Source organism: Brevundimonas sp. TWP3-1-2b1, from assembly GCF_049896165.1.
GTDB classification, from domain to species: Bacteria; Pseudomonadota; Alphaproteobacteria; order Caulobacterales; family Caulobacteraceae; genus Brevundimonas; species Brevundimonas subvibrioides_B.
Genome location: NZ_JAFCTT010000002.1, coordinates 276,379 through 331,037, shown reverse-complemented (window position 1 = coordinate 331,037; position 54,659 = coordinate 276,379). Strand labels below are relative to the sequence as shown.

At 67.3% G+C, this 54,659-nt stretch carries 53 protein-coding genes and 1 tRNA gene (1 of these 54 running past the window's edge); 35 read left to right on the top strand and 19 right to left on the bottom strand.

The window, feature by feature from the left end:
* Positions 1-89 precede the first annotated feature (89 nt).
* From exbB to ACP7AB_RS03370, 4 genes are all read left to right on the top strand, one after another.
* On the top strand, positions 90-1,001 hold the full coding sequence (gene exbB, locus ACP7AB_RS03385; protein ID WP_425987562.1) for a tonB-system energizer ExbB: 912 nt from the start codon (positions 90-92) through the stop codon (positions 999-1,001).
* A 5-nt stretch (positions 1,002-1,006) separates the two neighbouring features.
* Positions 1,007-1,453 carry a biopolymer transporter ExbD gene (locus tag ACP7AB_RS03380; protein WP_425987560.1) on the top strand — a complete coding sequence of 149 codons (447 nt, stop codon included), beginning with the start codon at positions 1,007-1,009 and terminating at the stop codon, positions 1,451-1,453.
* Between the two features lie 2 nt (positions 1,454-1,455).
* A complete protein-coding gene (locus tag ACP7AB_RS03375; protein WP_425987558.1) occupies positions 1,456-2,172 on the top strand; it encodes a TonB family protein in 717 nt (238 codons plus the stop codon).
* A gap of 187 nt (positions 2,173-2,359) precedes the next feature.
* Positions 2,360-2,436, top strand: a tRNA-His gene (locus ACP7AB_RS03370).
* A gap of 16 nt (positions 2,437-2,452) precedes the next feature.
* On the opposite strand, the gene ACP7AB_RS03365 is transcribed toward ACP7AB_RS03370, so the two are convergent.
* From ACP7AB_RS03365 to ACP7AB_RS03355, 3 genes are all read right to left on the bottom strand, one after another.
* Positions 2,453-4,219 (bottom strand): patatin-like phospholipase family protein, encoded by a 1,767-nt coding sequence (locus ACP7AB_RS03365; protein ID WP_425987556.1) that lies wholly within the window; start codon positions 4,217-4,219, stop codon positions 2,453-2,455.
* Positions 4,220-4,473: 254 nt separating this feature from the next.
* Complete coding sequence (locus ACP7AB_RS03360; protein ID WP_425987554.1) at positions 4,474-6,408, bottom strand: M61 family metallopeptidase; 1,935 nt, start codon at positions 6,406-6,408, stop codon at positions 4,474-4,476.
* A 208-nt stretch (positions 6,409-6,616) separates the two neighbouring features.
* Complete coding sequence (locus ACP7AB_RS03355) at positions 6,617-7,117, bottom strand: FKBP-type peptidyl-prolyl cis-trans isomerase (RefSeq protein WP_425987553.1); 501 nt, start codon at positions 7,115-7,117, stop codon at positions 6,617-6,619.
* Positions 7,118-7,446: 329 nt separating this feature from the next.
* Here ACP7AB_RS03355 and rpoB point away from each other — a divergent pair, with 329 nt between their 5' ends.
* The 3 genes from rpoB to ACP7AB_RS03340 all read left to right on the top strand — a co-directional run bounded on the left by rpoB (position 7,447) and on the right by ACP7AB_RS03340 (position 16,332).
* The gene (gene rpoB / locus ACP7AB_RS03350) at positions 7,447-11,562 is read left to right on the top strand and encodes a DNA-directed RNA polymerase subunit beta (protein ID WP_425987551.1); all 4,116 of its coding nucleotides are present in this window, start codon (positions 7,447-7,449) and stop codon (positions 11,560-11,562) included.
* A gap of 285 nt (positions 11,563-11,847) precedes the next feature.
* Positions 11,848-16,041 carry a DNA-directed RNA polymerase subunit beta' gene (gene rpoC, locus ACP7AB_RS03345; RefSeq protein WP_425987549.1) on the top strand — a complete coding sequence of 1,398 codons (4,194 nt, stop codon included), beginning with the start codon at positions 11,848-11,850 and terminating at the stop codon, positions 16,039-16,041.
* Between the two features lie 120 nt (positions 16,042-16,161).
* A complete protein-coding gene (locus ACP7AB_RS03340) occupies positions 16,162-16,332 on the top strand; it encodes a hypothetical protein (RefSeq protein WP_425987547.1) in 171 nt (56 codons plus the stop codon).
* A gap of 11 nt (positions 16,333-16,343) precedes the next feature.
* On the opposite strand, the gene ACP7AB_RS03335 is transcribed toward ACP7AB_RS03340, so the two are convergent.
* Genes ACP7AB_RS03335 through ACP7AB_RS03315 form a run of 5 tightly spaced genes read right to left on the bottom strand, consistent with a single transcriptional unit; the run spans position 16,344 to position 19,170 of the window.
* Positions 16,344-17,144, bottom strand: a complete 801-nt coding sequence (locus ACP7AB_RS03335; protein ID WP_425987545.1) for a hypothetical protein — start codon at positions 17,142-17,144, stop codon at positions 16,344-16,346.
* Between the two features lie 60 nt (positions 17,145-17,204).
* Positions 17,205-17,606, bottom strand: coding sequence for a DUF5990 family protein (locus tag ACP7AB_RS03330; RefSeq protein ID WP_425987543.1), 402 nt, complete (start codon positions 17,604-17,606; stop codon positions 17,205-17,207).
* On the bottom strand, positions 17,599-18,339 hold the full coding sequence (locus tag ACP7AB_RS03325) for an NUDIX hydrolase (protein WP_425987541.1): 741 nt from the start codon (positions 18,337-18,339) through the stop codon (positions 17,599-17,601). The genes ACP7AB_RS03330 and ACP7AB_RS03325 overlap by 8 nt, the downstream gene beginning before the upstream one ends.
* A 52-nt stretch (positions 18,340-18,391) precedes the next feature.
* On the bottom strand, positions 18,392-18,532 hold the full coding sequence (locus tag ACP7AB_RS03320; protein ID WP_425987539.1) for a hypothetical protein: 141 nt from the start codon (positions 18,530-18,532) through the stop codon (positions 18,392-18,394).
* Positions 18,529-19,170: a hypothetical protein gene (locus ACP7AB_RS03315; RefSeq protein ID WP_425987537.1), complete on the bottom strand. Its 642-nt coding sequence runs from the start codon at positions 19,168-19,170 to the stop codon at positions 18,529-18,531. Before ACP7AB_RS03315 ends, ACP7AB_RS03320 begins: the two co-directional genes overlap by 4 nt.
* Positions 19,171-19,329: 159 nt before the next feature.
* Between ACP7AB_RS03315 and ACP7AB_RS03310 the strand changes: the two genes are divergently transcribed.
* A complete protein-coding gene (locus tag ACP7AB_RS03310; protein WP_425987535.1) occupies positions 19,330-19,845 on the top strand; it encodes a TetR/AcrR family transcriptional regulator in 516 nt (171 codons plus the stop codon).
* Positions 19,846-19,862: 17 nt separating this feature from the next.
* On the opposite strand, the gene ACP7AB_RS03305 is transcribed toward ACP7AB_RS03310, so the two are convergent.
* Complete coding sequence (locus ACP7AB_RS03305) at positions 19,863-20,684, bottom strand: hypothetical protein (RefSeq protein WP_426046091.1); 822 nt, start codon at positions 20,682-20,684, stop codon at positions 19,863-19,865.
* 83 nt (positions 20,685-20,767) lie between these two features.
* Complete coding sequence (gene rnr, locus ACP7AB_RS03300; protein WP_425987531.1) at positions 20,768-23,098, bottom strand: ribonuclease R; 2,331 nt, start codon at positions 23,096-23,098, stop codon at positions 20,768-20,770.
* Between the two features lie 112 nt (positions 23,099-23,210).
* On the opposite strand from rnr, the gene ACP7AB_RS03295 reads away from it, so the two are divergent.
* From ACP7AB_RS03295 to ACP7AB_RS03285, 3 genes are read left to right on the top strand one after another with little or no spacing between them, the layout of a single operon-like run.
* On the top strand, positions 23,211-24,623 hold the full coding sequence (locus ACP7AB_RS03295) for a pyridoxal-phosphate dependent enzyme (protein WP_425987529.1): 1,413 nt from the start codon (positions 23,211-23,213) through the stop codon (positions 24,621-24,623).
* Positions 24,623-25,429: a dienelactone hydrolase family protein gene (locus ACP7AB_RS03290; protein ID WP_425987527.1), complete on the top strand. Its 807-nt coding sequence runs from the start codon at positions 24,623-24,625 to the stop codon at positions 25,427-25,429. Before ACP7AB_RS03295 ends, ACP7AB_RS03290 begins: the two co-directional genes overlap by 1 nt.
* 14 nt (positions 25,430-25,443) lie before the next feature.
* Positions 25,444-26,622 (top strand): trans-sulfuration enzyme family protein, encoded by a 1,179-nt coding sequence (locus ACP7AB_RS03285; RefSeq protein ID WP_425987525.1) that lies wholly within the window; start codon positions 25,444-25,446, stop codon positions 26,620-26,622.
* 65 nt (positions 26,623-26,687) lie between these two features.
* On the opposite strand, the gene ACP7AB_RS03280 is transcribed toward ACP7AB_RS03285, so the two are convergent.
* The 4 genes from ACP7AB_RS03280 to ACP7AB_RS03265 all read right to left on the bottom strand — a co-directional run bounded on the left by ACP7AB_RS03280 (position 26,688) and on the right by ACP7AB_RS03265 (position 29,647).
* Positions 26,688-27,113: a fasciclin domain-containing protein gene (locus tag ACP7AB_RS03280; RefSeq protein ID WP_425987523.1), complete on the bottom strand. Its 426-nt coding sequence runs from the start codon at positions 27,111-27,113 to the stop codon at positions 26,688-26,690.
* Positions 27,114-27,263: 150 nt separating this feature from the next.
* A complete protein-coding gene (locus ACP7AB_RS03275) occupies positions 27,264-27,842 on the bottom strand; it encodes a fasciclin domain-containing protein (protein WP_425987521.1) in 579 nt (192 codons plus the stop codon).
* A 150-nt stretch (positions 27,843-27,992) separates the two neighbouring features.
* Positions 27,993-28,703 (bottom strand): TorF family putative porin, encoded by a 711-nt coding sequence (locus ACP7AB_RS03270; protein WP_425987519.1) that lies wholly within the window; start codon positions 28,701-28,703, stop codon positions 27,993-27,995.
* A gap of 11 nt (positions 28,704-28,714) precedes the next feature.
* Positions 28,715-29,647: an NAD(P)H-dependent flavin oxidoreductase gene (locus ACP7AB_RS03265; RefSeq protein ID WP_425987517.1), complete on the bottom strand. Its 933-nt coding sequence runs from the start codon at positions 29,645-29,647 to the stop codon at positions 28,715-28,717.
* 243 nt (positions 29,648-29,890) lie between these two features.
* Here ACP7AB_RS03265 and queF point away from each other — a divergent pair, with 243 nt between their 5' ends.
* From queF to ACP7AB_RS03230, 7 genes are all read left to right on the top strand, one after another.
* The gene (gene queF / locus ACP7AB_RS03260; protein ID WP_303695360.1) at positions 29,891-30,352 is read left to right on the top strand and encodes a preQ(1) synthase; all 462 of its coding nucleotides are present in this window, start codon (positions 29,891-29,893) and stop codon (positions 30,350-30,352) included.
* 436 nt (positions 30,353-30,788) lie between these two features.
* Positions 30,789-31,091, top strand: coding sequence for a PadR family transcriptional regulator (locus ACP7AB_RS03255; RefSeq protein ID WP_425987515.1), 303 nt, complete (start codon positions 30,789-30,791; stop codon positions 31,089-31,091).
* 221 nt (positions 31,092-31,312) lie between these two features.
* Positions 31,313-32,698 carry a hypothetical protein gene (locus ACP7AB_RS03250; RefSeq protein WP_425987513.1) on the top strand — a complete coding sequence of 462 codons (1,386 nt, stop codon included), beginning with the start codon at positions 31,313-31,315 and terminating at the stop codon, positions 32,696-32,698.
* On the top strand, positions 32,647-33,282 hold the full coding sequence (locus ACP7AB_RS03245; RefSeq protein ID WP_426046099.1) for an alpha/beta hydrolase: 636 nt from the start codon (positions 32,647-32,649) through the stop codon (positions 33,280-33,282). Before ACP7AB_RS03250 ends, ACP7AB_RS03245 begins: the two co-directional genes overlap by 52 nt.
* Positions 33,283-33,407: 125 nt before the next feature.
* Positions 33,408-33,905, top strand: coding sequence for a hypothetical protein (locus ACP7AB_RS03240; protein WP_426046090.1), 498 nt, complete (start codon positions 33,408-33,410; stop codon positions 33,903-33,905).
* Between the two features lie 174 nt (positions 33,906-34,079).
* Positions 34,080-34,931, top strand: coding sequence for a DUF817 domain-containing protein (locus ACP7AB_RS03235; protein WP_425987511.1), 852 nt, complete (start codon positions 34,080-34,082; stop codon positions 34,929-34,931).
* On the top strand, positions 34,928-35,641 hold the full coding sequence (locus tag ACP7AB_RS03230; RefSeq protein WP_425987510.1) for a class I SAM-dependent methyltransferase: 714 nt from the start codon (positions 34,928-34,930) through the stop codon (positions 35,639-35,641). The genes ACP7AB_RS03235 and ACP7AB_RS03230 overlap by 4 nt, the downstream gene beginning before the upstream one ends.
* Here the strand turns inward: ACP7AB_RS03230 and ACP7AB_RS03225 are convergent.
* On the bottom strand, positions 35,638-36,246 hold the full coding sequence (locus ACP7AB_RS03225) for a nitroreductase family protein (protein ID WP_425987508.1): 609 nt from the start codon (positions 36,244-36,246) through the stop codon (positions 35,638-35,640). The two genes, ACP7AB_RS03230 and ACP7AB_RS03225, sit on opposite strands and share 4 nt — an antisense overlap.
* A 45-nt stretch (positions 36,247-36,291) precedes the next feature.
* On the opposite strand from ACP7AB_RS03225, the gene ACP7AB_RS03220 reads away from it, so the two are divergent.
* The 3 genes from ACP7AB_RS03220 (at position 36,292) to ACP7AB_RS03210 (ending at position 38,217) form a co-directional block, all read left to right on the top strand.
* Positions 36,292-36,942, top strand: a complete 651-nt coding sequence (locus ACP7AB_RS03220; protein ID WP_425987506.1) for an NUDIX domain-containing protein — start codon at positions 36,292-36,294, stop codon at positions 36,940-36,942.
* Between the two features lie 20 nt (positions 36,943-36,962).
* Positions 36,963-37,784, top strand: a complete 822-nt coding sequence (gene cysE, locus ACP7AB_RS03215; protein WP_425987504.1) for a serine O-acetyltransferase — start codon at positions 36,963-36,965, stop codon at positions 37,782-37,784.
* 235 nt (positions 37,785-38,019) lie between these two features.
* Positions 38,020-38,217 carry a DUF3126 family protein gene (locus tag ACP7AB_RS03210; RefSeq protein WP_409013079.1) on the top strand — a complete coding sequence of 66 codons (198 nt, stop codon included), beginning with the start codon at positions 38,020-38,022 and terminating at the stop codon, positions 38,215-38,217.
* A 73-nt stretch (positions 38,218-38,290) separates the two neighbouring features.
* Here the strand turns inward: ACP7AB_RS03210 and ACP7AB_RS03205 are convergent, their stop codons facing one another.
* Positions 38,291-38,863: a hypothetical protein gene (locus tag ACP7AB_RS03205; RefSeq protein WP_425987502.1), complete on the bottom strand. Its 573-nt coding sequence runs from the start codon at positions 38,861-38,863 to the stop codon at positions 38,291-38,293.
* A gap of 101 nt (positions 38,864-38,964) precedes the next feature.
* On the opposite strand from ACP7AB_RS03205, the gene ACP7AB_RS03200 reads away from it, so the two are divergent.
* The 6 genes from ACP7AB_RS03200 to ACP7AB_RS03175 all read left to right on the top strand — a co-directional run bounded on the left by ACP7AB_RS03200 (position 38,965) and on the right by ACP7AB_RS03175 (position 43,958).
* The gene (locus ACP7AB_RS03200; RefSeq protein ID WP_425987500.1) at positions 38,965-39,834 is read left to right on the top strand and encodes a 50S ribosomal protein L11 methyltransferase; all 870 of its coding nucleotides are present in this window, start codon (positions 38,965-38,967) and stop codon (positions 39,832-39,834) included.
* 53 nt (positions 39,835-39,887) lie between these two features.
* A complete protein-coding gene (locus ACP7AB_RS03195) occupies positions 39,888-40,367 on the top strand; it encodes a hypothetical protein (protein ID WP_425987498.1) in 480 nt (159 codons plus the stop codon).
* Positions 40,368-40,422: 55 nt separating this feature from the next.
* Positions 40,423-42,234, top strand: a complete 1,812-nt coding sequence (locus ACP7AB_RS03190; RefSeq protein WP_425987640.1) for an aminopeptidase P family protein — start codon at positions 40,423-40,425, stop codon at positions 42,232-42,234.
* Positions 42,235-42,269: 35 nt separating this feature from the next.
* The gene (locus ACP7AB_RS03185) at positions 42,270-42,518 is read left to right on the top strand and encodes a type II toxin-antitoxin system VapB family antitoxin (RefSeq protein WP_425987496.1); all 249 of its coding nucleotides are present in this window, start codon (positions 42,270-42,272) and stop codon (positions 42,516-42,518) included.
* Positions 42,515-42,907: a type II toxin-antitoxin system VapC family toxin gene (locus ACP7AB_RS03180; protein ID WP_425987495.1), complete on the top strand. Its 393-nt coding sequence runs from the start codon at positions 42,515-42,517 to the stop codon at positions 42,905-42,907. Before ACP7AB_RS03185 ends, ACP7AB_RS03180 begins: the two co-directional genes overlap by 4 nt.
* Positions 42,908-42,968: 61 nt before the next feature.
* Positions 42,969-43,958: an aldo/keto reductase gene (locus tag ACP7AB_RS03175; RefSeq protein WP_425987494.1), complete on the top strand. Its 990-nt coding sequence runs from the start codon at positions 42,969-42,971 to the stop codon at positions 43,956-43,958.
* Between the two features lie 134 nt (positions 43,959-44,092).
* Here ACP7AB_RS03175 and ligA read toward each other — a convergent pair whose 3' ends face one another.
* Positions 44,093-46,408, bottom strand: a complete 2,316-nt coding sequence (gene ligA, locus ACP7AB_RS03170) for an NAD-dependent DNA ligase LigA (protein WP_426046089.1) — start codon at positions 46,406-46,408, stop codon at positions 44,093-44,095.
* A gap of 148 nt (positions 46,409-46,556) precedes the next feature.
* Between ligA and ACP7AB_RS03165 the strand changes: the two genes are divergently transcribed.
* The 3 genes from ACP7AB_RS03165 to ACP7AB_RS03155 all read left to right on the top strand — a co-directional run bounded on the left by ACP7AB_RS03165 (position 46,557) and on the right by ACP7AB_RS03155 (position 48,814).
* Positions 46,557-47,531, top strand: coding sequence for a M20/M25/M40 family metallo-hydrolase (locus ACP7AB_RS03165; RefSeq protein WP_425987492.1), 975 nt, complete (start codon positions 46,557-46,559; stop codon positions 47,529-47,531).
* Between the two features lie 93 nt (positions 47,532-47,624).
* Positions 47,625-48,254: a methyltransferase family protein gene (locus tag ACP7AB_RS03160; protein ID WP_425987490.1), complete on the top strand. Its 630-nt coding sequence runs from the start codon at positions 47,625-47,627 to the stop codon at positions 48,252-48,254.
* 11 nt (positions 48,255-48,265) lie between these two features.
* Complete coding sequence (locus ACP7AB_RS03155; RefSeq protein ID WP_425987488.1) at positions 48,266-48,814, top strand: hypothetical protein; 549 nt, start codon at positions 48,266-48,268, stop codon at positions 48,812-48,814.
* Positions 48,815-48,972: 158 nt separating this feature from the next.
* Here ACP7AB_RS03155 and ACP7AB_RS03150 read toward each other — a convergent pair whose 3' ends face one another.
* Positions 48,973-49,422: a peptidylprolyl isomerase gene (locus ACP7AB_RS03150; protein WP_425987487.1), complete on the bottom strand. Its 450-nt coding sequence runs from the start codon at positions 49,420-49,422 to the stop codon at positions 48,973-48,975.
* Positions 49,423-49,492: 70 nt separating this feature from the next.
* Here ACP7AB_RS03150 and ACP7AB_RS03145 point away from each other — a divergent pair, with 70 nt between their 5' ends.
* Entirely contained in the window at positions 49,493-50,221 is a 729-nt protein-coding gene (locus tag ACP7AB_RS03145; protein ID WP_425987486.1) for an RlmE family RNA methyltransferase, read from the top strand.
* A 6-nt stretch (positions 50,222-50,227) separates the two neighbouring features.
* Positions 50,228-50,824, top strand: a complete 597-nt coding sequence (locus ACP7AB_RS03140) for a hypothetical protein (RefSeq protein ID WP_426046088.1) — start codon at positions 50,228-50,230, stop codon at positions 50,822-50,824.
* A 91-nt stretch (positions 50,825-50,915) separates the two neighbouring features.
* On the opposite strand, the gene ACP7AB_RS03135 is transcribed toward ACP7AB_RS03140, so the two are convergent.
* Positions 50,916-51,422, bottom strand: a complete 507-nt coding sequence (locus ACP7AB_RS03135; RefSeq protein ID WP_425987483.1) for a DUF2061 domain-containing protein — start codon at positions 51,420-51,422, stop codon at positions 50,916-50,918.
* Between the two features lie 169 nt (positions 51,423-51,591).
* On the opposite strand from ACP7AB_RS03135, the gene guaB reads away from it, so the two are divergent.
* The 3 genes in view from guaB to ACP7AB_RS03120 are tightly spaced (at most 8 nt apart) and all read left to right on the top strand, a layout consistent with a single transcriptional unit that may run on beyond the window.
* Entirely contained in the window at positions 51,592-53,049 is a 1,458-nt protein-coding gene (guaB, locus tag ACP7AB_RS03130) for an IMP dehydrogenase (RefSeq protein WP_425987482.1), read from the top strand.
* A gap of 3 nt (positions 53,050-53,052) precedes the next feature.
* The gene (locus ACP7AB_RS03125; protein ID WP_425987481.1) at positions 53,053-53,454 is read left to right on the top strand and encodes an MAPEG family protein; all 402 of its coding nucleotides are present in this window, start codon (positions 53,053-53,055) and stop codon (positions 53,452-53,454) included.
* Between the two features lie 8 nt (positions 53,455-53,462).
* On the top strand, positions 53,463-54,659 hold the 5' portion of the coding sequence (locus ACP7AB_RS03120; RefSeq protein WP_425987479.1) for an RsmB/NOP family class I SAM-dependent RNA methyltransferase. It continues 222 nt past the right edge of the window; 1,197 of the gene's 1,419 nt are visible here — the first part of the coding sequence; the start codon lies at positions 53,463-53,465; the stop codon falls past the right edge of the window.

Sequence of the window (54,659 nt, the reverse complement as noted above, 5' to 3'; positions counted from 1 at the left end):
CAACCGATTTCATAGAGGGCGGAGCGCCCCTGACGCGCTCCGATCCTGGGTTCCACGAGTCAGACCAAAAAAGCAGGAACTGGCGACACATGATTAAGACCAACACCCTTCTCGCCCTGGCCGGCGCCGCCGTCCTGATGGCGGGCTCGCCGGCTCTGGCGCAAGCCCCGGCAGCCCCTGACGCGACCGCGGCTCCCGCCGCCGCTGCCGCCGCTGCTGCCGCTCCGGCCGCCGCCACCCCCGCTCCGATCGTCGAAGGCGCTCCCGAAGCTGATCCGGAATCGGTTGGCGACGCCGTCTCGGGCGGACACGGCGGCGACATCACGCCGATATCCATGTTCCTGGAAGCCGGCATCGTCGTTAAGATCGTCATGATCGGCCTGCTGCTGGCCTCGATCTTCTCCTGGACCCTGCTGCTCATCAAACTGATCGAGTTCGGCGGTCTGAACCGCAAGACGGACCAGTTCCTCGAAGCCTTCCGCGGCGCCCGCACGATCGCTGACATGCGTCGTGTCGCCACCGCCGACGAGTTCGACGGCAACCCGCTGGCCGACATGGCCGCCGCGGCCACCGAAGAAATCGAGCTGTCCCGTCAGGCGGGTCTGAATGTCCACGGCGACCATAGCGATTCGGCTCTGCTGCGCGCTCAACAGGCCGTCGCCGCCGTTCAGGCCGGCCTCGCCGCCCGCCTCTCGGGTGGTCAGCAGTTCCTCGCCTCGACCGGTTCGACCGGCCCGTTCGTGGGTCTGTTCGGCACCGTCTACGGCATCATGAACTCCTTCATCGGTATCGCACAGTCGAACACGACCAACCTGGCCGTCGTCGCGCCGGGTATCGCCGAGGCCCTGCTCGCCACCGGTATCGGCCTGTTCGCCGCTATCCCGGCCGTTATCTTCTATAACTACTTCAACACACGCATCTCGGCGTACGGCACGCGTTCGGACGGCTTCAACGCCGAACTGGTCAACGCCATCTCGCGTCAACTCGACAAGGGAGCGTAAGACGGATGGCCGCCAAACTTTCAGGCGGCGGCGGCGGCAAGTATAACGTCGAGCAGCAGAGCGACATCAACGTCACGCCATTCGTTGATATCATGCTGGTTCTCCTCATCATCTTCATGGTGGCGGCGCCTCTCGCCACCGTGTCGGTCGAGGTGAAGCTGCCGACGGCCGTGGCCCCGCCGCAGGAGAATCCGCCTAAGCCGGTGTTCATCTCCATCCAGAACGATGGCGACGTCTTCATCGGCGACGGACGCAGCAGCCCCGAACAGCTTGGGGATGATCTGCGGCGCCTGATCCGCACGCGTAACCCGGAAGAAGAGCGTATCTTCATCCGTGGCGACCAGCAGACCCGGTACGGCGACTTCATGCAGGTCATGAACGCCCTGCAGGACAACGGCTTCTACAGCGTCGCCCTGGTCGGCGAAGACAACTCGACGCCGGCGGGAGGTTGACGATGACTGACACACCCGTTGAGTATCATCGCAGTCGCTATGACGCCCCTCGCAAGAAGGGTTTCATGGGGGTCTCCCCCGGAGTTTGGCTGATCGCCTTGTCGACCGTTACGGTCCTCTTCGCGATCATGATCTTCTACTTGCAGAAGACCAAGTTCGAGCTGCGCATCCAGGAGTATTCGGACGACGCCGTGGACGTCGAGATCGTTGAACCGATCCCGCCGCCGCCGCCCCCGCCGCCTCCGCCTCCGCCGGACACCCCGCCGCCGCCCAAGCTGCAGGTCCGTCCGCCGGTGATCAACACCCTGGCGCCTCCGCCGCCGATCACGCTTCCGATCGAGCCGACGAAGAAGGAAGACCGGGTCGAGTATCGGGGTCCGCCCGTGATCGTCCCCGGCCCTCCGCCGCCGCCGGCCCCGCCGGCTCCGGTTCGGCCGCCGGTGATCACGAACCCGAGCTGGGCCTCGCAGCCCCGCCCGACCTATCCGGATCGTGCTCTTGAGCGCGGTCTGTCGGGCAGCGCCGATCTGAGCTGCACCGTCAACCCGAACGGCAGCGTCTCCGGATGCTCGATCGTCTCGGAAACGCCGTCGGGCGCCGGCTTCGGTCGCGCCGCCCTGTCTGCGGCCCGCAGTGCCCGTCTGTCGCCCCGTTCGGTCGACGGCGTGGCGACCGGGGGTACGGTTCGCTTCACCGTCAGGTTCAACCTGCCGGACTAGGACATGGCCCGGAAACGGACCAGGGAATGCGCCCCGAGGGAAACCTCGGGGCGTTTTTCGTTGCCGGATAGGCTGGAGGCGCCGAAGCGGTCTTGATCGTCGTCTCCCGCGACGCTAGACACGCGCCTCGCGTAGCCCTTCCCGCGGTCCGATCTTCGATCGGCCGACTTTCGGGGGGGGCCGCTGCGCCGCCTTAGCTCAGTTGGTTAGAGCGCCGGTTTGTGGAACCGGAGGTCCTCAGTTCAAGCCTGAGAGGCGGTACCATCCCCCCTTTCGCCCGTCAGGCGACAGCCGGTTCCGGGTCGCCCTGGTCCAGGGGCGAGGCCGTCGCGTCGGCGCGCTGGCGCAGGGTCTCGATCGGCCCTTCCAGTTTCGCCAGTGCCTTGACCGCAGCCGCATGGCCTGCCGCGACCACGGGGTCGTAAACCTTCCAGTCGCGAATGTCGGAGCCGTTGGGTTCGGGCAGGATCAACAGGTCCGTGTCGGCCCGCGAACTCTCCATGTCGGCGTCCGTGGTGATGGTCGCCGAGCGCATGAGCACCGAGACGATCGGCGGGCCCTTCTTCCAGGCTCCGGAGACGATCCAGCGCCACCAGGACGGCGGATTGGCCAGGGTCGCGGGATCGACGCCGCGGGTCTGGGACATGTCGACGCCGATGATCGGGCCCGCATTCATCTGGCGCATGACGTCGGTAGGGAAGTTCTTGATCACGGCGCCGTCGACCAGCACCTGGCCGTCGATGACGACCGGCGGCATGACCCCGGGAATGGAGATGGAGGCGCGCATGGCCCGGCGCAGCAGGCCCCGACGGTGCACCTCGATCCGGCCGCTCGTCAGGTTCGACGAGACGGCAAAGAAGGGCAGGGGCATGTCGGCGATGTCGATCTCGCCATAGGCGTCCTGCAGCAGGCGGGCGACCTTGCCGGCGCGGGTCATGGCGATGATCGGGAAGGCGAGGTCCGAGAGGGGATCAGAGCGGACAAAGGCGGTCCGGATGCGGGCGTCCAGCTCCTCGTCGGTCCAGCCCAGGGCAGGGCCGGCGGCGATGACGGCGCCCATGGATGAACCGCCCAGGAAGTCGAACCGCACCCCTGCCTCGTGCAGGGCGCGGACGGCGCCGATATGGGCATAGGCGCGGGCGCCGCCGCCGGACAGGACGAGACCCACGGCCCGGCCGGTAACGATCCGGGCGATGCGGGCGGCGTCCGCCGCGTCGCCCTCGATCGCGTGGAACCAGCGGCCGGGGTTGATGGCGTCCAGCCAGACGGCCGTATTGGCCGGGCGCCGCATGCGGGGGTCGCGCAGCAGGATCAGGTCGGTGAACTGCTGCAGGCCGTGGGCGGTGCGGATCGGGATGTTGGCCGGCGGCGCCGTCAGGGCGTCTCCGATGAGGAACAGCCGGTCGACCTGGCGCGCGCAGAGATTGGCCCAAGACGACTCATCCAGTTCGGCGACGTAGAGGACGAAGTCGTGGCTGTCCTCCATGCGCGAGAACCATTCGGAGACCGAGGACAGGGCCGAGTGGTCGATGACCTGGCAGGTGTGGCCCTGGGCCTCGACGGCGGCGGCGAGGCGGTCGACGAAGGGGCGGATGGGGCGGCCGCGCACCGAGATGAAGCCGAAGACACTGGGTTCGGTGACGCCCGGCGCGCGCTCGCGGGCCCGGCGCAGCATCAGTCGGGACAGCTCAATCATGACGTCGGGATGGGTGCGGACGGCCTCGAAGAAGACGTCGCGCGGAAGGGCCAGGATCTCGGAATCGCGCAGGGCGACGACGCTGGCCGAATGCGGCGTGCCGGCGATCAGGGCCATTTCGCCGACCGGCTCCCCGGGCGTGATGACGCCGAGGAACTGGGGCGGCTGATCCTCGTCCTGACGGAAGACGCCGAGGCGGCCGGACCGAACCAGATAGAGGCTGTCTGGCTCGTCCCCGGCCGAGAACAGCAGTTCTCCGCCGGTCAGGGCGAACCAGCTGGCCCTGGTGTTCTGATCCTCGAAAACCCGCGCCAGCGCCGCTTCGAGATTGTCGTTGCGGGAAGGGCTCATGCGGGTGTCGTCGCCGTGGCTGGCGGCCGGTCAACGCCCGGCCGGCTGACCTGGATTATCGGCGGTTTGGGGGAGGGGCAAGGGGGAGGGCTTCTCCCTCCCACCTGGGGGAGGGTCGTCGCGTAGCGACGGGGTGGGGGCGGCATAGCGATGCGGACACGCAAGCTGTGGGTTTTACCTTGCCGCCCCCACCCGGTCTCCGCTGCGCTTCGACCACCCTCCCCCGAGGGGGAGGGAGAACCACATCCGTCGGACTACCGCCGCCTTGCCGTGAACAGGTCGCCCAGCCGGTCGGGGGCGCCTTCGATACGCTCCAGGTGCGGGTATTTCAGGCCCTCGTGATAGTCGAAGGCCACGGTGCGGTAGCGGGTTCCGTCGCGGACGATGAGTTCTATCTTCTGGTCCGTGCCCTTGGCGGCGGTGACGGCGACGCGAAGGGTGGCGGCGGAGGCGGCCTCGCCGTTGACGGCGATGATCTGCATGCCGATCGCCAACCCCTGTTCGAAGGCCGGACCGTTCCACTGGACGCTCGAGAGGGTGTTGTCGGCGCCGGTCATGAAGCCGAGCGAATAGATGAAGTCGTTGCGGCCGTACTCGGCCCAGAGCGTCTTCTGATAGTCGCTCATCGTGTCGGTATAGACGAGACGGTAGCCGCCGCGCGTCAGGCCATCCAGCGGCGCGCCGGGACCGTGCCCGTCCAGACGGGTGCGCAGGAAGGTCGCCCAGTCGTGTTCCATGACGCCGTTGAGCGTCTCGACGACCGTTTCGAAGGTGTAGGGGTTCGCGTCGTAATTCCCCTCCTGGACGCCGAAGAAGGCGCGGGCGAAGTCGTCGAGCGACTTGCGGCCTTTGGTCTGCTCGCGGATCAGGGTGTCGGCGTCGAGCCAGATCAGTTGGCCCTCGACGTAGTAGTCCTCGCTGCGCTGCCAGGACCGCCAGCCGATCGGGCGGCGCTGGGAGATAATCGGGTCGTTGACCGTGTCCTGCATCGCCCGCCATTCGCGACCGACGGTGTTGTCATAGGTGGCGGCGTCCATGGCCAGGGCGTCCAGCGCCTGCTGGCGGCTATGCAGGCCCGAGCGGGCGGCCAGAACCTTGCCCCAGAACTGGGTCTGGCCCTCGTAGACCCACAGAAGCTCGTTCTGCATGGGCAGGTTGAAGTTGGCGACATCCTGACCCGCCGGGCGGCGGTACTTGCCGTCCCAGGAGTGGGTGTATTCGTGGGCCAGCAGGTCGCGGTCGCCGAGCTTGCTGTCCCAGTCGGTGAAGAAGCCCGGATCGACGCTGTTCTCCGACGACCGGTGATGCTCCAGGCCGATGCCGCCCATCCGATCGGTCATGGCGACGAGGAAGTCATAGTGGTCGTACTGGCGCGTGCCGAACAGGCGGTCGGCCTGGACGACCAGGGTGCGCAGGATGCCGATCTGTTCGTCCGTCGGGGCGATGTTTTCGTCGGCGTCGGCGACGATGTTGAGGAGGACGGGCGAGCGGCCGCCCGGGTCGAGGTCGATCTGGCGATAGTGGTCGCCGGCGAACATCGGGCTGTCAACGAGGACGTCGAGCGGGACCGGCTGGAAGGTGGTGGTGGTGCCGGTCGAGCTGTCGGGGCGGAGAGCCGTGCCGTATTCCCAGCCTTCGGGCAGGGTGACGCCGGCCTGGATGGTGATGTTCCGGTGGAAGCGACCGGCTGGGTAAAGCAGCATCTTCTCCCACTGGATGTTGAGCATCTCGGCCGTCATCGTGATGCGGCCCTGGGCCCCGGTTGTCGGCGACAGGTGCTGGAACTCGGCCACCAGTTCGGTGGCGCCGGCCGGAACGACGATGTGGAAGGCGTAGGGGCTGAGCGCATCCCGCACCCATTCGATGCGCTGGCCGCCGGCGGTGAAGGTCAGGCCGGCAAGCTGGGTCACCGGGCCGACCGGGCCGTGGTTGCCGGGCAGCCATTCCGGGAAGAACAGGGTCATCGGGCCGGCGGCCTCGACCGGAATGGTCTCGCGCACGCGATAGATGCGGCGGTTCAGGTCCGTGGCGTCGACGTCGAGGCGGACGACGCCGGACCAGGCGCGATCGACGACGGCGGGGATGGGCTGGGGCGTCGGAGGCGTCTGAAGCGCCGTCTGGGCGAAGGTCGGCGAGGCCGAGGCGAGAAGGAGGGCCGCGAAACAGGCGGAGACGGCGAGACGCTTCATGATGCTGGGAATCCGGAGATGAACAGGTCGCCTATCAGCGCCGGGTGCGACAATCCGTCAAGTCATCCCGATCCGCTCATCCCCGCGAAGGCGGGGACCCAGTTCTGTGGTGAGGCAGAGCGTGTGAGACAGGCACCCGCGTGCAACGTCGGCAGTCATCGCCCAAAGCACTGGGTCCCCGCCTTCGCGGGGATGAGCGGAAGTTTTGTTACTTCACTTCCAGCAGTTCGACCTTGAACAGCAGGGTCGAGTTGGGCGGGAGTTCGTCGCCGCCGACCCAGCGGGCGCCGTAGCCGAGGTCGGCGGGGATGGCGAAATGGAAGGTCTCGCCGACACGCATCAGGGCGACACCCTCTGTCCAGCCCTTGATGACCCGGTTCAGCGGGAATTCGGCCGGTTCGCCCCGGTCGTAGGAGGAGTCGAATTTGCTGCCGTCTATGAAGGTCCCCTCGTAGTGGACCCGGACGGTCGACGTCTCGGTCGGTTGAGCACCCTCGGGATGGGCGGCGCCTTCACGGAGGTACTGGAGGCCGGTGGCCGTGGTGGTCCAGCCGCGACGGGCGCCGTTCCAGGCGAGGTAGGCGGCCTGACCGGCCTCGTACTCGGCGGGCGTCGAGTGGACGGTCGGGTCGACGACGGCGACAGGTTCCGGCGCGGTGGCGCAGGCGGCGAGGGCGGCGGCAGCGACGACGATGGGGATGATTTTCATGCGGCGACGCTAGCAGTCGAAAAAGCTCTTGCGAAGATGCCGGAAATCGGCGTGCGGGCCTTTATTTCGCCTGAGAAGCGCGTATATGTCCGCGTTCCGCAACACTCCCCATGAGTCTGCGCGAAAGCGCCGAGGCCCGGTCCGTCGCCCTCCGACCGAGCGAAGGCGTGGCTCCTTACCCAGGGAGCTCACCAGATTTCAGGCCTCCTGACCGCGAAAGCGAGTCGAGGGTGGAGGCCGAAACCGATTGTCACGGCGTGCTGCTCGCACTGCCGTGGCTGCTGCATTTTGCGCGTGGTCTCCCCCGGACCCGCGAATGGGAAAACAGAATGACTGACGTCCTGAACGGTCTCACCATCAATGGTCAGATCGCATCGGCCACGACCTTCACCGGCAAGAAGCGCATCCGCAAGTCCTTCGGGCGTATCCCCGAAGCGGTGGCGATGCCGAACCTGATCGAGGTCCAGCGCGCCTCCTACGAACAGTTCCTGCAGCGCGAGGTTCGTCCGGGCGTCCGCAAGGAACAGGGCATCGAGGCGGTCTTCAAGTCGGTCTTCCCGATCAAGGACTTCAACGAACGCGCTGTGCTGGAATACGTGTCCTACGAGTTCGAGGACCCCAAGTACGACGTCGAGGAATGCATCCAGCGCGACATGACCTATGCCGCGCCGCTGAAGGTCAAGCTGCGTCTGATCGTCTTTGAGGCGGACGAGGAAACCGGCGCGCGCTCGGTCAAGGACATCAAGGAACAGGACGTCTACATGGGGGACATCCCCCTGATGACGGACAAGGGGACCTTCATCGTCAACGGCACCGAGCGGGTGATCGTTTCGCAGATGCACCGCTCGCCGGGCGTCTTCTTCGACCACGACAAGGGCAAGACCCACAGCTCGGGCAAGCTGCTGTTCGCCGCCCGCGTCATCCCGTATCGCGGCTCGTGGCTGGACTTCGAGTTCGACGCCAAGGACGTGGTGTTCGTGCGTATCGACCGTCGCCGCAAACTGCCGGCGACCACCTTCCTCTATGCCCTGGGCATGGACGGCGAGGAGATCCTGCGCACCTTCTACGAGACCGTTCCCTACGAGAAGCGCGGCGAAGGCTGGGTCACCCCCTACAAGGCGGATCGCTGGAAGGGCGTGAAGCCCGAGTTCGACCTGGTCGACGCCGACACCGGCGAGATCGTCGCCTCGGCCGGCCAGAAGATCTCGGCCCGTGCGGCCAAGAAGCTGGGCGACACGACCAAGTCGCTGTCGCTGGCGGCTGACGCCCTGGTGACCCGCTACCTGGCCGCCGACGCCGTCAACTACGAGACCGGCGAAATCTACGCCGAGGCCGGCGACGAGCTCGACGCTCCGATCATCGAGCTGCTCGAAGAGCGTGGCTTCACCACCATCGACGTGCTGGACATCGACCACGTGACGGTCGGCGCCTACATGCGCAACACCTTGCGCGTGGACAAGAACACCGGCCGCGACGACGCTCTGTTCGACGTCTATCGCGTGATGCGTCCGGGCGAGCCGCCGACCACGGAAGCCGCCGAAGCCATGTTCAACTCGCTGTTCTTCGACAGCGAACGCTACGACCTGTCGGCCGTCGGCCGGGTCAAGATGAACATGCGTCTGGAAACGCCGGAAGTGTCCGACGAGACCCGCGTCCTGCAGAAGGACGACGTGCTGAAGGTCCTGCAGATCCTCGTCGGCCTGAAGGACGGCCGCGGCGAGATCGACGACATCGACAACCTCGGCAACCGCCGGGTCCGTTCGGTCGGCGAACTGCTGGAAAACCAGTACCGCGTCGGCCTGCTGCGCATGGAGCGCGCCATCAAGGAGCGCATGTCGTCGGTCGATATCGACACGGTGATGCCGCACGACCTGATCAACGCCAAGCCGGCCGCAGCCTCGGTGCGTGAATTCTTCGGCTCCTCGCAGCTGTCGCAGTTCATGGACCAGACGAACCCGCTGTCGGAAATCACCCACAAGCGTCGTCTTTCGGCGCTTGGCCCTGGCGGTCTGACGCGCGAGCGCGCCGGCTTCGAAGTCCGCGACGTGCACCCGACCCACTACGGCCGCATCTGCCCGATTGAAACGCCGGAAGGCCCGAACATCGGCCTGATCAACTCGCTGGCCACCCACGCCCGGGTGAACAAGTACGGCTTCATCGAGAGCCCGTACCGTCGGGTGAAGGACGGCAAGGCCCTGGACGAGGTGGTCTACATCTCGGCCATGGAGGAGTCGAAATACACGATCGCCCAAGCCAACATCCAGCTGAAGGACGGCATGATCGTCGAGGAGCTGGTCCCGGGCCGGATCAACGGCGACTCCCAGCTGCTGATCCGCGCTGACGTGGACATGATGGACGTGTCGCCGAAACAGGTCGTTTCGGTCGCCGCCGCCCTGATCCCGTTCCTGGAAAACGATGACGCCAACCGGGCCCTGATGGGCGCGAACATGCAGCGTCAGGCCGTGCCTCTGGTGCAGTCGGACGCGCCTCTGGTCGGCACCGGCATGGAGGCCGTCGTGGCCCGTGACTCGGGCGCCGTGGTCGTGGCTCGCCGCGACGGTGTTGTCGAACAGATCGACGGCACCCGGATCGTTGTCCGTGCGACCAACGAACAGGATGCCAGCCGTTCGGGCGTCGACATCTATCGCCTGTCGAAGTTCCAGCGCTCCAACCAGTCGACCTGCATCAACCAGCGCCCGATCGTGCGTGTGGGCGATGAGGTGAAGGTCGGCGACGTGATCGCCGACGGTCCCTCGACGGACCTGGGCGAACTGGCCCTGGGCCGGAACGCCCTCGTCGCCTTCATGCCCTGGAACGGCTACAACTTCGAGGACTCGATCCTGATCTCGGAGCGCATCGTGCGCGACGACGTCTTCACCTCGATCCACCTCGAGGAGTTCGAGGTGATGGCGCGTGATACGAAGCTCGGGCCGGAAGAAATCACCCGCGACATCCCCAACGTCGGCGAGGAAGCCCTGCGCAACCTCGACGAGGCCGGCATCGTGGCCATCGGCGCCGAGGTCCAGCCCGGCGACATCCTGGTCGGCAAGGTGACGCCGAAGGGCGAAAGCCCGATGACGCCGGAAGAGAAGCTGCTGCGCGCCATCTTCGGCGAGAAGGCTTCGGACGTCCGCGACACCTCGCTGCGTCTGCCGCCAGGCGTCGCCGGCACCATCGTCGACGTGCGCGTGTTCAACCGTCACGGCGTCGACAAGGACGAACGCGCCATGTCGATCGAGCGCGACGAGATCGAGCGCCTGGGCAAGGATCGCGACGACGAACTCGCGATCCTGGAACGCAACGTCTACGGCCGCCTGCGTCCGCTGGTCCTGAACAAGAACGCCGTCTCTGGTCCGAAGGGCCTGGGCCGCGGTGAAGTCACCGAAGCCAAGCTGGGCGAGCTGTCGCGCGGCCTGTGGTGGCAGATCGCCCTGGACGACGAGAAGGCGATGGGCGAGCTGGAGCAGATGAAGAAGTCGTTCGAGGACGCCCGCAAGGCGCTCGACCGTCGCTTTGAGGACAAGGTCGAGAAGCTCCAGCGCGGCGACGAACTGCCCCCCGGCGTGATGAAGATGGTCAAGGTGTTCGTGGCCGTGAAGCGCAAGCTTCAGCCCGGGGACAAGATGGCCGGTCGTCACGGCAACAAGGGCGTCATCTCCAAGATCCTGCCGATCGAGGACATGCCGCACCTGGAAGACGGGACCTCGGTCGACGTCGTTCTGAACCCGCTGGGCGTGCCCTCGCGCATGAACATCGGCCAGATCTTCGAAACCCACCTGGGTTGGGCGGCTGCTGGCCTTGGCAAGCAGATCGCTGGCCTGCTGGAAGCCTGGCAGGGCGGCGGCCAGAAGCAGGCGCTGATCGAGTATCTGACCGGCATCTACGGCGAGGACACCCCCCTGCCGCAGGAAGAGCACGAGCTGATCGAGCTGGCGCAGAACCTGTCGAAGGGGGTTCCGTTCGCGACACCCGTATTCGACGGCGCGCACATCTCGGACATCGAGGACCTGCTCGAGAAGGCGGGTCTGGAGCGTTCGGGTCAGTCGATCGTCTATGACGGTACGACCGGCGAGCAGTTCAAGCGTCCGGTCACGGTCGGCTACATCTACATGCTGAAGCTGCACCACCTGGTCGACGACAAGATCCACGCCCGCTCCATCGGTCCGTACTCGCTGGTCACCCAGCAACCGCTGGGCGGCAAGGCGCAGTTCGGCGGTCAGCGCTTCGGGGAGATGGAGGTCTGGGCTCTGGAAGCCTACGGCGCCGCCTATACCCTGCAGGAAATGCTGACGGTGAAGTCCGACGACGTGGCCGGCCGGACCAAGGTCTACGAGGCCATCGTGCGCGGCGACGACAGCTTCGAGGCGGGCATTCCCGAGAGCTTCAACGTTCTCATCAAGGAAATGCGCTCGCTGGGTCTGAACGTGGAGCTGGAGAACTCATAAGCGACGGGGAGAAATCCTCCCCCGTTGGGGGAGGGGGACCGCGGAGCGGTGGAGGGGGCAGCCCCAGACACCGAATGCGCGGCGGGGGGGGGGGGGGGGGGGGGGGGGGGGGGGGGGGGGGGGGGGGGGGGGGGGGCGCCCCCCCCCCCCGCCCCAGACACCGAATGCGCGGCGGGCCCCCTCCGTCACGGCGCGAAGAAGCGCCGCGCCACCTCCCCCAAGGGGGGAGGATTGGTGGGTCTCCATTCTGAATTTTTCGCGGTTAGTCCGCAGAAGGAAAACAAGATGAACCAGGAAGTCCTGAACATCTTCAACGCGGTCCCGGTCACCCCGACCTTCGACCAGATCAAGATCGCCCTGGCCTCGCCGGAAAAGATCCGCTCGTGGTCGTTCGGCGAGATCAAGAAGCCCGAGACGATAAACTATCGCACGTTCAAGCCCGAGCGTGACGGCCTGTTCTGCGCCCGTATCTTTGGTCCGACCAAGGACTATGAATGCCTGTGCGGCAAGTACAAGCGCATGAAATACAAGGGCATTATCTGCGAGAAGTGCGGCGTGGAGGTCACCCTGGCCCGCGTCCGGCGCGAGCGGATGGGCCATATTGAACTGGCGTCTCCGGTCGCCCACATCTGGTTCCTGAAGTCGCTGCCGTCGCGCATCTCGCTGATGCTGGACATGGCGCTGAAGGACGTGGAGCGCGTGCTCTACTTCGAGAACTACATCGTCACCGAGCCGGGCCTGACCCCGCTGAAGCAGAACCAGCTTCTGACGGAAGACGAGTTCTATCGCTACCAGGACGAGTTCGGCGATGACGGCTTCACTGCCGAGATCGGTGCCGAAGCCGTGCGCAACCTGCTGATGGGCATCGACCTGCATTCGGAGGCCGAGCGCCACCGCGGCGAGCTGGCCGACAGTCCGTCGGAAGTGAAGGCCAAGAAGGCCTCCAAGCGCCTGAAGCTGATCGAGGCCTTCCTCGAATCCGGCAACAAGCCCGAGTGGATGATCCTGACGGTCGTGCCGGTCATCCCGCCGGAACTGCGTCCGCTGGTGCCGCTGGACGGCGGCCGCTTCGCCACGTCCGACCTGAACGACCTGTACCGCCGGGTCATCAACCGCAACAACCGCCTCAAGCGCCTGATCGAACTGCGCGCCCCCGACATCATCATCCGCAACGAAAAGCGGATGCTGCAGGAATCGGTCGACGCCCTGTTCGACAACGGCCGTCGCGGTCGCGTCATCACGGGCGCCAACAAGCGTCCGCTGAAGTCGCTGGCCGACATGCTGAAGGGCAAGCAGGGCCGCTTCCGCCAGAACCTTCTGGGCAAGCGCGTCGACTACTCCGGCCGTTCGGTCATCGTCGTGGGCCCGGATCTGAAGCTGCACGAGTGCGGCCTGCCCAAGAAGATGGCGCTCGAGCTGTTCAAGCCGTTCATCTATGCGCGCCTGGACGCCAAGGGCCTTTCGGGCACCGTCAAACAGTCCAAGCGGATGGTCGAGCGCGAACAGCCCCAGGTGTGGGACATCCTCGAAGAGGTTATCCGCGAACACCCGGTGATGCTGAACCGCGCGCCGACGCTTCACCGTCTGGGCATCCAGGCGTTCGAGCCCAAGCTGATCGAGGGCAAGGCCATCCAGCTGCACCCGCTGGTCTGCGCCGCCTTCAACGCCGACTTCGACGGCGACCAGATGGCTGTCCACGTGCCGCTGTCGCTGGAGGCGCAACTCGAAGCGCGCGTGCTGATGATGTCGACCAACAACATCCTGTCGCCGGCCAACGGCAAGCCGATCATCGTGCCGTCGCAGGACATCGTCCTGGGTCTGTACTATCTGTCGCTGGTCAAGGACGGTGAGCCGGGCGAAGGCAAGCTGTTCGCCAACATCGGTGAGATCGACGCGGCGCTGGACGCCGCCGTGGTGACCCTGCACACCCGCATCAAGGCGCGCTGGAGCGAACAGGACGCCGAAGGCAACGAGATCACCAAGGTGATCGACACGACGCCAGGCCGGATGAAGCTGGGCGCCCTGCTGCCGCAGAACCCGAACGTCGGCTATCGCCTGCTCGAGAAGAACCTCACCAAGAAGGAAATCGGCAACCTGATCGACGTGGTCTATCGCCACTGCGGTCAGAAGGCGACGGTGATCTTCGCCGACCAGATGATGGGTCTGGGCTTCAAGGAAGCCGCCAAGGCCGGCATCTCGTTCGGCAAGGACGACATCGTGATCCCGGCCAAGAAGGTCGAGATCGTCGCCGCCACGCGCACCCTGGTCGAGGAATACGAGCAGCAGTACGCCGACGGCCTGATCACCAAGGGCGAGAAGTACAACAAGGTCGTTGACGCCTGGGCCAAGGCCACGGACCGGGTCGCCGACGAGATGATGGGCGAGATCGCGCAACCGCGCGTCCTGGCCTCGGGTCGTACCGCCGAGATCAACTCGGTCTATATGATGGCCAACTCCGGCGCCCGTGGTTCGCAGGCCCAGATGAAGCAGCTCGGCGGGATGCGCGGCCTGATGGCCAAGCCGTCCGGCGAGATCATCGAGACCCCGATCGTCTCGAACTTCAAGGAAGGCCTGACCGTCCTCGAATACTTCAACTCCACCCACGGCGCCCGCAAGGGTCTGGCCGACACCGCGCTGAAGACCGCCAACTCGGGTTATCTGACCCGTCGTCTGGTGGACGTGGCGCAGGACTCGATCGTCACCGAGGAAGACTGCGGTTCAACGCGGGGCATCACCCTGCGCGCCGTCGTCGAGGGCGGCGACGTCCTGGTCTCTCTGGGTCAACGCGTCCTGGGCCGCTACAACGCCGAGGACATCAAGGAGCCGGGCACCGATAATGTCCTGTTCCCCGCCGACACCTATCTGGTGGAGGACATCGTCGAGGTCATCGACCGCGAGGGTGTCCAGTCCATCAAGGTCCGTTCGGCCCTGACCTGCGAGGCCGAAGCCGGCATCTGCGGCATGTGCTACGGCCGTGACCTGGCGCGCGGCACCAACGTCAACATCGGCGAAGCGGTCGGCGTCATCGCGGCGCAGTCCATCGGCGAGCCGGGCACCCAGCTGACGATGCGGACGTTCCACATCGGCGGCACGGCCCAGGTGGCGGAAACCTCGTTCTACGAGGCGACCAACGCCGGCGTCGTCAAGGTTGTCGGCCCCACCGTCACCGGCGCCCACGGCGATCTGGTTTCGATGAGCCGCAACGTCGTCGTCACCGTCATGGTCGATGGCAAGGACCGTGAAAGCTACAAGATTCCCTACGGCGGCCGCCTGCGCGTCAAGGAAGGCTCCGAGGTCAAGAAGAACCAGCGTCTGGCGGAGTGGGACCCCTACACCACCCCGATCATCACCGAAGTCGGTGGCTCCGTTCGCTTCGAGGATCTGGTCGAAGGTCTGTCCTTCAAGGAAGAGACCGACGAGGCGACGGGCATCGCCCAGCGCGTCGTCATCGATTGGCGCGCCTCGCCGCGTGGTTCGGACCTGCGCCCGGCCATGGGCATCACCAAGGGCGATGAGTTCGCCAAGCTGGCCTCGGGCTCGGAAGCCCGCTACCTGCTGCCCGTCGGCGCCATCCTGTCGGTCGCCAACGGCGACGAGGTGAAGCCCGGCGAGATCCTGGCCCGTATCCCGACCGAGGGCGCCAAGACCCGCGACATCACCGGCGGTCTGCCGCGGGTGGCCGAGCTGTTCGAAGCGCGTCGTCCCAAGGACTGCGCGGTCATCGCCGAGATGGACGGCCGCGTCGAATTCGGTCGCGACTACAAGAACAAGCGCCGCATCAAGATCACGCCGGAACTGAACGCCGATGGCGAACAGGGTGAACCGGTCGAGTTCCTGATCCCCAAGGGCAAACACATCTCCGTCCACGACGGCGATCTGATCCAGAAGGGCGACTACATCATCGACGGCAACCCCGATCCGCACGATCTGCTGCGTATTCAGGGCGTCGAGGCGCTGGCCGAGTATCTCGTGAACGAAGTGCAGGAGGTCTATCGACTGCAGGGCGTGCCGATCAACGACAAGCACATCGAGGTGATCGTCCGCCAGATGCTGCAGAAGGTCGAGATCCTCGACTCGGGCGAAACCACCCTGATCCGCGGCGACACGGTCGAGGTGGCCGAGGCCGTGCTGGAGAACGAGAAGGTCGAGAAGCGTGGCGGCCGGATCGCCACCACCCAGCCCGTCCTGCTCGGCATCACCAAGGCGTCGCTGCAGACCCGCAGCTTCATCTCGGCGGCGTCCTTCCAGGAGACCACCCGCGTCCTCACCGACGCCTCGGTCCACGGCAAGAAGGACATGCTGGAAGGCCTGAAGGAGAACGTCATCGTCGGCCGACTGATCCCGGCCGGTACGGGCGCCTATCTGCGCGCCCTGCAGAAGGTGGCCAACGAACGCGACGCGGTCCTGACCAACAACCGCGAAGCGGCGGTCGAGCCCCTGCCGGCGGAACTGCAACTGGAGCTGGCCGAGAGCGAGTAATCGCTTTCGCAAGCTGAAGACTGAAGAGGGCGGCTCCGGAGACGGGGCCGCCCTTTTCGCATCCAGAGTTGACGGCTTTGCGGGCAAGGGAGACGATGGCGGCGTGCCGTGGGGATGCTGATGCTGGACTTTTTCATCACCTATCTGTCGTCCAGAGAGGGCAAGACGGTCGCAGCCATCCTGGCGGTCAGCCTGATGGTCTGGATCGTGGCGTCCAGCGCCAACCTCATGATCGATATGGGCGCCGCAGCGCACGACGCCTTCTGCCCGGACCACGGCTGGGCCGTTTAAGGAGCCGTCGGCTACTCCATCTTGCGATTGTTGCGCAGGCGCTCGTCCGTCATCTCGAAGCCGGGCCGCAGGTGGGCGCCGGCGCAGGAGCTTCGCAGATTGCCGCCCGGGCAGTCGGGGCTGGACATGACGATGCCGACGCCGGAGCGGGCTCCGCGCAGGGAGTCATGGGCGGCGAGAGCGGCCGCGCCGTCGCGGGCGAACTGGGCGTCGCGGCGCTGTTCCGAGGGCGTCAGGGTGCGCGGGCCGAGCGGACCGGCGCGGCCGGCAGCCGCGTTGAACCGGTCGTCGCAGAGTTGCTGTTCCGAGGCGGACAGGCGGCCGTCCATCGTCCGGCAGCCACCGGCGCCGAGGCGCATCGAACGGCCGACCGCGGCGGCCATTCCCTCGGGCGTCACCTGCCAGGGGTCGGCGGAGGCTGGGGGCGGTCCGACGAGGGGGCTGGCGCCGATCCGCGGGACCGGGGGAGTGGGGCGGTCCTCGTCCTCGTCCTCACGCGTGCGGTCGCGGGCGACGGATGGCACGGCCTCGCCGAGGACCGGGACCGTTTCGCGGGCAGCGGCGCTGGTGGGCGCGGGCTCGCGGGCGGTCTCGCCCTGCAGCAGCGGGCGCGGCTCCATCTCGACGAAGATCGGGAGGTCGGGGGTCTCGGTGAAGACCGGGGGATCGCCCGCGAACAGGCCGATGGCCAGCGGCGTCAGGACGAGCGCGTGAAGCAGGATCGAGGTCGCCAGCACCGCAGCGCGGCGCGACGACGATCGGCGGGCGGCGGGCGAGCGCCGATAAGAGATACTCAGGCCGGCGTTCGACACAGATCCTCCCCGTCGGTGCGGCCACGCTGACGGCGGACCGTGGCCGGAACAGGGCGCCAATCAGCCGATAGCGCGCCATGGAGAGAGCGGACGCACAGTCGCGCAGGCGGGAGTGCCGTCCCTGCCCCGGCCGGGGAGGGTGGTCGCGATCACGGCACCGGGTTTCAGCAGGTCGGCGGGGATGTCGTGGACGTCGATCTTGGCGCGGCGGCTGACGACGGCCAAACCCGGGAGCGCGCCGCCGATGGCGATGTAGACGAAGCGGCGTTCCTTGCCCTCCCGACGCACAAAGGTCCCGCCCAGCCTGCCGTCGGGGCGCAGATCGACGGGCATGTCGAAGGTCAGGGGCGCCTCGGTCGACAGGCGGATGTCGTGAGGCGCGTTCTTCGCGTCCTGGCGCCAGTAGTGCAGGCCCGGCACCGGATCGGCGATGGTCAGGCGCAGGGTGACGGTCTCAGTCATGGCTCACCAGATGGGCGCCGCGCACCATGCGGACAAACGGGAGGGGGCGATCCGTCCCGGCTCGTCGCTGCGCGCCGTCCGGGATGACAATCCGCTCGGCGACCTCGGCCAGGACGAAGCGGGTGATCGCGGGCAGATCGAGGGTGCGGGCCTCGTCCAGCGGGAGCCAGGCGATCTCGTCCAATTCGCCCGATCCGGCGGTCGGTTCTGGCGCCAGGAGGGCGGAGGCGTCGGCCATGAAGAAGCGGGCATCGAACCGGCGGGTGCGGCCGGGCGGGGTGATGGCGCGGGCGATGTAGGACAGGGCCGCGAGGTCTGGCAGGGCGCCGGCCTGACGAAACTCCCGCCACGGTCCGGCGACGGAGGCGGGCGGGGCAAGGCGGCCGAGGATCAGTCCGGTCTCCTCAAAGGTCTCGCGCACGGCGGTCAGGCACAGGGCGCGGGCGCGATGCGGCGCCAGTTCGGCTTCGAGACGGGCGCGGGTGGGGCCGGAGGGTTCAGCGCCCGCAGCCGCGGTAAAGTCGGCGCGGTCGATGCGGCCGCCGGGGAAGACCCATTTGGACGCCATGAAGACATGGCCCGGCGCGCGGCGTCCCATGAGCACCTGGGGCCTCTTGCCGCTCCGGACCAGGATCAGGGTGGCGGCGTCCTTGGGGCGCTGGCGCGGACCAGCCGCTCGGGGGGCGTCGCGGAGATCCTGGGCGGCGTCGAAGGGCTGGAGGGGCGACGGCATTCTCGACCGATGCCACGGGGGCGCCGGCAAGGAAAGCGCGGCCGTCGCGCGGTCACCCGAGGACGCGGCCGATGCGGACGAGGGTTCCGCCGTGATCGCTGATGACCTCGAACCCGAGCCGGCCGTCGAAGGCGGTGCTGGCGTCGAACTCGTGGGTGGGCATGATGGCCGCCGCGTGATGCTGTTCCGTCATTCGATCTCTCTGTCCGGGCGGGCGAGGATCATGGTCGCGGCGACGGCCAGCGACCAGAGGGCGAATGCGGCCATGGCGGCGACCGCCACCTGCAGGCCAAAGTCGCCGTCCGTCGTCGTGTGCCAGAGGGCGAGGCCGAGAATCACGACGCCCAGAGCCGCCGCCACGCGACCTGCCAAGGACCGGCGCCAGAGCCCGGGAGTCCATGAGGCGGCGCCAAGAGCGACCAGGACCGTGCCGAGGGCGGTGAGGCTCTGGTTGAGTGCCCAGAAGGCGCGTCCGCCGGCCTCGCGGACGGCGGGGTCCGAGGTCGACGCCAGCAGTCGTCCGGTCGCGAACCCGTTGACCAACGCCGCCCCGGCCAAGGCTAGGAAGCCCGCGCCGAGGAGAAGCGCGCCGGTGCGGGTCAGGATGCGGGTTTCGTCGAGTTGTCGCTTCACGCCATCGAACCCGATGGCGAGGGCGAGGAGGCAGCCGATCATGGCGGCGTGAACAAAGCCATTGCTCCAGTCGCTGAGGAACTGTCCGTCGTCGTGGGTGGTGGAGAGTGAGGTCGGATGGTGCAACATCAGGACGAGGGCGAGTCCGGTCGCTGCGGCGATGATGGCGCCGTCAGCGCGGGTCTGGTTGGCGGTCATGTGAGTTCCCCGTTTCAGAGGATCTCTGTGCCGGGAGCGCACGAGCCAGGCGACGGGCGAAGCCGGGCGGAGTCCGGTAGCGGACGAACCCGAGCAAAAGTCCGGAACGAGGGGTGGGTACGGGCTGAACCCCGGCGGGCGATCGGCTAGGGTTCGGGCATGACACAGGCGGCCGAGGATCTCGATCGACGCAGCCAGCGGACCCGCAAGGCGGTGTTCGACGCCTTCACGCGGCTGGTCTTCTCGCGTCGCTACGGCGCCATCCGGACGTCGGACCTGATCGAGGAGGCGGGTGTCGGGCGCTCGACCTTCTATGAGCATTTCCGCAACAAGGACGACGTGATGGTCTGGGCCATCGATCCGATCTTTGCGCCCCTTGCCGAGGCGGCGGCCGGTCAGGCGAGCCTGCCCCGGCTGCGGTTCGTGCTGGACCACCTGTGGGAACGCCGGGCGCTGGCCCGGGTGATGTTCGAGCCGCCGCTGTCGCCGAAGATGCACAGGAAGCTGGCGACGATGATCGAGGCCCGACTGGGGGAGGAGAGCGACGGCGTACCGGCGGTCATGACCGCCGCCGCCTCAGCCGCCGCCCAGCTGGCCCTGCTGCGGATATGGTTGAGTGGAGAGGCACCGTGCGAGCCGGCGGTGCTGGCGCGCAGGCTGGCGGAAGACCGCTGACCGGCCTTCAGCAGGCTTCACTCGGTGCGACGGCGCCAATAGGCGACGAGGATGACCTTCTGCGGCGTATCCGTCGTCGTTCGAGAACGGCCGTATTCCTGGTCAAGGCCGAGGGCGTTGCCGGTTAGGATCATGAAGCGCACCTCAGCGCTCGGATCGGTGTGGAGGGCGAGAGGGCTGACACCCGTGACCTCGCAGAGCGTGGCGCTGCAACGGGCCCGTAAGGAGTCCGCGCCGTCGGCGAACAGCGGAAGCGCGCGATAGGCGGTCAGCAGGGCCGCCTCCGTGGCCGAAGACCACGCCGCGTCCCTCCTTCCGGCCGCGACCTCGTTGGCAAGGGCGGCGCGATCTGGTCGGGCCGCGTCCTCGTCGTCAAGGGCGGCCCAATCGGGTCCGGGCGCGTCCGTCGTGAACACGGAACGGGCGCTATCGATGCTCTGGCCAGGTGAGGCGAGCGGGACGGCGGTCTGCTGGGCGAGGATCGCGGCGGCGAGAAGGACGGCGGCGGCCATGGGAAGTCTCCATCGGTGGGACGCACGTCGGTGTGCGTCTGGGCGAGGGAGTTCTGCCGCCGGCTCATCAGTCGGGGCGAGGCCGATAAAGTCGTGACGATTTTCTCGGGCCACGATCAGGCGGGCGATCTCGCGGCTGGAGCCGATTCCGGTCTTTCGGCGGGCCGATCGGAACCGCTCGTTGACGGCGGTCTCGGACATCGAGCGCAGCGTCGCGATCGATTTCGCGGTGTGTCCACGGCCTAAAAGGCCCAGCAGATCACGCTCCACGGCGTTCAGCCGGTCGAGGGCGCTGTCGGTCTCCGGAATCGTTGGGGGCGGGCTCATGGTCATGCGCCATGCTGGACCGACGGGGTGACGCCGGGCAAGCGGGGGGGGGGCACGATGGCGCGGGCGTCCGGGACCGGCCTCTAACGCCGCTTGCCCTTGCGGACGCCCTTGGGCGTGCCGCCGCGCGGGGGCTTGGGGCCGCCGGGGCGGCCGAGGCCGCGTTTGGGCGGGCCGTTTCCGCCTGTGCCGGGGCCGCGTCCGCGCAGGCCGAGGCGGGGGGCGGGGGCGTTGGGGTCGCGGGGTTCGGCGTCACTGAGCATTTCGAACAGCAGGCCGCCGGTGATCGGGGTGGCCTCCTTGAGCTTGACCTCGACGGTGCGGCCGAGGGTGTAGCGCTGGCCCGAGCGTTCGCCGACGAGGGCGTGGGCGCGGTCGTCGTGGGTGAAATACTCATTGCCCAGCGAGGAGACGGGCACGAGGCCGTCGGCCCCGGTTTCGTCGAGGCGCACGAACAGGCCGAACCGGGTCACGCCGGTGATCCGGCCGGTGAAGGTGGCGCCGACGCGGTCCTGAAGGAAGGCGGCGACATAACGGTCCATGGCGTCGCGCTCGGCGGCCATGGAGCGACGCTCGGTCAAGGTCACCTGATCGGCGATGGCGGGCAGTTCGGCGATCTCGCGGTCGGTCAGGCCGTCGCTGCCGAGGTTCAGGGCGCGGATCAGGCCCCGGTGCACGATCAGGTCGGAATAGCGCCGGATCGGCGAGGTGAAGTGGGCGTAGCGGTCCAGGTTCAGGCCGAAGTGGCCGACGTTGTCCGGCGAGTAGATGGCCTGCATCTGGGAGCGCAGGACGACCTCGTTGACCACCTCGGCATGGGGGCCGTCGCGGGTCTCGTCCAGCAGTTTGTTGAACCGTTTGGTGGTCGGGGCCTCGCCCTTGTTCCACGGCTTGCCGATGGTCGACAGGAAGTCGGCGAGGTTGAAGACCTTTTCCTGGCTCGGCGTGTCGTGGACGCGGAAGATCAGGGGGGTCTTCTTTTGCTCCAGGGTTTCGGCGGCGCAGACGTTGGCCTGAACCATCATCTCCTCGATCAGGCGGTGGGCCTCCAGCGAAACGCGCTTCTCGATCGAGGCGATCCCGCCGTCTGGCGACATGCGGATGCGGCGTTCGGCGGAGTCGATCTGCAAGGGGGCGCGCTTCAGCCGGCCCTTCAGCATGGTGTGGTAGGCGTTCCACAGCGGATACAGGATCGTGTCCATGATCGGACCGGTCGCGTCGTCGGTCCCGCCGCCCTTTTCCACCCCGTCGATGGCCGCCTGGGCCTGTTCGTAGGAGAGTTTGGCGTGGCTGCGCATCAGGCCGCGGTGGAACTTGTGGCCCAGTTTGCGGCCCTCCCTGTCGAAGACCATACGCACGGCGAGGGTGGCGCGGTTCTCGCCCTCCTTGAGGCTGCACAGGCCGTTCGACAGTCGCTCGGGCAGCATCGGCTCGACGCGGTCGGGGAAGTAGGTGGAGTTGCCCTTGGCGCGCGCCTCGCGGTCGAGGCTGGTGTTGGGGCGGACGTAGGCGGCGACGTCGGCGATGGCGACCCAGACGATCCAGCCGCCCTCGTTCTCCGGATCGTCGTCGCGCTGGGCGAAGACTGCGTCGTCGTGGTCGCGTGCGTCGGCTGGGTCGATGGTGATGAAGGGAATGTCGCGCAGGTCGTCGCGGCCCTTCAGCGTCGGCAGGTCCTGGTTTTCGGCCTCCTGTTCCACGGCTTCCGAGAAGCCCATGGGGACGCCGTGGGTGTGGATGGCGATCAGGGAGGCGGCGCGGGGGTCGTCCTCGCGGCCGACGGTCTCCAGGATCTTGCCGCGCTTGTGGCCGTAGCGCTGGTCGGACTTCTCGATGGCGGCCAGCACGAGATCGCCGTCGCGCAGGTCACCGGCGAGGATCTGCGGAATGATCAGGACGTCCTTCGAGCGCCGGTCGACGGGCTCGACGCGGGTCTCCTTGTTGGACTTGCGGATGACGCCGAGGACGCGGTTGTTGTTCGTGTCGAGTTTCTTGATCAGCCGGGCTTCCCAGCCGTTCGGGCCATGCTCGAACTTCGCCAGGACACGGTCGCCGAGGCCGGGGGCCGGGCCGGGCTTGCCCTTGTCGGGAATGAGGAGGGCCTTGGGCGCGTCTGCCGAGGCCTCGACCATGCGGACGTAGAGTTCGCCATCGATGTCTTTTTCAACCACGTCGGCGACGCCGACGGGGGGCAGGGCGCCGGCTTCGGAGAAGCCCTTCCTGCCCCGTTTACCGAGCTTGCCGTCCGATTCGAGCCCGCGGATCATTTCGCGCAGGCGGCGGCGATCCTCGCCCTTGAGGCCGAAGTGCCGGGCGATATCGCCCTTTTCCGCACTTCCGGCATCGCGCAGGAAGGCCAGCAGGGTGGCCTCGTCCGGCAATCCGGCGACGGGTTTTCTGGGTGTTTTGGTCATTGAGTTCCTATGTAGGGCGCTTCGCGTAAAAGGGCGAAATCTTGCGCCGCTTGACCGGATGAAGTCGGGCGATCAGCTTCCGCCGCGCCCGTCCGTCCCGGAGTTATTCTGAATGTCTTCCCTGCCGCTGTCCGAAAACCCGACCCTGAGCGCGCCGACCGGCTCGCTGCTGGACCTGATCGGCAAGACGCCGATGGTGGAGGTCACGCGGATCGACACCGGGCCTTGCCGGCTGTTCCTGAAGCTCGAGGCGCAGAACCCGGGCGGGTCGATCAAGGACCGCATCGCGCTGTCGATGATCGCGGCGGCGGAGGCGGAAGGGTGGTTGAAGCCCGGCGGCACCATCGTCGAGGCGACGGCTGGAAACACGGGCCTGGCGCTCACTCTCGTGGGTCAGGCCAGAGGATATAAGGTGTTGCTGGTCATCCCTGACAAGATGTCCAAGGAAAAAATCCAGCACCTGAGAGCCATGGGGGCCGATGTGCGCCTGACGCGGTCGGACGTCGATCACGGGCACCCGGAATATTACACGGACATGGCGGAACGGCTGGCGCAGCAGATTCCGGGTGGATTCTTCGTCAACCAGTTCGCCAACGCGGCCAACTCCGAGGCGCACGTCAGGACCACAGGGCCGGAGATCTGGGAACAGATGGGCCACGACATCGACGCCTATGTCGCCGGCATCGGCTCGGGCGGCACCATCACGGGCGTGGCCCAGTATCTGAAGAGCCAGGGGTCGGCGGCCGAGATCATCCTGGCCGATCCGGTCGGGTCGGTGCTGGCGGGCATCGTCAATGACGGCGTGCCGAGCCCGGAAGGCAGCTACACCGTCGAAGGCATCGGCCAGAACTTCGTGCCGGACACGGCGGACATGACCCTGATCGACAAGGCCTATTCGATCCCGGACGCCGAGGCCGTGGCGACGGTGCGCGAGCTGCTGCTGAAGGAAGGCATACTGGCGGGATCGTCGTCGGGGACGCTGATCGCGGCGGCCCTGCGCTGGTGCCGGGAACAGACGGAGCCGAAGCGCTGCGTGACCTTCGTCTGTGATACGGGCGCCAAATATCTGTCCAAGGTCTACAATGACGCCTGGCTGGCGGATCAGGGGCTCGGCGAGCGCGAGCTGCATGGCGACCTGTCGGACCTGATCTCGCGCAAATACGAGAAGGGCGACGTGGTCACGGCCGGGCCTGACGACACCCTGGACACCGCCTTCAAGCGGATGCGCGGGGCGGACGTGTCGCAACTGCCGATCATTCAGGACGGCCACCTGGTCGGTATTCTGGACGAGAGCGATCTGGTCCATGTGATGAACACCGACGAGATCACGCGCAAGGAGCGGTTCGCCAAGCCGGTGTCCTCGGCCATGACGCGCGATCTGGACACGGTGCAGGTCAATGAGCCGCTGGAAGCCCTGATCCCCCTGTTCGACCGCGACCGGGTGGCGATCGTGCTGGACGGCGAAAAGTTCGTCGGCCTGATCGCGCGCGTCGACCTGATCAACCACCTCAGCCTGAACCGCTGATGGGGTCGCGCCTGGTCAGAAGGGCGCTGCTGTGCGGCCTGGCCGGGATCGTCCTGCCGGCCCGGGCCCGGGCCCAGACACAGCCGCAGACGCAGACGCAGACGCAGCCGGGCAGGCGTGGGTTCGGGAACCAGCTTCCGTCGCCCCCCGCCAATGCCGACCAGTTGCCGGCTGAGTTGTTCACCTATCAGAGCCGGGGCCGGCCCATTCGGGCCGCCGCCTACCGACCGCTGGGAACGCCGCGCGGCGGCGTGGTGCTGTTGCACGGATCGGGGGGGATCGGACCGGAACAACTGGGCCTCGCACAGAAATTCGCCGGGGACGGCTATCTGGCTTTGGTCCCGACCTATCTGGACGCGGCCCAGGACGACACGGTGCGCGGCCTGCCGATCATGTCGGCGTGGCGAGACTGCGCGATCGATGCGGTGACCTGGCTGGTCGAGCAGGGGATCGCGCCGGAGCGCACCGGGATTACGGGCTATTCTCTGGGGTCCTTCATCGCCGTCGACGGCGCCTTGGGCGGGGGCGTAGCGGCGGCGGCGATCGGCATCGCTGCGGGGCAGGAGGTCTATCCCCTGCGTCGGACTCGCCGGACGATCCCGATCCTGCTGATCCGGGCCGGGAACGACCGCGTCGTGACGGCGCGCGGCACGGAGATGTGGCGCGAGGACCTGGAAGAGGCGAACGTTCCGGTGCGGGTGCAGGTCGTGCGCGGCGCCGGCCATCTGATGAACCGAGCCCAGTGGGACGCGGTCTATGACCGCGCCCTGAATTTCTTCAACGGCACTATTGGCCGCGTCCCGTAAGCACAGGATTTTCCATGGCGACCCTCAAGAACAGCCAGGGCTTCTCGACCCGCGCCATCCACGCGGGCCAGCGACCTGATCCGACGACCGGCGCGGTGATGACGCCGATCTACGCCACCTCGACCTACGCCCAGGAAAGCCCGGGCGTGAACAAGGGCTATGAGTATGCGCGGGGCAAGAACCCGACGCGCGAGGCGTTCGAGGCCTGCATCAACGACCTGGAGGGCGGGGTCCAGGCCTTTGGCTTCGGCTCCGGCATGGCGGCGACCTCGACGGCGCTGGAGCTGCTGGACGCGGGTTCGCACATCGTCACCGGTGACGACCTGTACGGCGGGTCGTGGCGGTTGTTCGAGCGGGTGCGGCGGCGCTCGATGGGGCTGGACTTCGCCTATGTCGACATGGCCGATCTGACCAGGGTCGAGGCGGCGATCACGCCGAAGACGAAGATGATCTGGGCCGAGACGCCCACTAATCCGCTGATGAAGCTGGCGGACATCGCGGGGCTGTCGGTCATCGCGAAGAAGCACGGCCTGCTGCTGGTGGTGGACAACACCTTCGCCACGCCGTGGAGCCAGAGGCCGCTGGCGCTGGGCGCCGATGTGGTCATGCATTCGGCGACCAAATACCTGAATGGCCACTCCGACATCATCGGCGGGGTTCTGGTGGCGGGGTCTGAGGAGGTCGCGAAGGAACTGAAGTTCCTCCAGAATTCCATCGGCGGGGTGATGGGACCGTTCGACGCCTTTCTGGCCAACCGGGGGCTGAAGACGCTCGGCCTGCGCATGAAGGCGCATAACGAGAACGCCCTGGCCATCGCCCGCTGGCTGGAAGATCGCGTCGGCAAGCCCGGCGGCGGGGTGGCCAGGGTCATCTATCCGGGCCTGATCAGCCACCCCCAGCACGAGCTGGCGACGCACCAGATGAACGGTCGCTACGGCGGCATGGTCACAGTGATCATCGACGGCGACCTGGCGCGGACGAAACAGGTTCTGGAGCGGGTTCAGGTCTTCACCCTGGCGGAATCGCTGGGCGGGGTCGAAAGCCTGGTCAATCACCCGGCCATCATGACCCATGCCTCTGTGCCCAGGGAGGTGCGCGAGGCGGGCGGGGTGACCGAGAGCCTGATCCGCCTGTCGGTCGGGGTCGAGGACCTGGACGACCTGATCGCCGACCTGAACCAGGCGCTGGCCTGAAACGACCGGGCTGAAACGACAGAGGGCGGCCTGCAAGGGCCGCCCTCTGGTTTTTCAGGCAGACTTTAGCCCTTGGGCAGAAGCACCGTGTCGATGACGTGGATCACGCCATTGGTGCAGGCGATGTCGGCCGAGACGACCTTGGCGCCGTTGACGGTGACGCCGTCGGTGCCGTCAACGGTGAGGGCCTCGCCATTGACCGAGGGGGGGCTGAGGGTCTTGCCCGAGATGTCGGCGGCATGGACGGCGCCGGACAGGACGTGGAGCGTCAGGATCGCCGTCAGCTTGTCCTTGTTCTCGGGCTTGACCAGATCCTCGACGGTGCCGGCGGGCAGTTTGGCGAAGGCGTCGTCGGACGGGGCGAAGACGGTGAACGGGCCTGCGCCCTTCAGGGTCTCGACCAGGCCTGCGGCCGTGACGGCGGCGACGAGGGTCGTGAACGAGCCGGCGGCGACGGCAGTGTCGACGATGTCGTGAGTTTCGGTAGCCATGATGTCGTTCCTGATTGGAGAGAGGTCAGGAAGTGGGGCGTTATTTGTCGATTACAATGGACGTGCGGCAAAGTGACTTTCTACATTGTAAAGTGGAACCCGCCCGAAAGATGTGCGGAGGTGTGATTACAACACCTCCGCACACGGACACTAGTTCGGCAGGGAGACGGCGTCGGTGACGTGGATCACGCCGTTCGACTGGAACACGTCGGCCTGGGTCACGGTGGCGACGCCGCCGTTCTCGTCGGTCAGGATGACCGAACCCCCGCGGAGCGAGGCGGTCAGGACGTCACCCGAGACGGTGGTGATGGCGGCGGATCCGCCGCCCGCCTGGATCAGGGCGATGACGTCGGCGGCGGCCACGCGGCCGGCGACGACGTGATAGGTCAGGATCTTGGTCAGGATCGCCTTGTTGGCGGGCTGGACCAGGGTCTCGACCGTGCCGGCGGGCAGGGCGGCGAAGGCGGCGTCGGTCGGGGCGAAGACGGTGAAGGGGCCGGGGCCCGACAGGGTCTCGACCAGGCCGGCAGCGGTGACGGCAGCCACGAGGGTGGTGTGGATCGGCGAGGCGACGGCGTTCTCGACGATGGTCTTGTTGGCATCCATGGCAGCGCCGCCGACGGTGACGGTCGAGTGGTTCATGCCGCCGTGATGATCGGCGAAGGCCGCGGGGGCGGCGACGAGCAGGGCAGCGGCCGAGACGGCGCCGGCGAGGGCGGAGAGCTTCATGAGTCGTTTCCTGACAATGGGATCGCCTTGATGGGATCGCGACAGAGACGCTCTCGGAGCCGATCCGGATGCGAGGGCAGCGCTGCGCGCGTCAAGCCGCCGCAGGTGTCGCACCCGTCGGCGCGACCGTGGTGCAAGGGCGCTGGCCCCCTAGAAGCTGACCAGGACCGAGGCCACCAGGGCGTCCTCGTACTGGCTCCCCTGATCCTGCGCGTCCGTGCCGTGCCAACGCAGGTCAAGCGCGGTCGTCTCGGTCAGGGCCCAAGCGACGCCGGCGTTCCAGCCGGTGTAGTCGGGAGCGTTGTCCTGTTCGCGCAGGCCCAGGGTGACGCTGGCCTTCAGGCGTTCGGCGAGGGGGAAGCGGACGCGGCCCTCGACCCAGGTGGAGGCCCGGGTCGAACCCAGGCTGTCCGGCGAATGTTCGACGCGGAAACGCGTATCGACCGCGCCGAAATCCTTGATGACGTCGAACTGATATTCCCAGGCCGCGTCGTCATGACCCGCGACGGCGCCGAGCCGCCACTTGTGCGAGGCGGAGGTGTCGAAATCGAACCCGAGCGCCGAATACTGCCAGCCCAGCTCGGCCTCGGTCTCGACCGAGGAGCCGGAGGAGTCGATCGTCTCGAACTCCACATCCGCGTAAACGCCGTTGGCGCCGTTCCACTGGACGTCCCCGAAGACATAGGGGGCAGAGCCGCTCTTGGAGGCCCCCTTGGAGCGGTTGTCGGCGCCGGCCCCCAACTCGAACGACCAGTGCGACGCGCGTTCCGGACGGTAGCGCGCGGTGTCCCTTTCCTGCGCCGCGACGGCGTTTGGCAAGCCCCCGGCAAGGACGAGAAGACAGAGGAGAATGCGGATCATCCGCCCAACCTTTAGGCGACGCCGACCTTCCTGGCGAATTGATCCGTGGCCTGTGCATATTCGTCGCGGAGGCGCTGAACCAGTTCCGCCGCCGGAATGACGTCGTGGATCGAGCCGGCGCCCTGGCCGGCGGACCAGACAGTCTTCCAGGCCTTGGCCTCGTCGCCCATGTCGAGCTTGTGATCGGGCAGGACTTTCGGGTCGATGCCGTTGGCCTGCAGCGACTTGGTCATGAAGTTGGCCGGGATGCCGGAGACGGCGGCGGTGTGGACGATGTCCGTGGCCCCGCTCTCGATGATCATGTCCTTGTAGGCGTCGGGGGCCATGGCCTCGGTGGTGTTGATGAACCGCGTGCCCAGATAGGCGAAGTCGGCCCCCAGCATCAGCGCGGCGGCGACGTCCTGGCCGTTCGACAGGCAGCCGGACAGGATGATCGTGCCCTCGAAGAACTCGCGCACCTCGTTGACCAGGGCGAAGGGGTTGATGATGCCCGCGTGGCCGCCGGCGCCGTTGGCGACGAGGATCAGGCCGTCGACGCCCGACTCTGCGGCCTTCCTCGCGTGGCGGACGTTGGCGATGTCGTGGAAGACCACGCCGCCGTAGCCGTGCACTGCATCGACCACGTCGCGCACGGCCCCCAGAGAGGTGATGATCAGCGGCACCTGATGCTCCACCGAGACCATCATGTCGGCCATCAGGCGCGGGTTGGTCGGATGGACGATGTGGTTGACGCCGTAGGCGGCTGCGTCGGGGTTCAGGCGGGATTTGATCTCGACCAGCCACTCGGCATAGCCCTCGGTGGTGCGGGCGTTCAGGGACGGGAAGGTGCCGATCACCCCGGCGTTGCAGCATTCGACCACCAGGTCCGGCCCTGAGACCAGGAACATCGGCGCCTCGATGACCGGCAGGACGAGACCCTTCTGCAGGGAGGCGGGGATGGCCATAGCGTTCGCTCCGTTTCGTTTGGCTACGCTTAGCGGGGTGTCGCGGGGGAAGGCAAATGTGCAACGTCTCCTCCCCGTTCGCCGCCTGGCGAATGGGGAGGTGGATGCGAGCCCTTGCGAGCAGACGGAGGGGTTCTTCGTGCGGCAAGAACCCCTCCGTCACTCCGCTGCGCTGCGTGCCACCTCCCCATCGCTACGCGACAGGGAGGAGACAGGATAACCGGGCGAGGCTATTTGACGCCCATGACCACTGACACCTCCGGCCTCTCCCAGCTCGGCCAGCACATCATCCAGCCGACCTCGCCCGAGACGGCGGTGCTGGAGCGGGTGCCCAACCCGCATGCCGACACCCTGTATCTGGCCCGGTTCACGGCGCCGGAGTTCACGTCGCTGTGCCCGGTGACCGCCCAGCCGGACTTCGCCCATATCGTCATCGACTATGCGCCGGGCGACTGGCTGGTCGAGTCCAAGTCGTTGAAGATGTACCTGACCGCCTTCCGCAACCACGGCGCCTTCCACGAGGACTGCACCGTGGCCATCGGCAAGCGGATCGCCGACCTGCTGGATCCGCGCTGGCTGCGGATCGGCGGTTACTGGTACCCGCGCGGCGGCATCCCGATCGACGTCTTCTGGCAGACGGGAACCCCGCCCGAGGGGCTGTGGCTGCCAGATCAGGGCGTGCCGACCTATCGCGGGCGGGGGTAGGGACCGGGGGGCGTCGCCCCTGCCGGCCTTACCAACTGTGCCGGAAGCGGACATTCCGAACCGCCGCTAGGGGTGGATACTGTTGAAAAAGTCCGGCGGCCGCGGAAATCGCGCAACCCGCGTGCTGGTCACGAGATCCTGTTTCAACGAAATCAATCGCTTAGCTTTTCGTAGCGATGCCGGATCGGGTTAAAAAGGCTGATTACGGCAGGCTCCCGGACTTTTTCAACAATATCGGTGGAAAGCGGACCTAGGGACTTAGCCGCCGCGTGTAGTCGGCCCCGTCACATAACCAACGCCGATGGTCAGGGGTCCAGCGGCTTGCGCACGGTCCAGGATGATCGGTGTCAGACGAGGTTTGGCATCAGGCCGCCCTGTCGTACTGGCCTCGGAAGCAACCACTTGACAATAACTCTACCTATGTAGAGTTATCTGTATGTCCCGGTCCCGATCACTCTCCGCCGCCGCCCGAACTGTACTGGCTGTCCTGGCCGAGGCGGGGACCGGCTGGTCGCACGGCTATGACCTGTACCGCAGCGCGGGGGTCAAGTCGGGAACGCTTTATCCGCTTTTGATCCGGCTGGAGGGACAGGGACAGCTGGAGGCACAGTGGTTGCCGGCTGAAGCCGGCCGGCCGCCTCGGCACGCCTACCGCCTCACTGCGGCGGGGCGAACGCTGGCGGCGGAGAATCCGCCGGCCGCGGCCCAGGAACCCTCCCCGTTGGGTCGGCTGGCGTGACGGTCGCTGAGAGGATTGTGCGGTTGGCCGGACATTGGGTGCCGGCGCGCCTTCAGGGCTGGGTCGAGGCTATGTCGAGCGAGGTCGCGACGATTGACCGGCCTCTGGCGGCGCTAATGTTGGCATTGGGTTGCGCAGCTTGGGCAGCGCGCGAGGCGGTGGCGGAGGCGCTCCGTGGAGCCCTCATGGCCCATGGTGAGGATTCCGGGGGAGGGAAAACGATGACAATGCAGGAAAGCATCAAGGCGCGGGGCGTCGCCCTCGCCTGTGCAGTGGCGGCGACGGGGCTCGGCCTTGTTTACCTGGCGGAGGCGGGGGCACCGACCCGTCTGCTGACGATGAACGGAGCCGCCCTTGTTGCAGGGCTCGTGATCGTGCTGCCGTTCGCCCGGCGCGATCCGATGGAACGTCCGTTCGTCGGGGTGGTGGCGATCGCGATCGGCCTGGCGCTTCTGCTGACCGCCGGGCTGGGTGGCGAGGCCTCGGGCGCGCGCCGCTGGGTCTACGTCGGCGGCGTGGCCCTTCAACCGGCTCTGATCGGATTGCCCCTGGTTGTCGTCGGTTTCGCCCGATCCCGCGATGCCCTGACGGCACTCGGCGTCGTGCTGGCCACGATAGCGCTCGCCTGGCAGCCGGATCGGGCGATGGCGGGGGCCCTGGTCGCCGGGATCGGAGCGGTCGCCTTGATGAAGCGTGAGCGGATGGTTCTGGCCGTTCTGGTCCTGGCGCTCGCGGGCTTCGCGGTCACCTTGGCGCGGCCCGATGTGGTGCCGGCCACGCTCTATGTCGATCGGGTGTTCCGTACCGCCGCCTCGACCAGCGCCCTGGCCGGGCTGGCGGTCTGGAGTGGGGCCATCCTCATTCTGGTCCCGGCCCTGCTTGGCATGGCGCTGGATCGGGCCAACCGTGCCATTCACGCGGCCGCCGGCGCCAGTTGGCTCGCGATCCTGACCGCGGCCGTCGTCGGCGACTATCCGACGCCACTGGTCGCCTACGGAGGCAGCGCCATCGTGGGCTACGTTCTCATGACCCTGGCCCTCCCCCGTCCCGGCCTCGCAGACTCGGAAAAGGCCGCTCCCGGGGCTCAGCCGCACCGCGCCGGAGAAACCCCGGCACTGCGTTCGGCGACCCCGCATCAATCGTCGCGGCTTCGCGTGGCCCTGCCTTCCCTTCTGCTTGCCCTTGTCGTCACCGTTGCAGCCTGCGGTCAGGCGGGCCACACCGACAGTACGACCTCCAGCATCGAGGTCCCCATCGCTGACATCGAGGTTTCGACGGCGAGGATCGAGGTTCCAAAGGTAGAATGGGAAGGGGTTTGGCAACCTGCCGCAGGCGGCATGCAGGTGCCGCTCTGGCCAGCAAACGTCCCTCTCGCGAAACCCGACAGCGGCGATCGTCCCGAGGCGACCGGCAATGGTTCGCCAACGGTCGGGGGAAGGCGATGGCATTGGGCGACCTATGTCACCCGGCCGACCATGACCGTCTATCGGCCGAAGGGCCAAACACCGGAGCCACGATGCTGGTCCTGCCGGGCGGTGGATTTCACGCCGTGGCCATGGACCTGGAAGGCACCGAGATCTGCGACTGGGTCGTACGGCAGTGCATGACCTGCGTCGTACTGAAATACCGGACGCCGCAGGTGTGGCCGAGAGTGAATGGCCGGCAGCAGCGACCGGAGGTGCTGCTGGGTCTGGAAGACGCCCAGCGCGCCATGGCATTGCTGCGGCAGGACGCCACCACTTGGGGCATCGATCCGCAGAAGATCGGTGTGATCGGTTTTTCGGCCGGCGCCTATCTCGTCGCCAACATGAGCAATACGGACGAGCGGACCTATCCCCTGACCGACGCGGCTGACCGGCAATCCTCACGGCCTGACTTCGCGATCATCGCCTATACCGCCCGCATGCTGGACAACAGCAACGGCAGAAATAACCTCCAGCTTCAGCCCTGGGTGACGATCAGCGCAAACGCGCCGCCGACGCTCATCATTCACGCGATGGACGACGCCGTCGACGATATCCGACAGCCGATGGCCTATGCGCTGGCGCTCAACGACGCAGGCGTGGCGGTGGACATGCGCCTCTACGCCAGGGGCGGCCATGCTTTCGGGATGCGGCCGACGGCCGATCCGATCATGACGGACTGGCCGGAACAGGTCAGGAATTGGCTGCTCGGCATAGGGATGCTGTGACCCCGGAGGCCACTGGAGGTGCATCCGCAAGGGATGCCGGGAATGCGGGCATGGCCGCTTTGGGTGGAAAGCGGACATGCTCGCACGTAAGCTCCAGAGCCTGAGCATCATCAGAGGGTGAAAAGTTGATCGGTCTCGCATTGGCGGTCGCTGTCGCACAGCTTGTCACCCGAAGCCCCGGTCTGGAGGCGGTAAGCGCCCTGGAGGGCTGCTGGCGCGTTACCGGCCAAGTTCAGGGGCAAGACGCGCCCGGCTTTGCAAAAGGCGAGTGGCACCTGGGCGGGCGATATCTCATGCTGCATCTCCGCGTCCCCAGACCTGGAGACGAGTACGAGTCTGCCATCACCTACGGGCCTGGCGAGCACCCCAATGAAATTGGATCACTCTTTTTGGATACATTCGGCGGTCTGTACGGACCTTCGTTAGGCGCGGGGACTAGGACAGACACCGGATTTGAGCAGCGGTATCGCTTCCCGGACTCGGTTTATCTCAATCGCTTCGAGCGTCAGCAGCGCGGCTGGCACTGGACAATCCTTGAGCAAGTCGAAGGTCGTGAAGATCAAGTGTTCGCGGATTATCGGCTGGAGCCGGCGAGCTGTACGAGAATGCGTTTCACGTTCTAGCGGCCCGCGAATATCGCACCCGAAAGGCCGCAATGGGTCGGGAGCGGCTATTCGCTTCTGTCTCGAAAGCGGACACTCGTCCATGCGAAGTGGGCTGGCCACCTCTCGACGCCAATCATGCAGAATGGTCTTCTTGCCGTGTTTTTGCACTCCTGATGCGGCGGAACCCCGGCCATGATCTCACGCTTGCCGCTCGAATCGTGGGGCCGTCGCTGGCTCGCCGGTCTGCAGTCCCGCGCCGACCGCACGCCGCTCACCCGCTTCGCCTTCGCCTTCCTGATGTTCGGGATCAAACAGGCCTGGGCCTGCCTGTTCGGCGGGGCGATGCTGGGGCTGATCCTGCTGACCTTCCTGTTCTGGCCGGACGACAGCCCGGTGTCGCGTTACGACTTCCTGGTCGTCGGGGCGGTGCTCATCCAGGCCGCCATGCTGGCCCTGAAGCTGGAGAGCTGGGCCGAGGCGCGGGTGATCCTGCTGTTCCACATCGCCGGCACGATCATGGAGCTGTTCAAGACGGCGCACGGGTCGTGGATCTATCCGGAGGACTCGGTGCTGCGGATCGGGGCCGTGCCGCTGTTCTCGGGCTTCATGTATGCGGCGGTGGGCTCCTACATCGCGCGGGTGCAGCGGATCTTCCATATCCGCGTGCGCGGCTATCCGCCGGTGTGGTCGACCTGGGTTCTGGCGGCGGCGATCTACGTCAACTTCTTCGCCCATCACTGGCTGCCGGACATTCGGCTCGCCTTGTTCGTGGCGACGGCCCTGCTGTTCGGGCGAGGATGGTTCTGGTTCACGGCGAACCGCACGCGGCTGAAGATGCCCTTGCTGGTGGGGTATTTCCTGGTCGCGCTGTTCATCTGGTTCGCGGAGAACCTGGGCACCCTCGGGCGGGCCTGGGCCTATCCGGGGCAGGAGGCTGGGTGGGAGATGGTCTCGCTGGCCAAGCTGGGCAGCTGGTATCTGTTGATGATCATCTCGGTGGTGCTGGTGTCGCTGGTCCACCGCCCGGAGGAGGAGCCGCGATGAGCGATGGATGGGCGGACTCGGCGGATGCCTGGGTCGCGTCCCAGGGGGACGAGGGCGACTTCGGGCGGCGCTGGGTCATGGATGCGCCGATGCTGGAACGGGTGCGGCTGAGGCCTTGGGCCCGCGCGCTGGATGTCGGCTGCGGCGAGGGGCGGTTCTGCCGGATGCTGAAGGCCGAGGGGGTGGCTGCGGTCGGGATCGATCCGACCGTGGGCCTGATCGACCATGCGCGCAGGCTGGATCCCGAGGGCGATTATCGCGTGGAAGCGGCCGAGCGCCTGGGGTTCGAGGACGCGGCGTTCGACCTTGTGGTCAGTTATCTGTCGTTGATCGATATCCCGGATGTGCGGGCCGCGATCGCGGAGATGACGCGGGTGCTGGCGCCGGGCGGGAGACTGCTGATCGCCAATCTGGCGGGGTACAACTCGGCCGCCGACGCCAACGACCTGGGGTGGGTCACCCTGCCGGACGGGCGGCGGGCCCATGCGATGCGTGACTATCTGGAGGAGAAGGCCGGCTGGATCGCCTGGAAGGGCATCCGGATCCAGAACTGGCACCGGCCGCTGGGCACCTATATGGCGCTGTTGCTGGAGCAGGGGCTGACCCTGACCCATTTCGCCGAACCGCTCGCCCACGGTGGCGATCCGGTTCGTGCGGCGCACTACAACCGGGTGCCCTGGTTCATGATGATGGAGTGGACGAAGACCTAGGGCAGGGTCGTCGTCAGCGCCGCGACGTTGGGTCGGTCCCGTTCCAGCAGCGGCTCGACCGCCGTGCCGAGGTGGATGAAGCCGGCGACCTTCTCGCCTTCGCCGACGCCGAACAGGGGCAGGGCGTCGGCGTCGTAGCTGTACCAGTCGGTGATCCAGCTTGAGGCGAAGCCGAAGGCGGAGGCGGCGTGCTCGAGGTTCATGCAGACAGCGCCGGCGCTGAGTTCCTGTTCCCAGACGGGCTTGGAGGCCGGGGCGGCGGTCGAGATCACGAGCACAGTGGTCGGGGCGGCGGTCAGTTTGGCGAGGACGGCCCGGGCCTTTGACGGCAGACCCTTGGAGACGGCCATGGCGCCGAGCGTCTCCGCGATCGCGGCGCGGCTGGCCGGACCCATGACGACGAACCGCCACGGGAAGAGCTTGCCATGGTCGGGCGAGCGGGCGGCGAGGGTCAGGATGTCGGCGACCTGCCCGGCGTCAGGTCCGGGCGCGGTCAGGGCCTGAGCCGGAGCGGAGCGGCGCGTCGCCAGCCGGGCCAGCATCACTGGCGACGGCGTGGGCGCAGGGAGCGGGGCGCCGAGATCGAGGGGGGGAGGCAGGGTCATGCCATGTAGCTAGGCGTTCGACCCATGCGGCGCCATATGCCCGGGATGAGCGACCCTCGCGACGATTTCGATACCGGCCGGCCCCTGCCTTCGTGGGACGAGAACCCGCCCCCGCGGCCTGCGTGGAAGAGCGACGGCGCCGCGACGGTGTTCGAGAACCCGTGGCTGACCCTGACCTCGCATCCGGCGACGGCGCCGACCGGGGCGGAGGCGACCTATGTCGTCATGCGGCCGAAGAACCTTTCTGTCGGAGTGCTGCCGATCCATTCGGACGGGACGGTGACCCTGGTCGGACAGGCCCGGTTCGCCCTGGCCAACTATTCCTGGGAGATGCCGGAGGGCGGGGCGCCGTTCGACGAGGACCCGCTGGACGGGGTCAAGCGGGAGCTGGCCGAGGAAGCCGGCCTGGCGGCGAAGTCGTGGCGCGAGGTGCTGAGAATGGAGATGTCGAACTCCATCACTGACGAGCGGGCCATCGCCTGGCTGGCCTGGGATCTGTCGGAGGTCGACACTGCGCCGGATCCGACCGAGGTGATCGAACTGGCGCGGGTGCCCTTCATGACCTTGATGCGCGAGATCGACCGGGGCGCGGTGCGCGACACCTTCACGGTGGTCACAGCCCTCAGGGCCTACCATATGGCCAGGGAGTCGCTGATCCCCGGCTGGCTGGCGCACGCCATGCTGACGCGGGTATGATGGGATGAATGGAGCCGGTGATGCCCAAGCTTGAAGTCGTCGTGTCGCAGGACAGCGTGTGGAACCAGCTGCGGTCCTCCGCCGAGGCCGCCGCGCGCGAGGAGCCGCATCTTGCGTCGCTGCTGAACGCCGTGATCCTGTCGCACCACGACCTGTCGGCGGCGCTGAGCTTCCAGATCGCCAGGAAGCTGGGCGACGAGGAACTGCGCGCCATGACAGTGCGCGAGGTCTGCCTGTCGGCGTTCCAGGCCGATGCCACCATCGTGGCGGCGGCGGAGGCGGACTTGCAGGCCGTGGCCGAGCGCGATCCGGCGATCAAGACGCTGTTGCAGCCGTTCCTGTACTTCAAGGGTTTCCAGGCGCTGCAGGCGTCCCGGGTCGCACACTGGCTGTGGACACAGGGGCGCGAGACCCTGGCCTTCCACTTCCAGAGCCGGATCTCCGAGCTGTTCCAGATCGACATCCATCCGGGCGCGCGTCTGGGCTCCGGCCTGTTCCTGGATCACGGCACGGGCATCGTCATCGGCGAGACGGCGGTAGTCGGCGACGAGGTCTCGATGCTGCACAATGTGACCCTGGGCGGTACGGGGGCCGAGCGCGGCGACCGCCATCCCAAGATCGGCAAGGGCGTGCTGCTGGGCGCCGGGGCCAAGGTGCTGGGCAATATCGTGGTCGGCGACTACGCCAAGGTGGCTTCGGGTTCGGTGGTGCTGAAGCCGGTGCCTGCGGGCTGCACCGTGGCCGGTGTTCCGGCGCGGCTGGTCAACTGCCCAACCGAGGCGGAGCCGGCCCGGACGATGGACCACACCCTCGCCGACGTCGTCTATGATTTCGTGATCTAGATCCCCAAAATCCCGTGCATCCCCGAAGAGGCGGGGACCCAGTTCTTGAGTGAGGCACATCGTCTGGGATGACGGTCCGTCCGCAACGGTTCGCGATCATCGCCCAAAGCACTGGGTCCCCGCCTTCGCGGGGATGCACGGAAGTGAGAGCGCCGGGCTTCCCATGAACGGACCGGTTCTCTAGGGTCCGCGCCTTCAATCCAGACCACCGAGGCCCGCCGTGAACGAAGCAGACATGAAGCGCATCGAGACGCACCTGAAGCGCACCTTCAACACCGGCGGCATCATCGTGAAGGCCCGTGCGAAGGTGAACGATTCGGCCGAGGTCTATGTCGGTGACGAGTTCATCGGCGTCGTGTTCGACGACGAGGACGAGGACGGCAGCTTCATGTTCGAGATGGCGATCCTGGCCGAGGATCTGCCCGCCGACTGATCCAGCCTCGGATACCAGACACGAAAACGCCGGGCGGTGCGAACCGCCCGGCGTTTGTCGTTTCAGACGATGATCAGCGCTTGCCGAAGATCGCGTCGGCCAGCTTGTCGAAGAAGCCCTTCTTCGGCGCGGGCGCCGCAGGCTTGGCAGCAGGGGCGGCGGCGGCCGGGGACACGGCGGGCTTCGCGGCGACGACCGGCTTTGCAGCCGGTGCGACAGCGGCCGGCTTGGCGGCGGGAGCGACAGCCTTCGCGGCCGGAGCCGTCGTAGCGGTCTTCGGAGCAGCCTTGGCGGCGGGCTTCTTCGCAGCCGCTTTCGGAGCGGCCTTGACTGGAGCCTTCGCGACGGCAGGCTTGGCAGCGGGTTTGGCGGCAGCCTTGGGAGCGCCGGCCTTGACCGTGGTCTTCGGGGCGGCGGGCTTTGCCGCAGGCTTCGCAGCCGGCTTGGCGGCGGACTTCGCAGCGACCTTCGGAGCCGCCTTCGGAGCAGGCTTGGCGGCCGGGGCGGCCTTCACCGCTACGGGCTTGGCGGCGACGGCGGGCTTTGCTGCAGCGGGCTTGGCCGTTTTCGCAGTCGACTTCGCGGCTGCTTTAGGCTTGGAAGCGGCGGACGCTTTAGGCGACGCAGTAGACGGTGACTTGGCCATGTATTCCCCGACCCCTCGGTTGGAACGATTGCGTCCCGTGCGTGAGCGCACAGGCGCAAACTCAATAGTATCGATTCGCAATGATACCGGTGTTTGAATAAATGTCCCACAATCCCGTCCAGATAATCGCGCGCGGGTCTCGCGCCGCCGCTGAAGCGGCCGCCGAAGCCATCGATTCCGACTTCCTGCTGGAAGGCGCGACCTATTCCATTCTCGAGGAAGACGAGGATCGCGACATCTGGCGCATCGACGCCTTCCCGACATCCGAGGAAGAGGTCGAGGCCCTGATCGCGCGGCTGGCCGAGCATCCCGGCGTGACGGTGAAGGTCGAGCCCCTGGCCGACGCCGACTGGCTGGCCATGTCGCTGTCAGGCCTGCCGCCCGTGCGGGCCGGGCGGTTCTTCGTCTATGGCGCCCACGATCAGGGACGGGTGCCGCCCAACGCCGTGAATCTGAAGATCGACGCGGGCGCGGCCTTCGGGACCGGGCACCACGGCACGACGGTCGGCTGTCTGGTCGCCTACGACGAACTGCTGAAGCGCGAACGGTTCGAGAAGGTGCTGGACGTCGGCTGCGGAACGGGCGTGCTGGCCATCGCGGCGGCGCGGACGGGCGCGGCTCTGGCCGTCGGCACCGACATCGACGCGCCTTCGGTGCGGATCGCCAACGAGAACGCGAAGCTGAACCAGGCCAATGCGCGGTTCGTCCACGCCTCGGGCCTGAACGACATGAAGGTGCGGGCCGGCGCGCCCTATGACCTGGTGTTCGCGAACATTCTGGCTCCGCCGCTGGTCGCCCTGTCGCAGGACATCAAGATGAGCTTGCGGATCGGCGGGGTGGCGATCCTGAGCGGGCTGCTGCGGACACAGGAGCGGCGGGTCTCGGCCGCCTATCTGTCGCGCGGATTCCGGCTGGAACGACGGATCCATCGCGATGCGTGGAGCGCCCTGGTGCTGAGGCGGATGGCATAGGCGGAACTCCGGCAAAGCGGAGCCGTTCTGCTGGCTTAATGGAGGGATTTCCCGTGAGCCAGTACGACCCGAATATCGACCCCAACGCCAGGATCGAGCGCATCGTGGTGACGGAGCCTGTCTACAGCGAGACAGTCGTCGTGCAGCGCGAGTCGAGCACAGGCTGGTGGATCGCCGGCGGACTGGCCGCCGCTGTCCTGATCGCCGTGCTGTGGGTCCTGTCATCGGGGGGGCGAGACGACGAGACCGAGGTCCTGCTGGCCCAGGCCCAGGCGGACGCCGCTGCCGCCCAGGCGCGCGCCGATCAGGCCGTGGTCCAGGGGCAGATCGCAGGCGCCCAGCAGAGCGTCGACATCGCCCGGATGGACGCCGCGCGCGCCCAGGCCGAGGCGGCTCGCGCCACCAGCCAGGCGCGCTCCGACATGGCCCGCGCCGCCAGCCAGCCGGCGCCGGTGATTATCACCGTCCCGGCCGCGCAGCCCGCGCCGACCTCGGGTTCGGCAGTGATCACAAGCACGTCGCCGCAGAACTGATCGTCTCCTGGATCTCCCTCCCCTTCATGGGGAGGGAGATGCTATGGCGATTTTCATGCGCCAGTCCTTCGATGAAACCACCTCGCCGTCCTTCGGGGCGAAGCACCTTCCACTCGTTCGCGCCGCCATGGCGCAGCAGGGGCTGGACGGCTTCCTGGTCCCGCACGAGGACGAGCATCAGAACGAATATCTGCCCGCCGCCAACGACAGGCTGGCCTGGCTGACCGGCTTCACCGGGTCCGCCGGCGCGGGCGTGGTGATGAAGGACAGGGCCGCGGTCTTCGCCGACGGTCGCTACACGGTTCAGGTCCGGGCCCAGGTCGACGCGAGCCAGTTCGAGATCCTCGACCTTGTCGAGGGCGGTGTCCCCGCCTACCTCGAGCGTGCGCCGAAGGGGGCCGTGATCGGCTACGATTCGCGTCTGCACAGCCCCGACGCCCTGGCCACGCTGAAGCGGGCGGCGGCCAAGGCCGGGGCCAGCCTGAAACCCATCGACAGCAATCCGGTGGACGCCGCCTGGGCCGAGGCGCGCCCGGCCCAGCCCGCCGCTCCCGTCGTGCCGCACGAAGACCGCTACTCGGGCGAGTCGAGTGCGTCGAAGCGGAGGCGGATAGGTGAAGCGGTCGCAGCGGCCGGCGCCGACGCCGTCGTCCTGACCGCACCCTCGTCGATCGCCTGGCTGTTCAATGTGCGGGGCGGGGACGTGATCCGTTCGCCCCTGCCGCTGGCCCAGGCGATCCTGGCGGCCAATGGGACGGCGATGCTGTTCCTCGACCCCGCCAAGGTGACCAACGAACTGCCGGGATGGCTGGGCGACGACGTGACCCTGATGGCCCCGGGCGAGCTGGGGCAGGCGCTGGAGGGGATGAAGGGGTTCAAGGTCCTGATCGATCCCGCCCAGTCTTCGGCCTGGTATTTCGACCGGCTGGATCTGGTCGGGGCGACCGTGGTTCGCGGCATGGACCCCTGCGCCCTGCCGCGCGCGGCCAAGAACGCGGTCGAGATCGAAGGCTCCCGCCAGGCCCATATCCGCGACGGCGCGGCCCTGTCGCGGTTCCTGCACTGGGTCGATACGGTCGCCCAGGTCGAACTGCCGGACGAGCGCGGCGTGGTCGAGGCGCTGGAGCGGTTCCGCGAGGAGACCGGTGCGCTGAAGGACCTCAGCTTCGACACCATCGCCGGGGTCGGGCCGAACGCCGCCCTGCCGCACTACAAGCCCGTCACCCGCACGATCCGCAAGATGGAGCCGGGCTCGCTGCTGCTCGTCGACGGCGGCGGCCAGTATCTGGACGGCACCACCGATGTGACCCGGACCATGGCCATCGGCGAGCCTTCGGCCGACCAGCGCCGCCTGTTCACCCTGGTGCTGAAGGCCCATATCGCCATGGCCATGATCCGCTTCCCGGTGGGGACGAGCGGGCACCAGCTCGACGCCCTGGCGCGGGCGCCGATGTGGATGGCGGGCCATGACTACGACCACGGCACGGGTCATGGCGTCGGCTCCTATCTGGGCGTGCACGAAGGGCCGCAGCGGATCGCCAAGGCGGTGAACTCGCAGCCCCTGCTGACCGGCATGATCCTGTCCAACGAGCCGGGCTACTACCGCGAGGGCCACTGGGGCATCCGCATCGAGACCCTGCAGGTGGTGACAGCGCCCGAGCCGATCCCCGGCGGCGAGCGGCCGATGCACGGCTTCGAACAGCTGACCTTCGCCCCGCTGGACAGGAAGCTGATTGATGTCGCGGCCCTGACGGTCGACGAGCGCGCCTATGTTGACGCCTATCACGCCGAGACCCTGGCCAGGGTCGGGCCGCTGCTGGATGGGGAGGCGAAGGCCTGGCTGGAGGTGCAGTGCGCCCTGCTTTGAGGCGCATAGGGTGATGTGGTAGAAGTCATTCTACCATGCTGAACATCAAGAACCCGGAGACCCATCGCCTGGCTCGCGAATTGGCGACACGGCGGGGCGAAAGCCTGACGACGGCGGTCACCGTAGCCCTGCGCGAACAACTGGCGCGTGAGCCGGTTGAACCGCCAAAGGCGACCGTCGAAGACATAATGCGGATGGTGCGGGAGCTGAATCTGAAACCGCTCGACCCCGGCGAGGATCCGACCGCATTTCTGTATGATGATGAAACCGGCCTGCCTGTATGATCGTCGATAGTTCCGCCTTGGTCGCCATTCTGCTGGATGAGCCTGAGGCGGCAGCCTTCGCCGCCGCGCTCCTCGGATCGGATGTGAACCGAATGTCGGCCGCCAACTATCTGGAGGCCGCGATCGTCGTGGATCGACGTGCTCAGAAGGACAGTCGGATCGGCGCGTTCGAGCCGCTCGTGGCGGCTGCGCGGCTGCGGATCGTAGATGTCACCCCGGCTCGGGCGGCCGAAGCGCGCAAGGCTTACCGGCGGTACGGCAAGGGGTTCGACCCCGCCCGCCTGAACTTCGGCGACACCTTCGCCTATGCCCTTGCCATCGAGTTCGGCGAGCCTCTGCTGTTCAAGGGCGACGACTTCGCACAGACGGATGTCGTTTCGGCGGTCTGACCTTGCGGATCGGCCGGGCGGCGCCGACGTACCGGGTCCACCACCCTCAGGAGACCGACCCATGAAGACCCGTCGTCTCGGACCGAACGGTCCCGAAGTTTCGGCTATCGGCCTGGGGTGCATGGGGATGGCGTCCTTCTATGGCGCGCCGTCGGACGAGGGACAGGCGACGGCGGTGATCCATCGCGCGCTGGAGCTGGGGATCACCTTCTTCGATACGGCCGAGATGTACGGCCCCCACACCAACGAGATCCAGGTCGGCAAGGCGCTGGCGGATCGCCGCGACAAGGCCTTCGTCGCGACCAAGTTCGGCATCGGCTACAACGCCGACCGCACGGCGCTGAAGGTCGACGGATCGCCGGCCAATGTGCGCCGCGCCATCGAAGGCAGCCTGACCCGTCTGGGGATGGACCACGTCGATCTCTACTATCTGCACCGCGTCGACGCGGACACGCCGATCGAGGAGACGGTCGGGGCGATGGCCGAGCTGGTGACGGAGGGCAAGGTCCGCTTCCTCGGCCTGTCAGAGGCGGCGCCCGAAACGATCCGCCGGGCCCATGCGACCCACCCGGTCACGGCGCTGCAGACGGAGTATTCGCTGTGGAGCCGGGAGCCGGAGGACGGGATCCTGGCGACCGTGCGCGAGCTCGGCATCGGCTTCGTGCCCTACAGCCCGCTGGGGCGCGGCTTCCTGTCCGGCGACATCAAGTCGATCGACGATCTGGAGCAGGGCGATTTCCGCCGCACGAATCCCCGGTTCATGGGCGAGAATTTCCAGAAGAACCTGAACCTCGTCGAGGCTATCAAGGGCATCGCCGACGACCGCGGCGTCACGGCGGCCCAGCTGGCGCTGGCCTGGGTGCTGGCCCAGGGAGACGAGATCGTGCCGATCCCGGGGACGCGACGCATCGCGACGCTGGAACAGAACGCGGCGGCCGCGGACATCACCCTGACAGCCGAGGATGTCGAGGCGATCGAGGCCGTGTTCCCGAAGGACGCCGCCTCGGGTCACCGCTATGCCGAGGCCGCCCGGAGCGCGCTGAACCGCTAGGCAGGTGTGATCCTCCCCCGACGGGGGAGGGGGACCGCGTAGCGGTGGAGGGGGCTGGCCGCAGACGCTCGGTTCGCGGTGAGCCCCCTCCGTCTCTCGCTGCGCTTCGAGCCACCTCCCCCAAAGGGGGAGGATCAGCCGATCAACGCCAGCCACTCGTCCTCGGTGAGAACGGCGACGCCGTGCTTCTGCGCCTCGGCCAGTTTGGAGCCCGCGCCGGGTCCGGCGACCAGATAGTCGGTCTTCTTCGACACCGATCCGGACACCTTGGCGCCGAGACTTTCGGCGCGGGCCTTGGCCTCGTCGCGGGTGAACCGTTCGAGCGAGCCGGTGAAGACGACGGTCTTGCCGGCGACCGGCGTGTCGGCCTTGGGACGTTCGGCGTCCTCTATCGTGGTCAGCTGTTCGACCAGGGCGGAGACGACCTCGCGGTTGTGCGGCTCGTGGAAGAACTCGGCGACGGCGCGGGCGGCGACCGGGCCGACGCCGGCGATCCCGGCGATGTCCCCGAGGGTCATCGACGGACCTTGCTCGCGGGCGACGCGGGCCAGTTCGACGATGCTGGCCCAGTCGCTGGTCAGCTCGGACAGAGCCCGGCGGGCAGGCGCGGCGACGCCGGGGAAGGCGAGGGCCAGCTTCTGGTCCAGCGGCGCCTCGGGCCAGGGATCGGCGGGCGACAGAACGGCCGAAGCCATGACGGACAGGGTGCGGGCGGAGACGCCATGGCCCTCGGCCAGCTGCGTCCATTCGGGTGAGGGGATGCCGGAGGCGGCCTCAAGCGCGGCGGCGTGGAAGCTTTTCCAGTCGCCGAAATGGCGGGCCAGCAGCAGGGAGGTCTGGTCGCCGATGTCGCGGATGCCGAGTCCGAACAGCAGCCGCTCCAGCGCGATGGTGCGGCGGGCGTCGATGCCGGCGACGAGGTTCCTCACGCTGGTCTCCCCATAGCCGTCCTCGGCGCGGAGGGCGTCGAGCTTTTCCGCATCGCGGGCGAGGCGGAAGATGTCCGCGGGCTCGTGGATCCAGCCCCGCTCGTGGAAGGCGGTCAGCTGTTTCTCGCCCAGACCTTCGATGTCGAAGGCGCGGCGGGAGACAAAATGCTTGAGCCGTTCGACCAGCTGGGCGGCGCAGATCAGCCCGCCGGTGCAGCGACGGCGAACCTCGCCCTCGGGCCGCACGGCCTCCGACCCGCAGACCGGGCAGTGGGTCGGGAAGATGTAGGGGAGGGCGTCGGCGGGGCGTTTGTCGGCGACCACCGAGACGATCTGGGGGATGACGTCGCCGGCGCGTTGCAGGACCACGGTGTCGCCGATGCGCACGTCCTTGCGCGCGATCTCGTCCTCGTTGTGCAGGGTGGCGTTGCGGACCACGACGCCGCCGACGGTGACGGGTGCGAGGCGGGCGACGGGGGTGAGGGAGCCGGTGCGGCCGACCTGGATGTCGATGCCCTCCAGCACGGTGGTCGCCTGTTGCGCCGGGAATTTGTGCGCGATGGCCCAGCGGGGGCTGCGGGAGACGAAGCCGAGGCGGTGCTGCCAGTCCAGGCGGTCAACCTTGTAGACCACGCCGTCGATGTCGTAGCCGAGCTGGGCGCGATCGGTTTCGAGACCGTGGTAGACGCCGACCAGTCCATCGGCGCCCTCGACGCGGGTCGAGCGCGGATTGACCGGGAAGCCCCAGGTCTCGAACGCCTCCAGCGCCTCGGCCTGGGTCTCCGCGAATGGCTCCGAAGTCTCGCCCCAGGCGTAGGCGAAGAAGCTCAAGGGGCGCCGGGCCGTCACCGACGGGTCGATCTGGCGCAGCGATCCGGCGGAGAAGTTGCGGGGGTTGGCGTAGGTGCGACGGCCGGCCGCCTCGGCCTCCGCGTTGAAGGCGGCGAAGGCGTCGTTGGGGGCATAGACCTCGCCGCGCACCTCGATCAGGGCGGGCCAGCCGGAGCCCTTCAGACGGTGGGGAATGTCGGCGATGGTCTTCAGATTGGCGGTGATGTCCTCGCCCGCCCGACCGTCGCCGCGGGTCGCGCCCTGGACCAGAATGCCGTTTTCGTAGCGCAGGTTGGCGCTGAGGCCGTCGATCTTGGGTTCGGCGACGAAGGCGATGACCTCATCTGAAGGCAGCTTGAGGAAGCGCGCGATGCGGGCGACGAAATCGGTGACGTCACCGTCGTCGAAAGCATTGTCGAGGGACAGCATGGGCACGCCGTGCCGTACCTCGGTGAACTGGCTGGAGACGGGTGCGCCGACCCTCCTCGACGGAGAATCCTCGCGAACCAGGGGCGGGAAGCGCGTCTCGATGGCCAGGTTGCGCGCGCGCAGGGCGTCGTAGTCGGCGTCGGAGATCTCGGGCGCGGCCTCGGCGTAGAGGGCGTCGTGGCGCGCCATCGAGGCGGCGAGCCGGGCCAGCTCGGCCTCCGCTTCGGCTTCGGTCAGGGATTCGACGGACGGTTCGGCCATGGCGCTTTTAGTGACGATCCGTGCGGAGACTTCAACCCTCACCGTGCACCCCGGCGGGGCGCACGGTGAGGGTGGATGACACGAATTTAAGCGGACGCGTCCATCCTGGGCCGCTATGCCGAAAGCGAAACATCCAGAGAGTGTCCGCATGTCCCGTTCCCTTCGCGCCCTCGCACTGTCGTCCGTCGCCGTCCTGATCCTGTCCGGCTGTGCGGGCATGACCGAGACGCAGCGGGCGCCCGAGACGTCTGCCGAAGTCGCCGCGACGCCGATCTCCTACGATCAGCTGATGGCCGATGTGCGCATCCTGTCGGCGGACGACATGGAAGGGCGCGATACGGGCGCGCCGGGCGGCGAGCGGGCGCGGGCCTATATCGTGTCGCGGTTCGAAGCTTTGGGTGTCGCCGCTCCGCCGATGGGCCGGCTGCAGCCGTTCGCGGCGCAGGGCCGCACCCGCGAGGGGCCGAAAACCTTCAACGGCGTCAACATCCTGGGCCTGATCGAGGGGACGCGGGTTCCGGATCGCTACATCGTCATCACCGCCCACTACGACCACGTCGGCTCGAACGGCGGCCAGATCTACAACGGCGCAGACGACAACGCCTCGGGCGTGGCGACCATGCTGGAGATCGCCGATCGGCTGAAGGCCTCGGCTCCGGAACACAGCGTCATCTTCGTCGCCTTCGACGGCGAGGAGCGGGGCCTGCTGGGCGCCAAACATTTCGTCCAGGCGCCGCCGGTGCCGTTGGAGTCGATCGCGATGAACCTGAATTTCGACATGATCGCCCGCGCCGAAACGGACGGGAAACTGTGGGTCACGGGCACCTATCAGCACCCGACGTTCCGGCCGATCCTCGAGAACATCCCGGCGATTGGCGCCGTATCGCTGGCCTTCGGCAAGGACACGCCGCAGGACATCGGTGAGAACAACTGGGTCGAGGCCTCGGATCAGGGCGCCTTCTTCGCGGCCCAGGTGCCGTTCCTGTACCTGGGGGTCGACTACCACCCCGACTATCACCGCCCGTCCGATGACTTCGAGCGGATCACGCCGTCAGTGTTCCAGAGTGCGGCCGAACTGTCAGTCTCGGCGTTCCGGGCGCTGGATCAGGGCCTGGATCGCTGATCGCGAGAGAGTTTCAGCCGCAAAGATAGTTCTTGCGCGAACTCGCGCTTCGGCGTTTCCGTCTGCTGACAAAACAGGGGGCTGGAAGCGACTATGACGACGGTGAGTACCGACGCGTTCGATCTTCAACGAATCCAGAAGATCCGGAAATGGGCCATCGGCCTGTGCCTGCTGGCGGTCGTTGTTCTGGCGATGTTCACCTCCACCTGGTGGGGGGAGGGTCCGATCAGTGAAGCCGTGGAGTCGGTCGGCCTCGGCGCCATCGTTCTGAGCATTGTCGGCCGCGCCTGGTGTTCGCTCTACATCGGCGGACGCAAGAAGGCGGAGGTGGTCTCCACCGGTCCGTATTCGCTCAGCCGGAATCCGCTCTATGTCTTCAGCTATGCCGGCGCCTTCGGTGTCGGGGCCCAGACCGGCAGCATGACGATCGCCGCGCTGTTCGTGTTGATTGCCGTCGTGGTCTTCCACTTCACCATCGCCCAGGAAGAGGCTTGGCTGTCGGCGGAGTTCGGCGAGTCATACAAGGCCTATATGGCCCGGACGCCGCGCTGCGGACCCGACTTCTCGAAGTGGCGCGACGAGGAAGACCTCAGCATCAAGCCGCGCTTCTTCCTGACCACGATCCGGGACGGACTGGTGTTCCTGCTGGCCATTCCGGTCTTCGAAGGCGTGGACATGGCGCAGGCGGCGGGATGGCTGCCGGTCCTGCTCCGCCTTCCGTGAGGAGAGCCGCCATGCGCACGATTGTCCTGCTGACCGCCGTGGGCCTGACGCTGGCCGGCTGCGACCTGGTCAATGCACCGTCGAAGCCGGCGGGTTCGGGCGGCGCCGCACCGGCGACCGCGCCTGCCCGCGGCGGCGCCTTCGCCCACAGTCAGACCGAGGACCTGTCCGGCTACTATCAGGTCGGCGAGGCCCAGGTCGGGCCGGGCGATTTTGCGCTGATACATCTGTTCATCGGTCAGGCGCAGGCGTTCACCGACTGGGAGGAGGGTAAGCGGTCCGCGACCTTCGCCCCGGTGATGCTGGAGTTCCTGGCGCCCGGCGAGACGACCGAGCGGGTTCTGCCCGACAGCTATTCGGTTAGCGATGGCCGCATCCGCATGACGGGGACGAGCGCGACTGGCGACCGCGTTACCTTCGACGGCCAGCTGAACGCCGGGACGCTCGCGACCGCACGCCGCAATCTGGGCGGGGCGGAAGAGCCGTCGATCACGGCGACGCTCCGGATTGGCGACCAGAGCTTCTCGGGCGTGAAGCTGCATTGGTACGGCGGCGACTGACGGATTGTGGTCTCCCCCTGTCGCGTAGCGATGGGGAGGTGGCAGCGAGCGCTTGCGAGCGGACGGAGGGGTTCTGCGTGCCGCAAGAACCCCTCCACCGTTTCGCGGTCCCCCTCCCCATTCGCCAAGCGGCGAAAGGGGAGGAGCCGAACAAGTCCTTAGTTGACCGTCGCCTTGACGATCTTGCCGGGCGCGCGGGGCGGCTCACCCTTGGGCAGGGCGTCGACGTGTTCCATGCCCTCGATGACCTGACCCCAGACCGTGTACTGGCCGTCCAGGAAGCCGGCGTCGTCGAAGACGATGAAGAACTGGCTGTTGGCGGTGTCCGGCTGATTGGTGCGTGCCATCGAGCAAACGCCGCGCACGTGCGGCTCTTTCGAGAACTCGGCTTTCAGGTTGGGCTTCTTGGAGCCCGAGGTGCCGGTGCCGGTCGGGTCGCCGCCCTGGGCCATGAAGCCCGGGATCACGCGGTGGAAGACGACGCCGTCGTAGAAGCCTTCGCTCGCCAGCTCGGTGATGCGGGCCACGTGGCCGGGCGCCAGGTCGGGGCGCAGCTTGATGACGACGTCACCGGTGTCGAGGGTCAGGGTCAGGGTCTGGTCGGCCATGGGGCGCTCCATTTTCGGATGATTGGCGGGGGTCATAGCCGCTGAGGGCCGTGGGCGCTATGTGGGAGCGATGAGTGACGACGAAAAGCCCACATCTCCGCCTGTCGAGCCTGCGCGCCGCCGCATGGTCCGTCCGCCCACCGGCGGTACGGCCGCCGGCCGCGGCATGGGCGGCAAGATCAAGACCGCCGAGAAGAAGTCGATCTCGTCCATCGAGTGGATCAAGCGTCAGCTGGCCGATCCCTGGTCCGAAAAGGCGCGCGCCGAAGGCTGGCGCAGCCGGGCGGCGTTCAAGTTCAGCGAGATCGACGACCGCTTCCGTCTGGTCAAGAAGGGCTCCCGGGTCATCGATCTGGGCGCGGCGCCGGGCGGCTGGATCCAGGTCTGCGTCAACCGGGGCGCGACGTCGGTGGTCGGCGTCGATCTGCTGCCGATCGAGCCGATCCCCGGATCGATCCTGATCCAGGCCGATTTCACCGAACCCGGCGTCGACCAGCAGCTGATCGAGGCCCTGGGCGGCCCGCCCGATCTGGTGCTGTCGGACATGGCGCACAACACGGTCGGGCATCGCCAGACGGACCACCTGAAGATCATCGCCCTGATCGAGATCGCGTCGGAATTCGCCATCCGGACACTGAGGCCCGGCGGGTCTTTCGTGACCAAGAACTTCCAGGGCGGGGACGCCGGCCACGTTCTGGCCGACCTGCGCGCCAACTTCCAGGACGTGAAGTACGTCAAGCCCGCCGCCAGCCGGAAGGGCTCGTCGGAGGTCTATCTTGTGGCGTTGCACAAGAAATAGGGATCGATGTACGTCACGGACTTTCACACGACGGAGAAGCGTTCAGCGAAAGCTGAAGGTGGTGTCGAGCGAAGGATGACCGAGGCGGCTGTCATGATCGCCGTAGCCATGCACTTCATGGCTGAGCAACGTCGGCTCGGCGAGATTGGGGCCGTTTCGATGCATCCCGACGGCGAGCACGCGAAGCAATTCAACATCATCGACTGTTTGAGCGGGCACGGATTTTCTCGGCTAAATGGGATCGGGTCCACTCTTTACGGCGGTCTCTACGGTCGTGGTGAGGACAGGGTGGTCGTGAATCCCAAGTCCGGGTTGGGTGATGTATCCGCAGTAGTCGGCGGGCAGTTGATGATCGCCGAGTGCAAAGGCGGAGTCATAAACAGCAAACACGGGGGAGTTCTCTCCAAAACGCGAAGCGGATTGTCGGAGCTTGTTGGGCAACTGATGGTGCTGGAAGACAACGGCGCGCGCCAGCTCGCTGTGAGACCTTTTACCGTGCAAGCATTGACCTTGGCCGAACGATTGGCCCCTCGCTGCCGCAAGGCCGGTATAGAAATCGCTCTAGTTGAGCCGGATGGACGATTGGTCTTCGTTGGTGCCTAGCGCGCGGCGGCCATCTCCACGGCCTCGGAGGCGGCGTTCACTGGACGGGTATGTGGGGTGAGTGCGGCTCGGCTGAACCGGTCGTCGGCGATCAGGCGGCCTGGAGCGCCCGGCGGGCTTCGCGGACCGCCCAGATGCGGTCGTGGACGGCGAAGAAGACCATCTGCACCAGGGGCTCGATAACCCCGACCGTCAGGGCGATGCGCCAGTTCTGGGTGATGGCGAAGGCCACCGTCACCGCGACCACGAAATGCATCACGCCATAGGTCACGGTCTTGACCGCGATCTTCCTGAACGAGGGCAGGGCGTGGCTGTGGCCGTGATGGCCGTGGGAGCGGGCCTGCTCCTCGGCGTTCATGACGTCGAGGCGGGCAGTGAAGGCCTCGGCCGTCTCCTCGATCGAACTGCCCATGCGACGGCGCTCGATCCGGTGCCAGATCCGGTCGTGGAAGGAATAGGCGATGGTCTGGAAGAAGGGTTCGACCACGCCGATGGCCAGGGCCATGCGCCAGTCCCGGGTGATGGCGAAGGCCACCAGCATGGCGACGACGAGGTGCATCACACCGTAGGAGGCGATCTTGAGCGCGAGGCTCCGCACGGATCTGGCGAGATTGACGACCATCTGCGGGAGAGAATGTTAGCTTGGGCTGAAAGTTTCAAGTGCGGCTGAAAAAACTTACGGACGGCCCGTTCACCCGGATGCCGGTCGTCATGGTTGACTTCGCACCCGCGAGAGAGGATACGCGGCCCGCAAAACGGAGACTCCCATGGAGATTCGCGAAGGGCTCACCTTCGACGATGTTTTGCTTGAACCCGGTCCGTCAGAGATCATGCCCGCCGACGCGGACGTCTCGACCCGGCTCACCCGCGACATCAGGCTGAACATCCCGCTGACCTCGTCCGCCATGGACACGGTCACCGAAAGCCGGCTGGCCATCGCCATGGCCCAGGCCGGCGGTCTGGGCATCCTCCACCGTAACATGACCGTGCAGCAGCAGGCCGATCAGGTCCGCGAGGTGAAGCGGTTCGAGAGCGGGATGGTCATCAACCCGGTGACGATCCGCCCCGAGACGACGCTGGGCGAGGTTCGCCAGATCGTGGCGGCCCGCAAGATCAGCGGCTTCCCGGTCGTGGATGCGACCGGAAAACTGGTCGGAATCCTGACCAACCGCGACATGCGGTTCGACACCGATCCGGCCCGTACCGCCGCCCAGCTCATGACCACGGGCGACCTGGTCACCGTGCGCGAGGGCGCCAGCAAGGAAGAGGCGCGGCAACTGCTGCGCGACCGCAAGATCGAGCGGGTCATCGTCGTCGACGAGGACTATCGCGCCACTGGCCTGATCACGATGAAGGACATCGAGAAGGCCCAGGCCCACCCGCACGCGGCCAAGGACGAACAGGGTCGTCTGCTGGTCGGCGCGGCCTCGACCGTCGGGGACGCAGGCTATGAACGGGCCATGGCCCTGGCCGATGCGGGTTGCGACGTGGTGGTCATCGACACCGCCCACGGACACTCGGCCCAGGTGGCGCGGGTTGTCGAGCGCATCAAGCGCGAGAACAACCGGTTGCAGATCATCGCCGGCAACATCGCCACCTACGATGCGGCCCGCGCGTTGATCGACGCGGGCGCCGATGCGGTCAAGGTCGGCATCGGTCCGGGCAGCATCTGCACCACCCGCATCGTCGCCGGTGTCGGCGTGCCTCAGCTGACGGCCATCATCGACGCAGTCCGGGCGGCGAAGGACTCCGGCGCACCGGTCATCGCCGACGGCGGGATCAAATACTCGGGCGACCTGGCCAAGGCCATCGCGGCCGGCGCCTCTGTCGCCATGATGGGCTCGATGTTCGCGGGCACCGACGAGAGCCCGGGCGAGGTCTTCCTGTACCAGGGCCGCAGCTACAAGTCGTACCGCGGCATGGGCTCGGTGGGCGCCATGGGCGCCGGCTCGGCCGACCGCTACTTCCAGAAGGAAGTCGAGGACACCCAGAAGCTGGTGCCCGAGGGCATCGAGGGCCAGACTCCCTACAAGGGTCCGATCGCGCCGGTTCTGCACCAGATGGTCGGGGGGCTGCGCGCCGCCATGGGCTATGTGGGCGCGGCCACCATAGCGGACTTCCAGGAGAGGGCGCGGTTCGTGCGCATCACCGGCGCGGGCCTGCGGGAAAGCCATGTCCATGACGTGATGATCACGCGTGAGGCGCCGAACTATCGGCAGGGGTAGCCGATGTTCAACATGACTTCCGAGCTGACCTATGCGGCCCTGACCATCCTGCTGGCTGTGGTGCAGATCTTTCTGCCCGCCACCGGCCGGACGCTGCAGCACGGGCCGAAGTGGAACGCCGGGCCGCGCGACGCGGACGTTCCACCGTCCAACGTCATCACCGGCCGGCTGGAGCGGGCCCAGGCCAATCTGTACGAAACCCTGCCTCTGTTCCTCGGCGCCGTCCTGATCGCCCATGTCGCGGGCGAGGACGGATTTCTGACGTACTGGGGCGCTACGCTCTATTTCTGGGCCCGCGTCGTCTATGTCCCGTTGTACGCCTTCGGCGTGACGGGCGTTCGCAGCCTGGCCTTCCTCGCATCGCTCGCCGGTCTTCTGATGATCGTCGCCGCCCTGTTCATCTGAAAGTTTAAGTGACCCCAGCCGCTCGCCTCGCCGCCGCCGCCGCCATCATCGACCGCATCAGTGCGGGCAAGGCCCCGGCCGAGGCCGTCCTGAAGACCTGGGGGACCGAGAACCGCTACGCCGGCTCCAAGGACCGTCGGGCCATCGCCGACCAGGTCTACAAGGTCACGCGCGCGCGCGGCCGTCTGGTCTGGGCCATGGGCGGGCGCGAGGACGGGCGCGCCCTGGTCATCGGGGCGCTGAGCCTGATCGACGGTCTGTCGGTCGAGGAGATCGAGGCCCTGCACGCTGGCGACGGCTACGGGCCCAAGCCGCTGTCGAAACAGGAACGCAGCCGCATCAGCCTGACCGACGACGGGGCGCCCGCCTGGGCGCTCGCCGGCCTGCCCGAGTTTGTGGTCGAGGACTTCAAGAACACCTTCGGCGACCGCTGGGCCGAGGAGGCCGCCGGTCTGATGGTGCCACGCGCCCCGATCGACCTGCGCGTCAACGGCGCCAAGGCCACGGTCGACGAGGTCATCGCCGAGCTGCGCGAGGCGGGCCTGGCGCCGGAACGCACGCCCTGGTCGGCCTGGGGCCTGCGCCTCTCGGCCGAGCCGCCGCCCAACGTCCAGGCGCTGGAGGCCTTCAAACAGGGCCGGATCGAGATCCAGGACGAGGGCAGCCAGATCACCTGCTGGCTGGCTGGCGTCGAGCCCGGCATGACCATCGTCGATTATTGCGCCGGGGGCGGGGGCAAGACCCTGGGCCTGGCGATGCAGGGGCTGGCCGTCGGCGCCTCGCGCGTCGAGGCCGCGCCTCCCGAGCCTGAACGCATCTGGACCCCGACCGGCTGGGTCGATGCGCCCAAAGCGAAGCCCAAACCTGCGACCATCGCCAGGGCCGAGGGCCGGCTGATCGCCTGCGACGTGGTGCAGAAGCGGCTCGACAACATCCGGCCCCGGCTGGCGCGCGCCGGCGTGGAGGCGGAACTGATCCACCTCGGCCCGAACGGCGGCGGGGTCGAGGACATCGTCGGCATCGCCGACGTCGTCTTTGTCGATGCGCCCTGCACCGGCTCCGGCACCTGGCGGCGTCGGCCCGAGGACGCCTGGCGTCTGAAGCCCGAGGAGGTCGACCGGATGCATTCGCTGCAGATGGCCATCCTGGCCCGGGCGGCCAAGCTGGTGAAACCGGGCGGACGGCTGGTCTATGTCACCTGCTCC

Excerpts from the sequence above, each read along its gene's own strand:
- ACP7AB_RS03125 (WP_425987481.1), top strand. The coding sequence starts at position 53,053 with ATGTTCAACATGACTTCCGAGCTGACCTATGCGGCCCTGACCATCCTG.
- ACP7AB_RS03185 (WP_425987496.1), top strand. The coding sequence starts at position 42,270 with ATGCTGAACATCAAGAACCCGGAGACCCATCGCCTGGCTCGCGAATTG.
- ACP7AB_RS03205 (WP_425987502.1), bottom strand. The coding sequence starts at position 38,863 with ATGGCCAAGTCACCGTCTACTGCGTCGCCTAAAGCGTCCGCCGCTTCC.
- ACP7AB_RS03265 (WP_425987517.1), bottom strand. The coding sequence starts at position 29,647 with ATGGCCATCCCCGCCTCCCTGCAGAAGGGTCTCGTCCTGCCGGTCATC.
- queF (WP_303695360.1), top strand. The coding sequence starts at position 29,891 with ATGACCACTGACACCTCCGGCCTCTCCCAGCTCGGCCAGCACATCATC.
- cysE (WP_425987504.1), top strand. The coding sequence starts at position 36,963 with ATGCCCAAGCTTGAAGTCGTCGTGTCGCAGGACAGCGTGTGGAACCAG.
- ACP7AB_RS03285 (WP_425987525.1), top strand. The coding sequence starts at position 25,444 with ATGGCGACCCTCAAGAACAGCCAGGGCTTCTCGACCCGCGCCATCCAC.
- ACP7AB_RS03280 (WP_425987523.1), bottom strand. The coding sequence starts at position 27,113 with ATGGCTACCGAAACTCACGACATCGTCGACACTGCCGTCGCCGCCGGC.
- ACP7AB_RS03315 (WP_425987537.1), bottom strand. The coding sequence starts at position 19,170 with ATGACCGCCAACCAGACCCGCGCTGACGGCGCCATCATCGCCGCAGCG.
- ACP7AB_RS03200 (WP_425987500.1), top strand. The coding sequence starts at position 38,965 with ATGTCCCACAATCCCGTCCAGATAATCGCGCGCGGGTCTCGCGCCGCC.
- ACP7AB_RS03325 (WP_425987541.1), bottom strand. The coding sequence starts at position 18,339 with ATGCCGTCGCCCCTCCAGCCCTTCGACGCCGCCCAGGATCTCCGCGAC.
- ACP7AB_RS03145 (WP_425987486.1), top strand. The coding sequence starts at position 49,493 with ATGAGTGACGACGAAAAGCCCACATCTCCGCCTGTCGAGCCTGCGCGC.
- ACP7AB_RS03250 (WP_425987513.1), top strand. The coding sequence starts at position 31,313 with ATGACAATGCAGGAAAGCATCAAGGCGCGGGGCGTCGCCCTCGCCTGT.
- ACP7AB_RS03235 (WP_425987511.1), top strand. The coding sequence starts at position 34,080 with ATGATCTCACGCTTGCCGCTCGAATCGTGGGGCCGTCGCTGGCTCGCC.
- ACP7AB_RS03375 (WP_425987558.1), top strand. The coding sequence starts at position 1,456 with ATGACTGACACACCCGTTGAGTATCATCGCAGTCGCTATGACGCCCCT.
- exbB (WP_425987562.1), top strand. The coding sequence starts at position 90 with ATGATTAAGACCAACACCCTTCTCGCCCTGGCCGGCGCCGCCGTCCTG.
- ACP7AB_RS03160 (WP_425987490.1), top strand. The coding sequence starts at position 47,625 with ATGACGACGGTGAGTACCGACGCGTTCGATCTTCAACGAATCCAGAAG.
- ACP7AB_RS03365 (WP_425987556.1), bottom strand. The coding sequence starts at position 4,219 with ATGAGCCCTTCCCGCAACGACAATCTCGAAGCGGCGCTGGCGCGGGTT.
- ligA (WP_426046089.1), bottom strand. The coding sequence starts at position 46,408 with ATGGCCGAACCGTCCGTCGAATCCCTGACCGAAGCCGAAGCGGAGGCC.
- ACP7AB_RS03175 (WP_425987494.1), top strand. The coding sequence starts at position 42,969 with ATGAAGACCCGTCGTCTCGGACCGAACGGTCCCGAAGTTTCGGCTATC.
- ACP7AB_RS03210 (WP_409013079.1), top strand. The coding sequence starts at position 38,020 with ATGAAGCGCATCGAGACGCACCTGAAGCGCACCTTCAACACCGGCGGC.
- ACP7AB_RS03340 (WP_425987547.1), top strand. The coding sequence starts at position 16,162 with ATGCTGGACTTTTTCATCACCTATCTGTCGTCCAGAGAGGGCAAGACG.
- ACP7AB_RS03295 (WP_425987529.1), top strand. The coding sequence starts at position 23,211 with ATGTCTTCCCTGCCGCTGTCCGAAAACCCGACCCTGAGCGCGCCGACC.
- ACP7AB_RS03155 (WP_425987488.1), top strand. The coding sequence starts at position 48,266 with ATGCGCACGATTGTCCTGCTGACCGCCGTGGGCCTGACGCTGGCCGGC.
- ACP7AB_RS03330 (WP_425987543.1), bottom strand. The coding sequence starts at position 17,606 with ATGACTGAGACCGTCACCCTGCGCCTGACCATCGCCGATCCGGTGCCG.
- ACP7AB_RS03230 (WP_425987510.1), top strand. The coding sequence starts at position 34,928 with ATGAGCGATGGATGGGCGGACTCGGCGGATGCCTGGGTCGCGTCCCAG.
- ACP7AB_RS03270 (WP_425987519.1), bottom strand. The coding sequence starts at position 28,703 with ATGATCCGCATTCTCCTCTGTCTTCTCGTCCTTGCCGGGGGCTTGCCA.
- ACP7AB_RS03320 (WP_425987539.1), bottom strand. The coding sequence starts at position 18,532 with ATGACGGAACAGCATCACGCGGCGGCCATCATGCCCACCCACGAGTTC.
- ACP7AB_RS03180 (WP_425987495.1), top strand. The coding sequence starts at position 42,515 with ATGATCGTCGATAGTTCCGCCTTGGTCGCCATTCTGCTGGATGAGCCT.
- rnr (WP_425987531.1), bottom strand. The coding sequence starts at position 23,098 with ATGACCAAAACACCCAGAAAACCCGTCGCCGGATTGCCGGACGAGGCC.
- rpoB (WP_425987551.1), top strand. The coding sequence starts at position 7,447 with ATGACTGACGTCCTGAACGGTCTCACCATCAATGGTCAGATCGCATCG.
- rpoC (WP_425987549.1), top strand. The coding sequence starts at position 11,848 with ATGAACCAGGAAGTCCTGAACATCTTCAACGCGGTCCCGGTCACCCCG.
- ACP7AB_RS03225 (WP_425987508.1), bottom strand. The coding sequence starts at position 36,246 with ATGACCCTGCCTCCCCCCCTCGATCTCGGCGCCCCGCTCCCTGCGCCC.
- ACP7AB_RS03150 (WP_425987487.1), bottom strand. The coding sequence starts at position 49,422 with ATGGCCGACCAGACCCTGACCCTGACCCTCGACACCGGTGACGTCGTC.
- ACP7AB_RS03275 (WP_425987521.1), bottom strand. The coding sequence starts at position 27,842 with ATGAAGCTCTCCGCCCTCGCCGGCGCCGTCTCGGCCGCTGCCCTGCTC.
- ACP7AB_RS03310 (WP_425987535.1), top strand. The coding sequence starts at position 19,330 with ATGACACAGGCGGCCGAGGATCTCGATCGACGCAGCCAGCGGACCCGC.
- ACP7AB_RS03190 (WP_425987640.1), top strand. The coding sequence starts at position 40,423 with ATGCGCCAGTCCTTCGATGAAACCACCTCGCCGTCCTTCGGGGCGAAG.
- ACP7AB_RS03165 (WP_425987492.1), top strand. The coding sequence starts at position 46,557 with ATGTCCCGTTCCCTTCGCGCCCTCGCACTGTCGTCCGTCGCCGTCCTG.
- ACP7AB_RS03220 (WP_425987506.1), top strand. The coding sequence starts at position 36,292 with ATGAGCGACCCTCGCGACGATTTCGATACCGGCCGGCCCCTGCCTTCG.
- ACP7AB_RS03255 (WP_425987515.1), top strand. The coding sequence starts at position 30,789 with ATGTCCCGGTCCCGATCACTCTCCGCCGCCGCCCGAACTGTACTGGCT.
- ACP7AB_RS03355 (WP_425987553.1), bottom strand. The coding sequence starts at position 7,117 with ATGAAAATCATCCCCATCGTCGTCGCTGCCGCCGCCCTCGCCGCCTGC.
- ACP7AB_RS03380 (WP_425987560.1), top strand. The coding sequence starts at position 1,007 with ATGGCCGCCAAACTTTCAGGCGGCGGCGGCGGCAAGTATAACGTCGAG.
- ACP7AB_RS03305 (WP_426046091.1), bottom strand. The coding sequence starts at position 20,684 with ATGAGCCCGCCCCCAACGATTCCGGAGACCGACAGCGCCCTCGACCGG.
- ACP7AB_RS03140 (WP_426046088.1), top strand. The coding sequence starts at position 50,228 with ATGTACGTCACGGACTTTCACACGACGGAGAAGCGTTCAGCGAAAGCT.
- ACP7AB_RS03290 (WP_425987527.1), top strand. The coding sequence starts at position 24,623 with ATGGGGTCGCGCCTGGTCAGAAGGGCGCTGCTGTGCGGCCTGGCCGGG.
- ACP7AB_RS03245 (WP_426046099.1), top strand. The coding sequence starts at position 32,647 with ATGGACCTGGAAGGCACCGAGATCTGCGACTGGGTCGTACGGCAGTGC.
- ACP7AB_RS03360 (WP_425987554.1), bottom strand. The coding sequence starts at position 6,408 with ATGAAGCGTCTCGCCGTCTCCGCCTGTTTCGCGGCCCTCCTTCTCGCC.
- guaB (WP_425987482.1), top strand. The coding sequence starts at position 51,592 with ATGGAGATTCGCGAAGGGCTCACCTTCGACGATGTTTTGCTTGAACCC.